The sequence below is a fragment of the Polyangium jinanense genome (assembly GCF_028435265.1).
GTDB classification, from domain to species: domain Bacteria; phylum Myxococcota_A; class Polyangia; order Polyangiales; family Polyangiaceae; genus Polyangium; species Polyangium jinanense.
Window position 1 is genome coordinate 1 of sequence record NZ_JAGTJK010000064.1, and the last position, 52955, is coordinate 52955.

39 protein-coding genes are annotated in these 52955 nt (G+C 68.9%); 16 read left to right on the plus strand and 23 right to left on the minus strand.

All coding sequences use genetic code 11. From position 1 onward, the window contains the following. Positions 1 to 211: 211 nt before the first annotated feature. From KEG38_RS48145 to KEG38_RS48165, 5 genes are read right to left on the minus strand one after another with little or no spacing between them, the layout of a single operon-like run. Positions 212 to 1576 carry a TolC family protein gene (locus tag KEG38_RS48145; protein ID WP_272427698.1) on the minus strand — a complete coding sequence of 455 codons (1365 nt, stop codon included), beginning with the start codon at positions 1574 to 1576 and terminating at the stop codon, positions 212 to 214. A 52-nt stretch (positions 1577 to 1628) separates the two neighbouring features. Then, a complete protein-coding gene (locus KEG38_RS48150; RefSeq protein WP_272427699.1) occupies positions 1629 to 3101 on the minus strand; it encodes a sigma-54-dependent transcriptional regulator in 1473 nt (490 codons plus the stop codon). Between the two features lie 39 nt (positions 3102 to 3140). Further along, positions 3141 to 5018 carry a hypothetical protein gene (locus KEG38_RS48155; RefSeq protein ID WP_272427700.1) on the minus strand — a complete coding sequence of 626 codons (1878 nt, stop codon included), beginning with the start codon at positions 5016 to 5018 and terminating at the stop codon, positions 3141 to 3143. 8 nt (positions 5019 to 5026) lie between these two features. Further along, positions 5027 to 5572 carry a hypothetical protein gene (locus KEG38_RS48160; RefSeq protein WP_272427701.1) on the minus strand — a complete coding sequence of 182 codons (546 nt, stop codon included), beginning with the start codon at positions 5570 to 5572 and terminating at the stop codon, positions 5027 to 5029. A gap of 43 nt (positions 5573 to 5615) precedes the next feature. Then, positions 5616 to 6536, minus strand: a complete 921-nt coding sequence (locus KEG38_RS48165) for a hypothetical protein (protein ID WP_272427702.1) — start codon at positions 6534 to 6536, stop codon at positions 5616 to 5618. Positions 6537 to 6735: 199 nt separating this feature from the next. On the opposite strand from KEG38_RS48165, the gene KEG38_RS48170 reads away from it, so the two are divergent. The 3 genes from KEG38_RS48170 (at position 6736) to KEG38_RS48180 (ending at position 10065) form a co-directional block, all read left to right on the plus strand. Further along, entirely contained in the window at positions 6736 to 7860 is a 1125-nt protein-coding gene (locus KEG38_RS48170; RefSeq protein WP_272427703.1) for a PEGA domain-containing protein, read from the plus strand. 19 nt (positions 7861 to 7879) lie between these two features. Next, positions 7880 to 9001, plus strand: coding sequence for a hypothetical protein (locus KEG38_RS48175; protein WP_272427704.1), 1122 nt, complete (start codon positions 7880 to 7882; stop codon positions 8999 to 9001). 899 nt (positions 9002 to 9900) lie between these two features. Further along, complete coding sequence (locus KEG38_RS48180) at positions 9901 to 10065, plus strand: hypothetical protein (RefSeq protein ID WP_272427705.1); 165 nt, start codon at positions 9901 to 9903, stop codon at positions 10063 to 10065. Here the strand turns inward: KEG38_RS48180 and KEG38_RS48185 are convergent, their stop codons facing one another. Next, complete coding sequence (locus KEG38_RS48185; protein WP_272427706.1) at positions 10066 to 12048, minus strand: hypothetical protein; 1983 nt, start codon at positions 12046 to 12048, stop codon at positions 10066 to 10068. A 104-nt stretch (positions 12049 to 12152) separates the two neighbouring features. Here KEG38_RS48185 and KEG38_RS48190 point away from each other — a divergent pair, with 104 nt between their 5' ends. Next, positions 12153 to 12473: a transcriptional regulator gene (locus tag KEG38_RS48190; RefSeq protein ID WP_272427707.1), complete on the plus strand. Its 321-nt coding sequence runs from the start codon at positions 12153 to 12155 to the stop codon at positions 12471 to 12473. A gap of 1 nt (position 12474) precedes the next feature. Here the strand turns inward: KEG38_RS48190 and KEG38_RS55885 are convergent, their stop codons facing one another. Further along, entirely contained in the window at positions 12475 to 14913 is a 2439-nt protein-coding gene (locus tag KEG38_RS55885) for a pentapeptide repeat-containing protein (protein WP_272427708.1), read from the minus strand. 75 nt (positions 14914 to 14988) lie between these two features. Here KEG38_RS55885 and KEG38_RS48200 point away from each other — a divergent pair, with 75 nt between their 5' ends. Further along, on the plus strand, positions 14989 to 15807 hold the full coding sequence (locus tag KEG38_RS48200) for a hypothetical protein (protein WP_272427709.1): 819 nt from the start codon (positions 14989 to 14991) through the stop codon (positions 15805 to 15807). Positions 15808 to 15814: 7 nt separating this feature from the next. Here the strand turns inward: KEG38_RS48200 and KEG38_RS48205 are convergent, their stop codons facing one another. Then, positions 15815 to 16627, minus strand: a complete 813-nt coding sequence (locus KEG38_RS48205) for an MXAN_2562 family outer membrane beta-barrel protein (RefSeq protein WP_272427711.1) — start codon at positions 16625 to 16627, stop codon at positions 15815 to 15817. Continuing rightward, positions 16627 to 17778: a hypothetical protein gene (locus KEG38_RS48210; RefSeq protein WP_272427712.1), complete on the minus strand. Its 1152-nt coding sequence runs from the start codon at positions 17776 to 17778 to the stop codon at positions 16627 to 16629. Before KEG38_RS48210 ends, KEG38_RS48205 begins: the two co-directional genes overlap by 1 nt. A gap of 238 nt (positions 17779 to 18016) precedes the next feature. Here KEG38_RS48210 and KEG38_RS48215 point away from each other — a divergent pair, with 238 nt between their 5' ends. Further along, the gene (locus KEG38_RS48215) at positions 18017 to 18916 is read left to right on the plus strand and encodes a 1,4-dihydroxy-2-naphthoyl-CoA synthase (RefSeq protein ID WP_272427713.1); all 900 of its coding nucleotides are present in this window, start codon (positions 18017 to 18019) and stop codon (positions 18914 to 18916) included. 179 nt (positions 18917 to 19095) lie between these two features. Then, positions 19096 to 22572 (plus strand): Npt1/Npt2 family nucleotide transporter, encoded by a 3477-nt coding sequence (locus KEG38_RS48220; RefSeq protein ID WP_272427714.1) that lies wholly within the window; start codon positions 19096 to 19098, stop codon positions 22570 to 22572. A 4-nt stretch (positions 22573 to 22576) separates the two neighbouring features. Here KEG38_RS48220 and KEG38_RS48225 read toward each other — a convergent pair whose 3' ends face one another. Beyond that, a complete protein-coding gene (locus KEG38_RS48225; RefSeq protein WP_272427715.1) occupies positions 22577 to 24283 on the minus strand; it encodes a tetratricopeptide repeat protein in 1707 nt (568 codons plus the stop codon). A 4-nt stretch (positions 24284 to 24287) separates the two neighbouring features. Next, the gene (locus KEG38_RS48230) at positions 24288 to 25853 is read right to left on the minus strand and encodes an OmpA family protein (protein WP_272427716.1); all 1566 of its coding nucleotides are present in this window, start codon (positions 25851 to 25853) and stop codon (positions 24288 to 24290) included. A gap of 237 nt (positions 25854 to 26090) precedes the next feature. Here KEG38_RS48230 and KEG38_RS48235 point away from each other — a divergent pair, with 237 nt between their 5' ends. Then, a complete protein-coding gene (locus KEG38_RS48235; protein ID WP_272427717.1) occupies positions 26091 to 27500 on the plus strand; it encodes a DUF6600 domain-containing protein in 1410 nt (469 codons plus the stop codon). Positions 27501 to 27552: 52 nt separating this feature from the next. Continuing rightward, positions 27553 to 28164 (plus strand): hypothetical protein, encoded by a 612-nt coding sequence (locus KEG38_RS48240; protein ID WP_272427718.1) that lies wholly within the window; start codon positions 27553 to 27555, stop codon positions 28162 to 28164. Between the two features lie 61 nt (positions 28165 to 28225). On the opposite strand, the gene KEG38_RS48245 is transcribed toward KEG38_RS48240, so the two are convergent. From KEG38_RS48245 to KEG38_RS48270, 6 genes are all read right to left on the minus strand, one after another. Next, on the minus strand, positions 28226 to 29830 hold the full coding sequence (locus KEG38_RS48245; protein WP_272427719.1) for a M16 family metallopeptidase: 1605 nt from the start codon (positions 29828 to 29830) through the stop codon (positions 28226 to 28228). Beyond that, complete coding sequence (locus KEG38_RS48250; protein WP_272427720.1) at positions 29827 to 31245, minus strand: M16 family metallopeptidase; 1419 nt, start codon at positions 31243 to 31245, stop codon at positions 29827 to 29829. Before KEG38_RS48250 ends, KEG38_RS48245 begins: the two co-directional genes overlap by 4 nt. A 71-nt stretch (positions 31246 to 31316) precedes the next feature. After that, positions 31317 to 32486 carry a TFIIB-type zinc ribbon-containing protein gene (locus KEG38_RS48255; protein WP_272427721.1) on the minus strand — a complete coding sequence of 390 codons (1170 nt, stop codon included), beginning with the start codon at positions 32484 to 32486 and terminating at the stop codon, positions 31317 to 31319. A gap of 66 nt (positions 32487 to 32552) precedes the next feature. Further along, positions 32553 to 33923 (minus strand): cation:proton antiporter, encoded by a 1371-nt coding sequence (locus tag KEG38_RS48260; RefSeq protein WP_272427722.1) that lies wholly within the window; start codon positions 33921 to 33923, stop codon positions 32553 to 32555. After that, positions 33920 to 35239 carry a cation:proton antiporter gene (locus KEG38_RS48265; RefSeq protein ID WP_272427723.1) on the minus strand — a complete coding sequence of 440 codons (1320 nt, stop codon included), beginning with the start codon at positions 35237 to 35239 and terminating at the stop codon, positions 33920 to 33922. Before KEG38_RS48265 ends, KEG38_RS48260 begins: the two co-directional genes overlap by 4 nt. A gap of 106 nt (positions 35240 to 35345) precedes the next feature. Beyond that, entirely contained in the window at positions 35346 to 37553 is a 2208-nt protein-coding gene (locus tag KEG38_RS48270) for a hypothetical protein (RefSeq protein ID WP_272427724.1), read from the minus strand. Positions 37554 to 37630: 77 nt separating this feature from the next. Here KEG38_RS48270 and KEG38_RS48275 point away from each other — a divergent pair, with 77 nt between their 5' ends. The 4 genes from KEG38_RS48275 to KEG38_RS48290 are packed head-to-tail and all read left to right on the plus strand — an operon-like array spanning position 37631 to position 41109. Then, positions 37631 to 37870 carry a hypothetical protein gene (locus KEG38_RS48275; protein ID WP_272427725.1) on the plus strand — a complete coding sequence of 80 codons (240 nt, stop codon included), beginning with the start codon at positions 37631 to 37633 and terminating at the stop codon, positions 37868 to 37870. Further along, positions 37857 to 39194 (plus strand): HD domain-containing protein, encoded by a 1338-nt coding sequence (locus KEG38_RS48280; protein ID WP_272427726.1) that lies wholly within the window; start codon positions 37857 to 37859, stop codon positions 39192 to 39194. Before KEG38_RS48275 ends, KEG38_RS48280 begins: the two co-directional genes overlap by 14 nt. After that, the gene (locus tag KEG38_RS48285; RefSeq protein WP_272427727.1) at positions 39191 to 39850 is read left to right on the plus strand and encodes a hypothetical protein; all 660 of its coding nucleotides are present in this window, start codon (positions 39191 to 39193) and stop codon (positions 39848 to 39850) included. The genes KEG38_RS48280 and KEG38_RS48285 overlap by 4 nt, the downstream gene beginning before the upstream one ends. Further along, a complete protein-coding gene (locus KEG38_RS48290) occupies positions 39847 to 41109 on the plus strand; it encodes a DUF4147 domain-containing protein (RefSeq protein ID WP_272427728.1) in 1263 nt (420 codons plus the stop codon). Before KEG38_RS48285 ends, KEG38_RS48290 begins: the two co-directional genes overlap by 4 nt. A gap of 11 nt (positions 41110 to 41120) precedes the next feature. Here KEG38_RS48290 and KEG38_RS48295 read toward each other — a convergent pair whose 3' ends face one another. The 4 genes from KEG38_RS48295 to KEG38_RS48310 form a co-directional block, all read right to left on the minus strand. Beyond that, positions 41121 to 42074, minus strand: coding sequence for a hypothetical protein (locus KEG38_RS48295; protein WP_272427729.1), 954 nt, complete (start codon positions 42072 to 42074; stop codon positions 41121 to 41123). An 89-nt stretch (positions 42075 to 42163) separates the two neighbouring features. After that, on the minus strand, positions 42164 to 42751 hold the full coding sequence (locus KEG38_RS48300; protein WP_272427730.1) for an ExbD/TolR family protein: 588 nt from the start codon (positions 42749 to 42751) through the stop codon (positions 42164 to 42166). A 15-nt stretch (positions 42752 to 42766) separates the two neighbouring features. Continuing rightward, entirely contained in the window at positions 42767 to 43324 is a 558-nt protein-coding gene (locus KEG38_RS48305) for a biopolymer transporter ExbD (RefSeq protein WP_272427731.1), read from the minus strand. Between the two features lie 193 nt (positions 43325 to 43517). After that, entirely contained in the window at positions 43518 to 44180 is a 663-nt protein-coding gene (locus KEG38_RS48310; protein WP_272427732.1) for a MotA/TolQ/ExbB proton channel family protein, read from the minus strand. 813 nt (positions 44181 to 44993) lie between these two features. Here KEG38_RS48310 and KEG38_RS48315 point away from each other — a divergent pair. From KEG38_RS48315 to KEG38_RS48325, 3 genes are read left to right on the plus strand one after another with little or no spacing between them, the layout of a single operon-like run. Beyond that, positions 44994 to 45620 carry a MotA/TolQ/ExbB proton channel family protein gene (locus tag KEG38_RS48315; RefSeq protein ID WP_272427733.1) on the plus strand — a complete coding sequence of 209 codons (627 nt, stop codon included), beginning with the start codon at positions 44994 to 44996 and terminating at the stop codon, positions 45618 to 45620. 10 nt (positions 45621 to 45630) lie between these two features. Then, complete coding sequence (locus tag KEG38_RS48320) at positions 45631 to 46194, plus strand: biopolymer transporter ExbD (RefSeq protein ID WP_272427734.1); 564 nt, start codon at positions 45631 to 45633, stop codon at positions 46192 to 46194. Further along, complete coding sequence (locus tag KEG38_RS48325; RefSeq protein WP_272427735.1) at positions 46191 to 46856, plus strand: ExbD/TolR family protein; 666 nt, start codon at positions 46191 to 46193, stop codon at positions 46854 to 46856. Before KEG38_RS48320 ends, KEG38_RS48325 begins: the two co-directional genes overlap by 4 nt. A gap of 67 nt (positions 46857 to 46923) precedes the next feature. Here KEG38_RS48325 and KEG38_RS48330 read toward each other — a convergent pair whose 3' ends face one another. Then, positions 46924 to 50250, minus strand: coding sequence for a DEAD/DEAH box helicase (locus KEG38_RS48330; protein WP_272427736.1), 3327 nt, complete (start codon positions 50248 to 50250; stop codon positions 46924 to 46926). Between the two features lie 105 nt (positions 50251 to 50355). Next, positions 50356 to 52647 (minus strand): sodium/proton-translocating pyrophosphatase, encoded by a 2292-nt coding sequence (locus KEG38_RS48335; protein WP_272427737.1) that lies wholly within the window; start codon positions 52645 to 52647, stop codon positions 50356 to 50358. Between the last annotated feature and the right edge of the window lie 308 nt (positions 52648 to 52955).

Sequence of the window (52955 nt, forward strand, 5' to 3'; positions counted from 1 at the left end):
AAGACCAGGAACAGCGTTGCCAGTCGAAACGACAGCGCGTCTGTCTTGGTTTGGCAGGGTCGTAGCTGGTCTTGCCTCGGCCTGTTCGATGAACTGCGCATCGCGCAGTTCATCGACCCCGGGTCCAGCGCTTGCGCTGGTCCAGGTCCAGGGGCGGACAGCCCCTGGTGGGGCCTGGGGCAACGCCCCAGCTCAGCGCTTCCCAGATGAGTCAGAGCCCGTCTGGCGCGATCGCGTCCCAGCCGGTTGCTTTGGCGAGCCGGCTCATCGCGAGATCGAGCTCCATCGTCGCGTTCATCAGGCTGAAGCGGTTCGTCGCGAACGCTTTCGCCGGGTCGAGGACGTCTTTCTCCTCGCGTGTTCCCACGTCGATCCCCTGCTGCACCGTGACCAGCCACTTCCGGGCGTACGACACGGCCTTTGCGTACGCGTCCACGCGCTTCTGCCAGTCGATCACCTCGGCGTAGGCTGTCTCCACCTCAACCCCTGCGCCGCCGAGCGCGTATTTTTCCGTCGCGCGCATTTCTTCGAGTTGCGCCTCGGCGAACTGGATGCGGGACGATTGCGGCAGGAAATCGAGCTTCCACTGGAACACGACGGCTGCGCCGTACCAGAAGAAGTTCGCTGTATCCCCGCCGAACGGGTTGATCTGGTTCGCCACCTCGGGCGCCCGCGCATAGCCCGCGTTGAGACCGAGCCCGATATCGGGGAACAGCTGCGCCCGCGCGACCTCGACCTGCGCGCGCCGCGCCTGCACCCCGGCCCGCGCCATCGCCAGCTCCGGCCGATGCAGCCGCGCTGCCGTCAGGTACCGCGACACGTGCCCGAGCTTGTGCTTCGGCGGCTTGAGCGGCGCGTCGGGGATGTCGAGATCTGCGATCCCCGTGAAGAACCGGAGACCTGCGAGCGCCACCGTCATGTATCGCGCGGACTCGGCCTCGCGCACTTCGAGCTCGGCCGTGTACGTCTGCAGCTTGAAGAGCTCGATCGGATCGCCCTCGTCCTCCTCGATCGACTTCTTCACGTTGCCGATGGCCTTGTCGATCGCGCTGCGCACGTCCTTGAGGAGCAGCGCGCCGTCGCGCGCGAGCTGCAGGCCGAAATAGGCGCGGCGCACGTCGAGGCGCACGGCGTCGCGCTCCTTCTCGACGTTTGCCTTGTTCACCTCGACGTTCGCCTCGGCTGCGTCCCACAGGTTCGTGATCTTGCCGAAGGTCCAGAGCGGCACGACCCCGTCGACGCTGGCCCTCCAGGCGAGCCCGAGACTGCTCGTCAGCGACACGTCCGTGTTCGGGCTGAACACGTTGTTGCCGAGCACGGTCGGCGCTAGACCGACGCCGCCGCTCATGCGGAATTGACTGAACGGCGCGCGGTGGGCCTCGTCGAGCTGCGCGCGCACCTGCGCGAGACGCGCCCGGGCCGCGAGCACGTTCGGATGGTTTCGCTCGGCGATCTCCAGGATCTGCCGCAGGTCGTAGACGACCTTTTCTCTGGCCTCCGCGGGCGCCGGCAAGGCGGCGACGCCCAGGGAAAGGGCCGCCCCGAGAAGCCATCGCCGGATCGACCGCTGCGCCATGTCCGCGCTCTTTTTCACAGGGGCTCGCTCGCTGCAACCGTGTTCGCGGACATCACACGTCGTCATCCTCGCCCACGCCGTCGTCCGAGGCCGTGCGGACCTTTTTCATGAGTCGCCGGAAATTCGAGCGATCCATCCCCGCTTGCCGCGCCGCCTCGCTCACGTTGTTGCCCGTTCGCTTGAGCAGCCGCTCCACGTAGGCGCGCTCGAACGCGAACGCCGCCTTCTCCTTTGCCTGCGTGAACGGCAGCTCCGACAGCGTATCGCCCCAGAACGCCCGCGTATCCCCCGCCGCCCCGTCCTCCTCCACGTGCGCCTCGTCTCGCCCGAACGGCAGATCCGTCGGCAGGATCGAGTCCCCGCGCGCCATCACCACCGCGTGCTCGATCGCGTTCTCGAGCTGCCGCACGTTCCCCGGCCAGGGCTGCTCGCGCAGGAGCCTGAGCGCCTCGACACCGATCCGCTTGATGTCGCGCCCGCTCCGCCGCGCGTACTTGTGCAAGAAGTGGTACGCGAGCAGCGGGATGTCCTCTTTTCGCTGCCGGAGCGGCGGCAAATGCACGGGGATCACGGCGAGCCGATAATAAAGGTCCTCCCGGAAACGCCCCGACGCGATCCGCTCCTTCAGGTCCACGTTCGTCGCGGCGATCACGCGCACGTCGACCGTCTTCGGCTGCGTCGCGCCCACGCGCTTGATCTCGCCCTCGGCGAGCGCGCGGAGCAGCTTCGCCTGCGCGCTCAGCGGCAGATCGCCGATCTCGTCGAGGAACACGGTCCCCTTGTCGGCGAGCTCGAAGAGCCCCGGCCGATCCTGCGCGCCGGTGAATGCGCCGCGCACGCTGCCGAAGAGCTCGGTCTCCACGAGCGTCTCGGGGATCGCGCCGCAGTTGATCGCGCGGAGCGGCCTGTCGCTCCGCAGGCTGTGCTGGTGGATCGCGCGCGCGACGAGCTCCTTGCCCGTCCCGTTCTCCCCGAGGATCAGCACCGTCGACGTGGTCGGCGCTGCGCCGAGCGCGATCCGGTAGACCTCCTGCATCCGCGACGAGCGGCCGATCAGCTCGCCGAACCGCTCGTGCTCCACGAGGCGTTGCTCGAGCACGCGCGTTCGATCGACGAGCCGCTTGTGCTCCGCGGCCTGCATGAGCGCGAGCGCCACGGTCTCCGTGGGGCCGAACGGCTTCGTCAGGAAGTTGTAGGCGCCTTGCCGCACGGCCGCGACGGCCGTGTCGATGTCGCCGAACGCCGTCATCATGACGACCTCGACCTCGGGGTGCTGCTCCTTGATCCGCGCGAGCACCTCCATGCCGCTCGGACCGGGCATCATCACGTCGAGCAGCACCACGTCGACCGCGCGCGCCGTCGAGAGCAGCGTGAGTGCGGCGGCGCCGTCCTCGGCCGTCATCACGTCGAAGCCCTCGGCGAGGAGCACGCGCGCCAGGCTGCGACGCAGCGCCGGCTCGTCGTCGACCACCATCACGTGCGCCTTCGGCGCCTTGGTCGCCCCTTGCGTCGTCTCGCTCGGCACGTCGCTGCCATGGTCGCGCTCGAATCCTCCGCGTGCAAGTCAACGCGGCACGGGCCGCGTCGGCAGCGGGGGAACGAGGTCGACCGAAACCCAGATGTCCGTGCCTTTTCGCCCCGCGCGACGGCTCCCGCCGACCTCGACTGCCACGCACCCGTCCGGATGCCGATACGCGAGCGCGCCGCCCATGCCCACGAGGGCCCTCGTCCACACGTCGGCGTCGGCGCGGATGTTCCCGGTGACGCCGCCGAAGAGCGGCCTCGCATAACCCAGGCCCAGAAGAAGCCCGCGCTCCGCCACGATCCCGATCGTGTCGCCGAGCAGGAGCCCGCCGCCGAGCGAACGCGCGAGCGCGCCCGTTCCCGCCGCGCGCCCGTACACGTCGAGCAGGACCGTGGTCTTGTCCTCCAGGCCCACGCGTAGCTCCGCGAGCGCAGAAATTCCATCCCCCGCTTCGTCCGGGAGCTCCACGCTCCCCTTGCTCGCGATCGCCTCGACCCGCGCGCTCACGGCCCCGTACGTGCCCTCCGCGCTCGCCCACCCGACCGCGCTCGTGCCCGTGTTCGTCGCGACGAACCCGCCCTTGACCTCGGCCTCGAGCGAGCTGCCGAATGCGCTCCCGATCGAGCTCGACACGGAGAGCGCCGCGAGCCCGAGCACGGGCCCGAGATCCGGCCGTATCGCCTGGAAAAACGTTCCCGCGCCCTGCGCGACCGCGCCACGCGCTTCGAGCCGCGGCGTGATGCGGTGCACGAGCGGGGCCGCGTCCTTCGCTTCGCCGAACGACCGTTCCAGGGTGACGGACGCCTCGCCCCGCGCCTCGGCCACGGCGTCCCAGGCCATCGGCGCGCCCTCGGGCCCCGCGAGCCGCGCCCGCGTCCCGAGCCGCGCCCGCGTGAAGAGCGGCCCGAGCCGCGGCGCGACCTCGATCCCCGCCTCGGCGCGCGCATACGGCGCATTCGTTTGCCCTGAAAGCATCGCCAGCGCCGTGTTCGCCTCCCAGCTCCCGCGTCGCCCCACTGCGCCCGAGGCCCCGGCGAACGCCGTTGGACCCCAAACGATCGGCCCTTCCCCACGCCGCGCCCTCGCCGTGAGCCCGGTCCCGAGGATCGCGCCCACGCCTCGACCCGGTGAGACTTGCATCGTCACGCTGGCCGCGCCCACGTCGAACGGCTGCGCCGCCGCCGTGAGCGAGGGCGTCGCCACGAGCCCCCGCGCACCCCGGATTGCATCCAGATCCCAGGCGATCCGCACGTCCGGCCGCGCGTCCGTCCGGACGAACCCGTGTGTATCCGCGACGAACCGATCCTGCCGGAGCCGATCCCACGTGAACCGCCCCGTCATCGTGGGCCCCTCGATCCGCGCGCCGAGCTCCACGCCTCCCTGCACGTATCCCGACGCGTAGAGCTCGACCGCGCGCAACTTCCCGTCCGCGCCGCGCCAGGGAAACCGTGCGCCTGCGCCGAGGAGCGCGCCGTCGTCGCCGCGCATCGCGAACCGCGGCGGCAAGAGCCCCACGCGATCCGCGGGCCGCACGAGGAGCCACGGCAGAATGAACACCGGGATGGGCCCGAAGTAGAGCCGCGGCCATCGGAGCTCGAGGTCCCCCTGCCCCGTCGCCCGCGCCCCCGAGATCTCCAGCGAAACGGGCGGATCCTTGCAAGGGCAGTGCAAGATCTTCGCCGTCCCGCGCATCTCGACCGCGCTCGGGCCGAGCGTGATCGCGAGCTTGCGGCTCGTGAGCCGGAAGCGGTCGTACGTCACGACCACGCCGCCTTCGAGCTCGACCTCGCCACGCTCGGGATCCGCGCGCGCCTCGTCGGCGCGGAACTGCACCTCGCGCTGCACGCCGGGTTTGTCCTGCCCGCGCGAAGGCGTCCCCGAAATCCATGCGGCGAACCCGAGCGCCGCGGCGACCACGCGTCGGTTCAGCGCGTCGCCCCTTCGGCGGGAGCTTGCTTCGACGTAGCGGACGCCGGGAAATCGACCTGCAGCGTCACGCCGCCTTCCGTCTCGACGAGCTTGTAACTCGGCGTGCTCGGCTGCTTCAGCTCGACCACGAGATCCACGTCGCCGTCGTCGAGCTCGACGAGCAGCACGCGACCGACGGGCGTCTGGAAAAACATCGTCTCGAGCGGCAGGCGGTTCGTCCGCGTGGGCACCACGACGCCCTTCAAGCGGTACGCGATCCGCCCTTCGGCCTTGTGCTCGGTCACGTCGACCTTCTCGCTGACCTCGATCCACACGCGGCTCACGCCGCTCGCGAGAATTTGAAAGCTCGGCGAGCTCGCGACGGGCGCCTTCGGATCACGCTTCTTCGCCTTCTTCGCCTTCCGGGCCTTCTTCACGGGCGCCCTGGGCGCGGCGGGCGCGGACGCGCCTGCGGGGGGCGGCGTCTTCGAGGTCGACTCCTCGGCCGAGGCGAACGAGCCGATCAAAAGCCCGGCAAGCGCGAGCGGGAGCGAGCGGCGCATCCCACGATTGGAACACGGTCCTGCCGAGGGAGCTAGTTTCACGTCAGACCGGCGGAAGAACGAAACCGGGCAAAAGGCTCTGCGCCGCGCGCGCAAAATCCCCGGGATCGGTATGGATGGCGACGAGTGCGTCCGTGTTCGAGCCGTGTTTCGCCATGGCCACGTTGAACCGCACGGCGCCCGAGTCGACGAGCACGAAGACGCGCCGGAGCCGCGCGCGGGCCGCGGAAAACCATGCGCTCCAGCTGTCGCGTACGATCTCGGCCGGCGCGGAGGCGCCACGCGTGTCGACGAAGAGCGTGATCGGCGCGCCGGACGCAGGCATCCGCGCGAAGATCTCGTCGAAGGGCATGCCGCCGAGCTGACCTCGATCGACGCCGCGGATCGTCGTGTAGAGGGCGCCGTCCCCGGGGCTCGAAAGGCCGAACGTGAGGCCCAGGCTCGAAAGCGCGAGGGCGCCGTCCGCGGCGCGGGTGCGCTGGATCGGCGCCGCCGGCTCCGTGAAACGCGAAGGAGCAGGGCGCTGGGCGCCGGGGGCCGCGGACGCGAGCAGGACGTCGAAACGCGCCGGGTCGTTGTGGATGCGGATCAGGTCCCCGGCGCCGGAGTAATGGCGGCTCCAGGCGACCGTGAGCTCCAGGTAGCGGGAGCTCACAAGGATGTCGACGCGCTCGAGGACCGAGCGGCGGCGTGCGAACCAGCTCGTCCAGCGGTCGGCCACGGCGTTCGCGACGCTCGTGGCCGCGCTCGGGTCCACGAAGAGCAGGAGGGGCGCGCCGAAGCGCTGGATCTCGGCGTCAACCTCGGCCGTCGGTGCGTCCCCGAGCTCGTCGACGTCGCGGCCGGTGATGGTGACGAGCGTGGCCCTCGGCCTCGGGCGCGTGAACAGATACGCGCAGGAACTGCCGCGCAAGCGCACCGTCCCGTCGGTCAACGTCTCTCGCTGCACGGGGGTCATTTTCATTGGTGCACCAACGATGTTGGCTCGCCTTCCGAGCGCCTCGACTTTTCGCGCCGGGGCGATACCGGCTTCGGCCTCCGCGCGGGGCGCGGGCCTGGCCCCCTCGGGGCGGCGCGGACCGCGTCCGGATCGAAACTTTACGCTTGAGGGAAAGGCCTCTTGTTTGGTCCAATGCGCGCCGGAAGCAAGGAGCCGAGGGGCGATGACGATGCGACGAGGGCGATGGTGGGCAGCTGGCCTGCTCGTGACGGGCGTCTGGACCAGCACGCCGGCCGCGTGGGCGCAGGGCGCTCCGGGCAAGCCGGCGACGCCAGACAAAGGCGCCGCGGCGCCCGCGACGCCGACGCCGACGCCGGCTCCGTCGCCGGCGGACGCCGACAAGGAGTCGACGCGCCTGTTCGAGGACGCGAAGAAGGCGCACAAGGCCTTCCAGTGGGACAAGGCGCGGGACGCGGCGCTCGCCGCGTTCAAGCTGAAGCCCGATCCGGCCTACGGCCTGATCCTCGGCCAGTCGGAGCTGCAGACGGGCAAGCCGCGTGACGCGGCCGAGCACCTCGAGCTCTACGTGCGCGAGGCGAAGTCGGCGACGGCGATCGAGAAGCAGGCGGCGCAGAAGCTGCTCGACGAGGCGAAGCTCAAGCTCGGGACGCTCTACATCAAGGTGAACGTCGAGGGCGCGGACGTGGTCGTCGACGGGCGCGCCGCGGGCCGCACGCCGCTCGCGGCGCCGATCTTCGTCGATCCGGGCAGCCACGAGATCGAGGTGAAGAAGTTCGGCTTCGACCCGGGCAAGGAACTGCTCGCGGTGGCGCCGGCGACCGAGAGCGAGATGGAGTTCGCGCTGGCGCCGCTGCCCACGGAGCCCGAGAAGGCGGAGCCGGAGAAGCCCAAGGAGGAGCCGAAGCCGCCGCCGTTGCCCTCGCCGAAGTGGCGCACGTACGGGATGATCGGCGGCGCAGGGCTCACGGTGCTCGGGCTCGGGCTCGGCGTGGGCCTGACGGTGATGGCGAACGGCAAGAGCGACGAGGCGGATCAGCAGCTCGATGTCCTGCGGCGAACGACGCCGACGACCTCGGGTCTGTGCGGCGCGGGCGGGTTTGCGCCGAACGCGGGGGCGTGCGCGAAGCTCAAGGACACGTTGTCGTCGCAGGACGCGGCGGCGAACGGGGCGATGGCGGGGTACATCATTGGCGGCGTGGCGGCGATCGGCACGCTGGGCTTGTTTTTGCTGCCGCGCACGCCGTTCGGCCGGAAGCTCATGGGCGTGAACGTCGTCCCGGTTTTTGGCGCGGGCCAGACGGGCGGCATGGTGGTCGGCTCGTTCTGAGGGACTGGAGAACCGGGACATGCGGCGAACGAATCGCGCGACGTGGATCTTGCTCTTGCCGATGGCGATGATCGGCCTTTTGCAGGGCCCTGGCTGCTCGAACGAGGCGGAGGACATCGAACGCAACGGCGAGAGCACGGCGCTGAAGGGCGAATGCAAGCTCGCGGCGGACGACGGCGACCCGTGCACGGTGGAGGGCTGCGAAGGCCAGCCAAACGCGCATGTGAAGGTGGCGGGTCTGCCGTGCGGCGTGAACAACGCGCTGAAATGCAACGCGAACGGCCAATGCACCGGCTGCACGAGCCCGGAGCAATGCGGGGAACCGTCGGACTGCGCGCCGTTCGCGTGCAACAGCGGCGTCTGCACCCTGACCTTCGCGCCGTCCGGCACGCCGGTACCCGCTCAGGTCCCGGGGGATTGCAAGCAGATCCAGTGCGACGGGAACGGCGAGGAGACGACGGCGAACGACGATAGCGACGTGCCGTCGACGCAGTGTCAGCTTTCGTCGTGCGTGGGCGGGACGCCGATGAGCATGCCTGCCGCGCAGGGGACGCCTTGCAGCGTGGGGGGTGGGAAGAGCTGCGACGGCGAGGGGAATTGCGTCGAGTGTAATACGGATGCGGATTGTGGGGTCGCCGGGGTCTATTGCGATACGAAGTCCAATACATGCTTCAGTTGCATGGATGGGATCAAGAACGGGGACGAGGGTGATATCGATTGCGGGGGCGATCGATGCGCCAAATGCACGCAGGGCAAAACTTGCAATATCGCAGGAGACTGCACGACTGCCAATTGTGCAGATGGGGTATGCTGCAGTTCTCCTTGCAGTGGTCCCTGTCTTGCGTGTGATCTGCCTGACTTTATTGGCGAGTGCAACCCCATCGACAAATATGGCGAGGACCCCTCCTACGGGAACGGGATGTCCTGTTTGAACGCTGATGGTCTGGCTTGCAGCGCAGCGGCGAGTTGCTTGCAGGCACTCAATACCAGCTGCACCGGTAACGGTGATTGCGCAAGTCTCCGCTGCGCCGATCCTGACGGTAACGGCCAAAAGACCTGCGTGAAGGCCCCCGGCGATTCGTGCAATCAGCCTGGTGAATGCTTCAATAATACATGCACGAACGGCGTATGCGCTCCTTGAGAGCGTGAGCCCTTGCCCTGAAGGGTGCCCCGATGCGCTCCATCCGGATCCCGCTGGCCATTCTTCTCGCCGGCATGATCGTCGGATGCGGCCTCGCCCTTGGCATCGACGAGTACGAGAAGGTATGCGAGGACGCAAACTGCCGGGCCTGCGTCGTGCCTTCCGACTGCGGTGAATCACCGCTTTGCTTCTTCTGGACCTGTGAGGCGAACGTCTGCACGCAGCGCCCCTCTGCAGGGCACGCAGTGTGTCCCCTTGGCGTCTGCGACGGCGACGGCCAGTGTGTAGGTTGCATCAGCGTCGACGACTGTGGAACCTCCACGGCATGCGAGAAGTGGACGTGTGCCGCAAGGATATGCACGCGCACCCTCGCTGCGGCAGGAACATCGGTAACCCCTCAGCCCGAAGGGGACTGTAAGCAGGCGCAATGTGATGGGAAGGGCGGGGAAGTCTCTGTCGTCGAGGCGCAGGGCACTCCTTGCACCATGAACAGCGGTAAGCTCTGCGACGCGGAAGGGGCATGCGTCCAGTGCCTGACGCATGCCGATTGCGGTCCGAGCGGCAGCTTCTGCGATCCCGATACAAAGAGCTGCTTTCGCTGCAGCGACGGCAAGAAGAATGGCGACGAAACGGATGTCGACTGCGGCGGTAACTTTTGTCCCAGGTGTGCGCAGGGCCAATACTGCGCCGGTCCAAGCGACTGCCTAACCGGCTACTGCGCGGAGGGGGTCTGCTGCTCGAATGCGTGCGACGCCCCTTGTAAAAGCTGCAATCGGCCCGGAACGCTTGGCCTTTGTGAATGGACACCTAAATACGAAGAGGATCCCTCCTTCGGCAACGGGGAATCTTGCCTGCACGCCGACAACCTTGCGTGCAACGGAGGCGGAGGCTGCGAGAGCATGCTGGGCCTTCCGTGCTCCGTCAACGGCAACTGCGCAAGCAATCAATGTGCAGATCCGGATGGCGATGGTCAGAAAACCTGCGTCAAGGGGCCGGGCGACCCGTGTACCCAGCTCATCGAGTGTTACAACAAGAAATGCGAGAGCGGCCTCTGCGCCCCCTGATCACTCCGGATTACACGCCCCCTCGCAGAACGGCTTGATCACCCCCGTCCGGAAAAACGCATCGCTCTGCGAATAAGCCGCATCGAGCGCCCTCACCTTCCCGTGCGGATCATCCTCCCCCTTCGGCGGCGTATTCGTCTTCGGCGCCTCTGGCAAACCGAAATCGTACTCCACGATCGCCGCCCCTGACAGCGGCGCCGGCGCCTCGTCCACACCCCAGATCGTTCGATTCACCGGGGCCAGGTTCTTCGCGCCCACCGTCCGCGCCAGGATGTGCGCTCCGAGCGGCGACACCTGGTAGTCCCCGATCGCCACGTGAATCAAAAGATCATGCGCCGGCGTCCCCGGCAGCATGTTCTCCCGGATGTACGGCGCGTATCCATTCGGCTCCGTTCGATCCCACAACATCTGCATCAGCCCTTCCACGAGCTGAATGTTCCGGCCCGTCCCGTAAGCGCCCTTCAGGAACAGGAAAAACGGCGCGAAATCGGTGCTCCGATCCAGCAGCATCGTGTAGGGCATGCCCGGCACGCTCACGAGCCCACGCATCACGTCCGTCGAGAGCGCCATGTACGTCGTCCCGAAGATCCCGCCCTGGCTATCGCCGCGGTAAAATCGCTGCGCCGGGTCGATCACGCTCTCGCCGTTCACCTGCAAGAGCGGCTCGTTCACGAAGCGGCCCGACATCATTCGCATCGCCAAAAGGCTGTTCAGAATGCCCTGGTGCTGCCGGTCCACGCTCTTCCGGAACGCCCCCGCGTCCGTCACCAGCGCGTCCGTGATGCTCGGGACGTCCTCGCTGGCCATGCCCACGAGATCCACCGAGAAGGCCACGTATCCGTGCCGATTCGCGAGCTCCCCGAGGTATCCGTCGCCCCCCTCGAACTTCGAGCCGAGCAGCCCGTGGCCATTCTGGATGAGCGCGAGCTTCTGCCCCTGCTTCGCCGCGTGCGGCACGTGCACCACGAACTCGTATTCGGCGAAGCCGTTCTGCTTCGGCAAACCATCGTCCCCCCGCACGAGCGACGCCCCCGGCCCCGGCGCGTCCAGGTACAGCGGCACCTTCATCATCCCGACGAGCCGCCTCCAGATCCGCGGGTTTTCCTCCTCCGTGAACTCCTCCGTGCTCGTCAGCGTGTACTCCGGCCCCTCCGCGCCCACCTTCATGAGCGCGTCGTCCCGCATCGCCACGAGCCCCGCCGTGTTGTTTTCGCGGCTCGCCGTGGTGAAATCCCACGCAATCTGAAGATCCTTCCGCGGGATCCCCGCTTTCTCCAGCCGCGCGAAGATATCGCCGTAAAGCTCGCGCCGCCTCTCGACCGAAGGCTCACACGACCCCGTCCCGTCCCGGAGCGCCTGAAACGCCGGGGACGGCGCAATGGTTTTGCCGCCCGCGTCCACCACGTTCCGGATCGCCACGATGTACCGCCGCGCGTCCGCGAGACGCACGACCGGCCGCACGAGCAGCGCACGCTCCTCGTCCGCCTCCGTCACGAGGCTTTGATCGAGCTCCGAGAAATGAGGCACCCGCTCGCCCGTCTCCGCATCCAGAATCACGGTTGGCGACGTGTCCGACAGCGAGAGCTCGATCGAATCCTGCGTCGGCAATCCCGTGATCGTCGCACCCGGCAGGTGCGTCAACGCCGGCTGCCCCGGGGAAAACCCATCACTCGGCGCCCACCATTCCGGATCCAGCGGCCCGTGGCCCGCCGCGACCGGGAGTGTCGTCGCGCCGAACGCCACGCGTTTCCCCGTCGGCCTGCTCGTATCGTCCTCGAGCCACACGTTCGAGGGGAACGGATAGCCGCATTGCGTCGGGACCAGCGGATCACAATCGGCCCCGAGCAGCTTCGGTGCGCCTGCGGGCGGCGAGATCGTCGGACAATCAAGCGGCTCCTCGGCGTTCGAGGAACATGCGACCGAACCGAGCCCGAGGCCCACGACGATCGCGGCCCGGACGAGGAGGAAGAGCGAGCGCTTCATCAGCCCTACTCTATCAGGAAATCAGGGCGTCCCGGCATTTCCTCGCCGCCCGCCCCACGGAGGACCGTGCTTTCCGTGCGCTCTTCCTGTAGAATTGTCGTCGTATGAAGGAAAAGGAGCCGCCCGTACCCAAGGAGCGCGCCGAGACCACGCGGCAGGCGCTGCTCGAAGCATTGCGGTCCGGTCGATCCACGGCGCGCGCGCTCGCCATCTCGCTCGGGCTCCGCGAGAAGGACGTACTCGCCCACCTCGAACACGTCGCCCGCTCGCTCGCCGGGCAAGGCAGCGCCCTCGGCGTGAGCCCCGCGACCTGCCTCGGCTGTGGATACGTCTTCGAGGATCGCCGCGCCTTCGGCCGCCCGAGCCGCTGCCCGCGTTGCAAAGGCGAGCGGATCGAAGCGCCGAAATTCTTCGTCGAGCCCTGAATCAGACGATGACGCCGTCGAGCTTCGCGCCCGGGAACCGCGCGCCGGCGAGCTTTGCGCCCGTGAAATCCGCGCCGCGCAGATCGCAGTGCTCGAAATCGGCGCCCGAGAGATCCGCGTCACGGAAGCTCGCGCCCGTGAAGTCCGTGCGCGAGAAATCCGAGCCGGCGAGCTTCGCGCCGTCGAAACGCGCGCCGGCCATGAACGAGTCGGTGTAATTGCCGTGCGAGAGATCAGCGCCGGAGAAATCCACCTTCTCCGCGATCATGCTGCAGCCGCTCGCCCAGGGCAGGCGCGCTTTTTTCGCGTCGAAATCGGGCGGGAGCCGATGGCGTTGCAAGCTCGCCTGATCGTCCCGCTTCCCTCCCGACCCGCCGGCATACACGGCCATGACCAGGCCACTCGCCTCCAGCGAATGGAACACTCCGCCCGCGCCGCCGGCATCCAGGAACTTCTTGTGTTTGGCGACGAGCTTCTTCCATTGCGCTGGCGTCATCGGCACGCTCGACTCCGCGAGGCTCCGCATGAGGCCACGCTCGAGGTTTCCCGCGGGCGCGCCGGGCTGATCGGAAAGCGGGAACAACCGCGCAAGATCGGCCGCTTCCTTGCGCGGCGGCGCCTTCGCGGGCTTCGCTTCTTTTGCCTCGGCCTTCGCGGCCGGCGCCGCTTTCCCTTGTTTCAAGGCGACGAGCGCATCCTCCCCGAGCACCTTCACGCCAAGCTGCTCCGCCTTCGCCAGCTTGCTCCCGGCCTTGGCCCCTGCAATGAGGTAATCGGTCTTCTTCCCGACCGAATCCGACAGCACCGCCCCGTGCGCCACGAGCAGCTTCTCCGCCTCCGCGCGCATCATCGTCCCCAGCGTGCCCGTCAGCACGACGTTCTTGCCCTGGAAATCGACGACGTCCCCACCCGACGCCTCGTCGCTCCCCGGCTGCAGCCGAACCGGTTCGATATGCGCGAAGTGCGGCAGATCCGCATTGAGCGGCGTCGTTTGTGTTGCCGCGGCGAGATCCTCGGCCCGCGCGATCGAGAGCCCCATCGCCGTCGCGACGAACACGTCCCCCTCGTGGGAAAGACACACGTAGGGGACCCATATGTTCTCCTCGCGCAGCGCCTCGCAGGTATTCTCGAAAACGAAGCAACGCGGCGCCGCGTCCTCCTCGATGCGAAGGACGTGCGCCGTTCCCGTGACGAGGACCGAAGCGCCGTTTTTCCTGACGACCCCCTCCCAAACTCCCTCGGGGGCCAGGTTTTGCGCGATCGGGCAAGGCGTCGCGCTCGGGGCGGTCGCGGCAACGCGGACGACGGCCCCGAGGGTGGGGATGACCCAGGCAGAGCCGTCCGGGAGCGGAATCACATGCCTGATGCTACCGATGCCCTGCCGGCTGCCCATCTTGTCGAGGGTTCCATCCGGACGAACCCTCCACACGTATCGGAGGCTCGTCGCCCATATCGTGCCGTCCTCGCCGGCATGCACGGTTCGAATATCCTCGCCCTCGAGGTCCGGATGGACGAGCGACCACGACCCTCCCGCCTCCGTGCGGACGAAAAGCCCGTCCTTTCCTCCGGCGAAGACCCGTCCATCCGGCCCGATCGCCACGCCCACCGCGCTCTTGATCCCGTGCTTCGCCCCGAAACGTGTCACCTCGCCCGAGCGCTCGCGCAGGACCAATCCCTTGGCCGTGCCGATCCACACGTTCCCCGCGCTATCCACGGCGATCGATTTCGCGACGGCGCCCCCGCTCACCGCTCCGACCTCGAACACGGGCGTGACCTCGCCGTTCCGCGAAACCGCGGCGAGGAGCAGCGGGGTCAGCACATACACGCCTCCCTCGGCGCGGGGCACGATGCCTATCGCGGATTCCAGCGACGTTCCCAGGACGAACGAGCGGCGAACAGGAAACACATGCGCGAACCGCGGCCGTTTCGTCCTCGGTTCGTCTTCACATTGCCTCCACGTGGGCCCGGACCAAGCACGCGACGCGAAATGTCCTAGCTTCGAGATGTTCGGCGCGAGCCGCTTCGGCAAGAAAGCGACGAACTCCGCCGTGTCCCCCATCGGATTGCGATTGCGCCCGGAGCCGCGCTGCTTCACGAGGACGTCCGCGACGAGGACGGGGAGCTTCTTCTTTTTGTCGAACTCGAACTTCATCTTCCAAAGGGTCTGGATCTCGCGGGCGAGGGGCGTGCATTCGTAGCCGAACGTCTCGCCCGCAGGCGCCTCGCATTCCAGCACGGCCTCGTCGAAGAGCCGGACCACGAAGCCGTGATCCCACGCGATCGGCGCATCAGGGTGAATGCTCTTCACGTGGAATCGCGCCTCGACGAAGGGACCTTCCTCGTCGAAGAAGCGCACCGCCGTCTCGATATTCGGCCCGAGCGCGAGGGCGCGCCGCTCGGCCTCGTCGCGCGTCCACTCCCGGTAGGATCGAATGCTCACATCGTAGAGATCGCTGCCCACGAAATTGCATTCGCCCAGCACGCACGCGGCGTCAAGCTGTATACTCGGCTCATCGTGCGACGCTCCTTCCTCCTCGCCGCACTCACGACCGCCGCCACGGCCTGCGCCACACCCACGCCCTCCGAGCCACGCGTGGCGGCGCCGGCGGCGACCACGAACACCCCCGCCGATCCCGCCCCCGAGACCACGCCTGCAGCCGAAGCTCCCGACGCCGCCTGCCCGCCCGGCAAGGCCGAGGACGAGAACGAGCCCGCGTGCGTGTACGCCGCGATCGTGAAGAGAATCCCCCGGCGGCTCGATATCGATCGGGCGATCGAGCCCTACGCGGGCAACATCATGGAGGTCAAGAAGGCGTACGACGACGATTTCGCCGTGGTCCACAGCCTCAGCAGCGAATTCGATTGGCTCGCCGTGCGCCCCGAGCCCCGCGTCGTTTCGATCCGCGCGCGCATCCAGCAAGCCGCCCTTTACGACGTCCTGCGTCAGCGCCTCGCGGGCGCCGAGCCGCCCCGCGTAAAACTCTACACCGACAAAGAAGAAGAGTTGCTCGACAAGGCCGCGACGAGCGGCGATCCGAACCTCGCTTCCATGTCGCAGGAGCTCCGCCGGAGGCGCGAGGAGATGTTCCAGTCCGCGCGGGAAAACTGGCTCCAGGCGACCGAGGCCGCCCTGGTCCGCCATTACGCCGACGCGTTGCTCCGGGCGAGGGCGTGGAGCATCCAAACACCCGAGATCGACCGCGCCCGAGCGCGGATCCGCCACTGGTCCGAGCTCCTCGGCGACGCCAAGATCAAGGCGTACACCGAGGGGCTCGTCGATCCCGCGAACGGAAAGCCGTTCGTGTATACGCCCGGGGCCCTCGAAACCCCCTGACGCGTGTTCACATCTCGAGCGTGAGGCCCACGGTCCAGGTCGAGGTGCCGACCTTCATTTGATTCGCGCCGAGGCCGAGGTTCTGGTTCGTCCACTCGCCGAAAAGGTGCACGTGGTTGATGCCCGACTCCTGATCGAGCGCGGCCATCGAGCGGCGGCCGAGCCAGTCGAGCGCGAGCATGCCGCCGAGCGCCCAGTGCACGCCATAACTGAATCCGCGGCCCTTGACGGCGTCATCGCCGGTCCCGACCTCTGCCGTTTCATCCCCGACGTCGACCCACCAGAGGCCCGCACCGAAGCCGATCTTGCCATAAGGAATGATCGGAATCCCGGTGCGGCGGAAGAGCTCGTCGAAGCGGAGCACGGCCGAGAGGTGCATCGGGAGAATGGTGAGCGACGTCTCGCCCACGCGCCGATCGTCATAATAATACGCCCCGTCGGGCGCGTCGTACGTCCCCTCGCGGAAGGCCTTGCCCGACGCCGAGGTGTATCCCAGGCCGATGCCAGGTCCGAGCGAGCCGACCCAGGGAATGCGCAGCGCTTGCCAATCGAACTCGGCGCCGAAATGGAACCGGCCCTTGTCGCCGAAGAACTTGCTGTACGGGCCATCGCCGCCGAACTCGTCGTCGACGGCCGGATAATAAGGGCCAAAGCGGAGCTCGAGCGCGAACCGCTGAGGGCTGCCCTGCTGCACGCTCCCGCGCTCGCTCTGTCGCCAGTTCGAATCGCGGATCCGCCTCGTCGTTTGCGCCTCCGCGCCCTCGGCGGCGAGCAGCGCGGCGAGGGCGACGAGCGCCGAAGCGAAAATCTTCGTCCGCATCACGACGCCCCCTCGCTGCCGGCGCCGCGTCCGCCTCTTTGCGGTCTCCTGCGCCGTCGCAAGCCGAACGCGACCGCGGACAGGGCGACCGCGCCGCCGAAGAGCCCCGCGGCCCGGGAGCTGGGCGAAGCCGAAGCGGAGCAGAGGCCACCGCCCTTGCCGCCGAGCTGATTGTAGACCTCGAAGAAATCGTCGACCGGGATGGGCGCCACGCAGTGCACCTCGGACAGCGGTCCAACATTGCCACGGGTATCCTTGGCCGCCACGGCGACCGCGTAGGTGACGCCGTTCTCCAGATCGGAGACCTTGCTGGTGGTGCCACAAGGCGTCCACGTGGGATCGGGCCGCTGCCCCGCGGCGAAGGGGCTCGTGCACGTCGCGCTCTCGCTCCCGCCCGCGCCCCCGCTCCCCCCCGCGCCGCCCGCGCCCCCGCTCCCGCCCGCGCCCCCGCTCCCCCCCGCGCCGCCATTGATGGTCTGACCGCTCGGGAAGAGGGCGTTTCCTTTGGCGCAATACACGGCGACGCCCGCGAAATCGGTGTCCGTCGGAGGATCGAAGTCGACCTCGAAGCCACCGTCCCCCTGCGTCAGGGACACGTTCTTCGGGGCAGCGGGCCCCCAGAGGTCGAGTTTCGTCTTCGACCACGTCGCGCTGGCGACCACCGAGCCGCTCCCGAAGAGCATGAAATGCACCGCGAGCGCCTTCTCCGCCCCCGTGATGCTGTTCTCCGCGCAGGCCTGGACGTCGGGGTCCTGATCGACGGCCACCATCTCCTGCGCCGTCAGCACGACCTTCCCGATGTTGTCCTTGGGGTTCGCTTGAGGGAGCTCCGATGGATTGAGCTGAAAGCATTGAGGCGCGGCGCCGGTGCGTTGCATCGGATCCTTGCAATCGATCCCTGCCGTCGTCGTGCCCCAGACCTCGAACGAATACGAGCTCGTGAACCCCGAGAACGTGAGGTTGAAGGTGAAGGTGTCCTCGGGGTCCAGGCACTCCTCGCGGTTGATGTCCCAGGGCGTGGCCGTATGGTCCGATTGGGGCGTCCGGACGACGGGCTGCTGCGACTGGAGCGCCACCGTCTGCGCCTCCGCCGCGCCGCTCGTGAGCCCCCCCGCCGCGACCAAAAGCGCTGCCCACGCCGAGCGAAACATGCGCCGCCTCCCGTCCAAAAGACCCGACGAAGCTGTATCCATCCCGCGTGTTTGAGCACAGCTCGTGCCACGGAGCAAATCCTGCTGCGCGCGGGCGATTCCATCCGGACGGAGCCCTCCGCGTGACGAGTTGGCCGGACGGATGCGCCACGCGTGACAAGTTGACAACACGCGCGAGGGCCTGTGGCGGATGCCGCGGGGGACGTGTAGGGTCGCGGCCGCGAGGAGGCTCGATTCCATGACCGTCTCAGCGATCTTCGATCCCGCGCGCTGGCGCGAGGTGCCGGGTTTTTCGTTCACGGACATCACCTACCACCGCGCCGTGGACCAGGGCACCGTGCGTATCGCTTTCCACCGGCCCGAGGTGCGCAACGCGTTTCGGCCGAAGACGGTGGACGAGCTCTACACGGCGCTCGAGCACGCGCGGATCACGTCGGACGTGGGCTGCGTGCTCATCACGGGCAACGGCCCCTCGCCGAAGGACGGCGGCTGGGCCTTCTGCTCGGGCGGCGATCAACGAATTCGCGGCAAGGATGGGTACAAATACGAGGGGAGCGAGGCCGGCGAGGTGGACGCGGCGCGCCTCGGCCGACTGCACATCCTGGAGGTGCAGCGTCTCATTCGTTTCATGCCGAAGGTCGTGATCGCCGTCGTGCCGGGCTGGGCCGTGGGCGGCGGGCACAGCCTGCACGTCGTCTGCGACATGACGCTCGCGAGCCGGGAGCACGCGCGGTTCAAGCAGACGGATCCCGACGTGGCGAGCTTTGACAGCGGCTACGGATCGGCGCTGCTCGCGCGTCAGGTCGGGCAGAAGAAGGCGCGGGAGATCTTCTTCCTCGGCCTCGATTACACGGCGGAGCAGGCTGCGGCGATGGGGATGGTGAACGCCGCCGTGCCGCACGAGGACCTGGAGAAGGTGGCGCTCGAATGGGGCGCGCTCATCAACGGCAAGAGCCCGACCGCGATGCGAATGCTGAAATACGGCTTCAACCTCCCGGACGAGGGCCTCGTGGGCCAGCAGCTCTTCGCCGGCGAGGCGACGCGGCTCGCCTACGGCACCGAGGAGGCCGAAGAGGGCCGCGACGCGTTCCTGGAAAAGCGCAAACCCGATTACAAGAAATTCCCCTGGCATTATTGACGGCGCGTCACGGCGCGTTCGTCGCGAAAAACGTATCCCCAGTTGCCACAGTCGCGCTCGCCCGGTCGTCCTGAACACGAACAGCCGGGCTCGGGCCTGCCCCGACATCGGGAGCCGGGCGCCCACCATGGCCTACCAAGGCGACCGTCTCGTTACGGTATACTACCCTTTCACGCCACGTGGCCGAACCTCCCGTCCCGACCGCATCCCCGTCCTTGCCGCACGAAGGCCCGAGCCAGGGGACCGTCGCGACGAACCGGGACAAAGCGCGCCACGCCGCCGCGTCGTCGCTCCTCGGCATCGCCCTCAGCCGGGCCGAGGTCGAGCGCGTCGTGCTCCTGTCGACGCTGCTCTTCCTGTCCGCCCTCTTGCTCGTCGTCGGCCGCACCGCGCGCGACGCGCTCTTTTTGACGCGTTTTCCCGTCACGTGGATCGCGCCGATGTGGATGGCGTACGGCGTGGTCTCGGCCGTCGTGGCCTTCGGCTACGAGCGCGGGCTCCGGAAGCTGCCGCGCGCGCGTTTCGGCGCGGTGTTCGCGCTCGGCGCGGCCGCGAGTTACGTCCTGCTCCGCGTGCTCATCGGCGAGGACATCGGGCCCGCGTACCTGATCTTCGCGATCTGGGCCGACGTCATCGCGAACCTGACCGGCATGCTCGCCTGGAGCATCGCGCAGGACCTCTACGACGCGCGCAGCGCCCGGCGGATCTTCGGGTTGATCGGCGCGGGGCACATCGCGGGCACGGTGGTCTCGGGCCTCGGCGCGGGCGCGATCGCGCCCATCATCGGCGCGGAAAACCTCATCTTCGTGCTCGTCGCGGCCCTGCTCGGCGTGGCCCTCCTCTGCCGCATCGTCGCGCGAAGGCACGGCACGACCTCGCGGAGCCGCGCCGACGATCGGCCGAACGCGCAAAAGCAAGAGCAGACGCCGCTCTTCAACTCGCGGTACGTCGGCGCCCTCGCCGTGACGATCCTGGTCGTCTACACGATCCTCACGGTCGGCGATTACCAGTTCAAGGCGATCGCCCGCACGTCGTACCCGGACCGCGATTCGCTCGCGCGGTTCATGGGCACGTTTTACGGCGTCATCGGGATCGTCGGGCTCTTCGTCCAGCTCGTGGTCACGCCGCGGATGCTCGATCGCGCGGGCGTGCTCGGCGGCGCGGCCACGATGCCCATCGCGTTCCTCGCGAGCACGACGCTGCTCCTCGCCTTCCCCTCGATGCCGCTCGCGGCGGTGCTCAAGGCGAGCGACAACGCGCTGCAGTTCTCGATCTTCGACGTGACGCTGCAGATCCTGTTCTTCCCGTTCCCCGCGGCGCTCCGGGATCGGGTGCGAACGCTCGCGTCCGCGATCATGAAGCCTCTCGGCTGCGGCGTCGGCGCGGCGCTGCTGCTCGCGTTCAGCCCCTCGGCGAACGAAGCACAGCCGGGAGCTTCGCTCATCACGGCCGCGGCGAAACTCGGCTACGTGACGCTGCCGATCGGCCTCACGATCCTGCCGCTCCTGCTCACGGTGCGGCGCGGCTACGTGGAGGCGATGCAGGGGACGCTCCTGCGCGGCAAGCTCACGCCGGAGATGCCCCAGCGCGGCGGCAGGGCCGTGGCCGCGCTCGCGGGGGCGCTGTCGAGCCTCGATGCGCCGCAGGTGCTCTTCGCCCTCGATCGGCTGCGGCAGCTCGATCCGGCGCGCGTCCGCGAGGCGCTGCCCGCGCTCACGCGGCACGTCTCGTCGCGCGTGCGGGCCGCGGCGCTCCGCACCTCCCGCGCCGTGGGGCACCCCGACGCCGCGACGCTGGCCCGCGAACGGCTCGAAGATACCGATCCCGAGGTCCGAGGCATCGCGGTCGAGCTCCTGGCGAACGCGCTCGGCGAAGACGCACACGAGGAGCTTTGCGCGCTCGCGACGCGAGGGGGTGACGAGGCCGTGCGGGCCGCGTCGATCGCGGCGCTGCTCCGTCACGGCGGGCTCGGCGGGATGCTGGAAGGCGCGCCGAGGCTGCGAGATCTGCTCGACAGCGAGGATCCCGCCGAGCGCGTGACGGCCGCGCGGGTGCTTGGTTTGGTGGGACAACCGCAGCTCGAACGCGCGGTCGCGCGGCTGCTCGCCGACGCAGATCCGGCCGTCAGAAAGGCTGCGCTCTCGGCCTCGGCGACGGTAGCCGCGCCGAAGCTCTTGCCGCTCCTCTGCGAAGCGCTCGCCGATCACACGCTCGGGAAGGCCGCGTCGAATGCCATCGTGGCGCTCGGCGATCGCGCGATCCCGCGGCTCGTGGCGACGCTCTCCGATCCGGGTGCGGATGCGACCGTGCGCCTCGCGATCCCACGACTTTTCTCGCGGATCGGCACGAGCGCCGCACTCGCCGCGCTGCTCGATCGGGTGGACGAACCGGACGACCGGGTCAGGCAGAAGGTGCTCGCCTCTGCCTCGCGGCTGCGCCTCGCGCTTGGTGCGCCGCCTGCGCCGCTCGAGCCCATCCGCGAGCGCATCGAACGCGAAGCCCAGACGCACGAGCGCGAGCGTGACGCCTACCTCCTGGTCCGCCCTCGCCTCGCGCGCCCGCTGCTCGACGCGCACGTCGAGCGCCGCCTGCGCAAGGGCCTCATCCGCATCCTGCGCCTCTGCGAGCTCGTCTACCCGCGCGAGGTCGTGGCCGGCGTGCGGACGCACGTCTTCGGCAAGGATCGCTCGCTCCGGGCGAACGCCTTCGAGGTGCTCGAATCGCTGCTCGATCGCCGGCGCGGCGCGCGGCTCGTCGCGCTCTTCGAGCGCTACCTGGAGCTCGCCGAGGGCCTGCCGCGCGGCGGCGCGGCTCCGAGCACGGACGACGTCGTGACCTTCGTGCGATCCGAGCTCCAGTCGAACGACCCGTACCGCGCCGCGCTCGTGCTCGAAGCGGTCGCGGCGCACCGGATCGAGGCGTGCGCGAAGGACGCGCTCGTCGCGCTCGACGCGCCCGATCCGCTCGTGCGCGAGGCTGCGGCGATCGCGGTGGTCGAGACGCGTGCCGAGGGCGCGGAGGAAAAACTCCGGGCCCTTTCGGCGGATCCGGATCGGGTCGTCGCGCGGTGGGCTGCGTACTTTGCGAGGACGGGGCGGAGCGGGATCGACGCGGGAGACGGCATGTACACGACGATCGAAAAAGTCCTCTTTTTGCAGCGTGTCCCGATCCTCTCGAAGATCTCGGGCGATGAGCTCGTGGGCCTTGCGCGGACCTCGGAGGTGCTCGGCCTGCCGCGCGGCGAGGTGATCTTCCGGCAAGGCGATTCGGGCGCCGCGCTCTACTTCATCATCTCGGGCTCGGTGAGCCTGCGCGTCGAGGGCAAGGAGGTCGTGCGGCTCGGTGCGAACGAAGTCTTCGGCGAGACGTCGATCATCGATCGCGAGCCCCGCGCCGCGACGGCGGTGAGCCTCGAACCCGTGGAGCTCCTGCGCGTGTCGGGCGAGGATTTCAGCGCTGCAGTGCACGACACGGCCGAGATCGCGATGGGCGTCCTGCGCGTGGTGAGCGGCCGGCTACGCGAGGCGGATCGCCGGCTCTCGATGGCGGAAGACGAGCTCGCGCGGCTGCGCAAAAGCTCGAACCCGACGGGAGAAAAACCGCCGCCCGAGGGCGACGCGGCGGCGGCGCGTCGGAGCTGGGACGACGACGAATGAAGCGTCAGGGGCGCTGCGGGGAACGCAGATCCGCCTCGATTTGACGGAGTAGCGCGGCCTCGCGGGCGCGGTTCGGGTGACGCTCGACGAAGGGCGCGAGGTTCGCCCGCACCTCTTCGAGTCGGCCTTGCCGGGCGAGGAAAACCGAGAGGTTGAAGACGGCCTTCGTCGAGTCCGGATCGAGCTCCACGGCCTTGCGGAAGTGCTCTTCCGCCTCGCGCACGCGCCCCGTGTCGAGCATCGCCACCCCGAGCTGCGCGTGCGGCTCGGACCACGTCGGGAGGATCTCGACGGCACGCTCGAACGACGCGATCGACGCGGCGGACTTGCCCTCGTTGAGCAGCGCCGAGCCGTAGTTGTGATGCGCCCGCGCCGACCTCGGCACGACCTCCATCGCCGACGCGAACAGCGTCCGATCGTTCTCCCAGTCCGCGGCGCGGCTCCACGCGAGCGCCAGATTGGCGAGCATCACGGGGCCGAGCACGAGCACGAACGAGCGCAGGTTCGCCGGCTCCACCTTCGGCCGCTTCTGCGCCGCGCGCTTCTTCCCCTTCCCCGCGGATGCTGCGGGGAAAACGAGCCCCCCCGGCGTTCGCTCCAGCATCCACTCGCCGATCCGCGCAACCATGAGCGCGAAGCCCGCGGCCGGCAGATAAAGCAGCCGCTCGGCGAAGATCGTCGGCAGCACGAAGGGGAGCTGACTCATGACGATCCACGGCACGAGCACCATCACGGCCGCGAGCGCGAAGAGCGGCTCTCGCCGGCGCAGGCGGATCGAAAGCACGACGAGTCCCACGAGCACGAGCGCCCCGACGAGGACAGGCAGCGCGAACGGGCTGTGCTCGGGCAGGATCGCGGCGTACGAGTAGTCCGCCGACAAACCCACGGGCAGGACGATCTTGCCGAGCGCCATGGCAAACAGCCGCAGCGAGGTAAAGATCCGCGGCCCCCATCCCTCGGCGAGCAGCGGGTTTGCCTGGAGCTCGCGAGAAACCGCGGCGAGCGGCGACGCGAAGGCCACGGTGCGCAACGCGATCACGAGGACCGCCGCGGCGACGAGAGAACCGTACCGCGCCGAAAGGATCCGTGGCGCGCGCCCCGGCGGCGCGAGGAGCCGATCGGCCAGGAAAAGAAACAGCGGAAAGACGATCGCGGACTCCTTGGAGGCGAGCGCCCCCGCAAACGCGAGCGCCGCCCACAGGCTGCTCCGAGGCTCCTCTGGCTCGTCCGCGCGCCCCGCGACGAACCACGCGAGCCACCCTAGCCCTGCCGCCATCACGTCCGCGCGCCCCACGAGCCCCACCACGGCCTCCGTGTTGACGCCGAGCACGCCGAACACCATCGCCGCGACGACGGCGAACGTCGTCCGCCCCGTGTGCCGCGAAAGCGCGAGCGCGAGCACCACCGACGTCGCCGCGTGCAAGAGGAGGTTCGTCTCGTGAAACCCGCCCGTGATGTGCTTGTTCAGCCAGAACGAGAGCACGACGAGCGGCCGCCACGTCCCCGGCCCCTCGCCCGGCGGACGCCCCCAGAAATCCGAGCCGAAGAGCGCCCCGAGATCGAGGTCGCCCTGCACGACCGGGTTCTCCTGGATCGCGCCGCGATCATCGAAGACGAAGCCCGCGCCGATCGCGCGCGCATGCCCGAAGAAGGCAGCCGCCGCGACGAGCGCGAGCGCGCCGCGGGACAGAGCTGCCTTCGCTCGGGTCATGGTCCTACTTGATGATGCGCGCCTGAACGGTACCCGCACGCAGATCGTCGCGCAGGACGAGCTCGTAGCGGTTCGAGTCGAGGCTACCCGACCGCAGCACGAAGATGATCGCCTGCGCCCGCCGATCGCTGAGGTCCGCGCTCACGCCCTTCGTGCCGAGCGAGACGCTGACCTGCTCGATCTTCGGGTTCGCGCGCATCGTCGCCGCGATCTCCTCGAGCGCCGCTTGCCCCTCGGGCGTGAGCTGATCGCCCGTGCTGAACTTGATCGGCGGTTTGATCTCGAACGATTCTCCCTTGAGCCGCGCGTACTTCGGGCAGCCCTCGGGCGCCGGCCCCGGCTCCACGGGGCACTTGTCCACGGGCTCCGGGAGCTGATCGTTGTCGACGTCCGGACAACCGTTCGCCTCGGCGCTCGCGTGCTTGACGCCCGGGCTCTGCGGGCAAGCGTCCTCTTCGTCGATGATGTTGTCGCCGTCCTTGTCGCTCGACGGACAGCCGCGCTTCTTCGGATCCGCGTTCTCGGGCCCCGCCTCGGCAGGGCAGGCGTCTTCGGCGTCGGGGATCTTGTCGAGGTCGCCATCCGGCGGCCCCTTGGGCGCGACCGGCTTGGGCCGTCCCCCGCCGACGTACGCGAGGCTCAGGACCCCGCGGAAGCCCGGCGCGCCCGCGGCGCCGCCGAACCCGGGCCCGCCGCTCACACCGATCTGCATCCCGCCGAACGCCATGCGCACCGATGCGAGCGGCTCGATCTGCAGATCGATCGAGCTCGGAGGATCCTTGCCCGCGTCCACGGACGCGTGGGTCTGGTTGAACATCGCGAAGCTCGGCTCGAGCCCGACCCACAGAAACGACGCGGCGCGGAACTGCGCGGCGCACGCGAGCGCGATCCGCTCGCCGTCGGAGCCGGCGACATCGATGAAGAACAGGGGCGACACGAACGCCGTGCAACCCCACCGCAGCCGGTCCTTCTCGCTCGCAATGCCGAGATCCACCTCGGCGCGAAGCCTCTTGTCCGAGAGGAACGACGCCGTTGACCCGACAGGCGCCCAGAACCGTGCGCCCGCGACGAACGTGAAGGCCTTCGTGTCGACCGGACGGAAATGGAGACCTGCACGGAGATCTCCGACGCCGAACGTCTCGGACTGACGGATGAGGACGCCGTACTTGTCGAACGGCTCGTCGCCGTTGATGAAGAGCGCGACGGGGAGCGCGAGGTCGACGGTGAGCCAGGGCAGCGGCGTGATCGAGCCGCCGACGTGCGCGAGCAGCGCGTTTTTGACGGGCGTCGCCGCGACGTTCTCGCCGCCTTGCCCATCGACGGTGACGGCCTTGAGCAGCCCCATGCCGTAGTCGAACGACAGGCCGAACGCGAACTCGATGGTGTTCGGGCCCTTCTCGTGAGGTCCGAGCGCACGAAGGAAGGGGCTCTCCGGCGAGGCCGGCTGGAGCTGGTCGATGCGGATGCCCTCGTCGAGACGGGCCTTGTTTTCCTGGGCCGATGAAGCGCCCGCGAGGGAAAAGCCCATCGCGAACGCGAAAAGCCCTGCCCATCCTTGCCGTGCACGCACGGGGCCACCTTACATGCACTGCAGGGGCCGTTGGAACTGGGACCTGCATCGGAACGAAGATCCTGCGCAGGCAGGTTCGCGCCCCGACCTCTGAGCGCCCCGCGGGCCGAGATCACGAGGCGCAGCAACGATCCCGCCCCTCGCCCGTCCAAGGGATCACGGCGCGGAACGACGTTTGCAAGACCGTAGCGACGAGCGCTTCCGCTCTGGCAACTGCTTCGACGAGGTCCCATCATCATGAACGCCATGCGCTTTGCCGAGACGTCGCCCAGCAACGATCGCCCCGCGCCCCGGCCCGCCTTGCCAGGGCGTCGCTTCACTTCTGTCGCGCTGTCGCTCCTCGCGGCAGCACTTTCGTTCACACCTCTGGCAGTCCAAGCGGATACACCCGCGGGCCTGCCCCAGGGCTGGACGAGCGACGCGCCCGAGGAGAACACCGCCCCGAATGCCGCTGGCTTCCAGCCCACGCAAGCCGTGGACGCGCAGGTCAGCGTGTCGGTGTCGGCCGACGAATACGTCGACACGGATCCGGCCGCGCTCAACGATTTCCGCGAGCCGCTCGCGGCCTACGGCACGTGGGTCGACGATGGCACGTACGGCACGGTCTGGGTGCCGAGCGCGAGCGTCGTCGGATCGGACTTCGCGCCGTATCAGACCGCGGGCCACTGGGAGCTCGACGCCGACAGCAACTGGATGTGGGTCAGCGATTACGACTGGGGCTACATCCCGTTCCATTACGGTCGCTGGACCTGGATCGGCGGTCGCGGCTGGGGCTGGATCCCGGGCCGCGTGTATGCGCCCGCGTGGGTCACGTGGCGCATGACGGATTATGGCTACGTCGGCTGGGCTCCGATGGCGCCGACCTGGTACTGGTTCGGCGGCTCCGCGGTGAACGTGTGGGTGACGCCGTCGTCGGCGTTCGTGTTCTGCCCGTCGAGCTACGTCTTCCACCGCCACGTGCACACGTACGTCGTGCGGGATCGTGACGTCGTTCGCCGCATCGGCGCGCATTCGCGCCCGTATCGCCCGGCCCAACCCACGGCGGGCGGCGGTGGCGGCGGCGCAAACGCGCGTTCGTCGTATCGCCCGGCCTCGCCCACGCTCGCCGAGGCGAAGATCCCCTCCGGGGCTGCCCCGGAAAAACGCTCGGCGCCCGATGCGCGCGCGGTCGCTTATTCGCGCCGCAGCACGACGGCGCAGGCGAAGACGATGCCGGCCCCGTCGCGCGGGCTCGTCGCCGCGCCGTCCGTTTCCAGGGCCAACGGCGCGCATGCCGAGGGTCGTGGCGTGCAGGTCGATCGCAGCCCGCGCGGCGAGGTCAGCCCGCGTGACGTGCGTGGCAGCCGCCCCGAGGTGTCCACGCCGAGCGCCTCGCCCTCGCGCCCCGCGGTCGCGCCGTCGAGGCCGGCCGCCTCCTCGCCGAAGCCCTCGCGGCCAGCGACCGAGTCGCGCCCGTCGACCGAGTCGCGTCCCTCGGCCTCGCCGTCGCGGCCGTCGGTCTCGCCCTCGCGTCCCTCGGTCTCGCCGTCGCGGCCCTCGGCCTCGCCCTCGCGACCTTCGATCTCGCCCTCGCGTTCGTCGTCGCCGTCGCGTTCGTCGTCGTCGCCGTCGCGTTCGTTCTCGCCGTCGCCGCGGCGAGGGCGGTAACCCGCTGATCTTGGCCCGTCTCTTGCGAAACCGCCGAACAGGAGCACGCCCGATGCCTTCTTTTCTACGCAACGTGAAGCTTGGTTCACTGACGGTGTGGCCGGCCGTTCTCGGGCTCGTCGCCTGCGTCGGCCTGGGGAGCACCACGACGGGATGCATCATCGTCGACGACGACGATGACGATACGGTGATCATCGACGACGGCCCGCGGCCCTCGGAGGTGCCGATGGAGATGAGCATCGAGACCGATGTCCAGCTCGACGCGGTCCCGGGCGACGGCGTGGGGGTGTTCGTCGAGTACTACTCGAGCGGCGTGTACCGGGTCTGGACGACCTGCGACACGAGCTTCTCCGGCGCGGTTTGCCCGATGGACATCTTCATGTCGGTCGACACGAGCTCGACGATCGACGCCATCACGACGGACGATCTCGAAGGCGCCGACCACGTGAACATCAATGAAGCCGCGGGGACGGTCGATCTGCACGTCGATACGGGCGTGGACTACGACGCGCTCGAGATCAGCACGACGCCCGGCGCGATCCTCCGCCTCGAAGTCCTCATCGACGGCGTGCCGCAGCCGCGCTTCGTGTACTGGTTCGGCAACGGCGTCCTGCACAACGGCGCCCCGACAAGCCCGGTCGACTTCGTCCCGACCGTGCCGTGAACGAAAAAGGCCCGGCCGACACCACGTCGACCGGGCCTTTCCTCTCCCCACCCAGCGCCTTCTACTTGCCCTTCTTCGGTGCCGGCTTGTCCGCGGCCTTCGCGGCCGGTTTGTCCGCGGGCTTCGCCGCCGCATTCGCCGGCTTGCCCTCCGGATCCCAGAGCTCGGGTTCGCCGAGGCTGAGCGTCGCGAGTTGCGGGCCGACCGCATCGCGCGGGCCCACCACGATCACCGTCGCCGACGCCGGATCCACGTGCGTCTTCGCGAGCGCCGTGACCTCCGTGAGCGTCGCGCTCTGCCGCGCGCGGGTCGCCTCGCTGTCGTGCGACGGCGAGAGCCCGAGCCGCGCCAGTGTCGCGAGCCTGCGCGCCGTGCCGCTCACGGTCTCGTAGGTCTGCATGAGGTCGGCGCGATCCTGCGCCTTCGCCTTCTCCAGCTCCTCCGCCGTCGGCCCGGAAGCCGCCATCTTCGTCAGCTCGCTCAGCATCTCCTTCAACGCGACGCCCGTCGCGGGCGTCTCGACCGAGGCGATGGCCCAGAACCCGCCCTTGTTGCGGCTCTCCTGGAACGTCGAGCCCGCGCCGTACGCCCAGTGATGCTCCTCGCGCAGGTTCATGTTGAGCCGCGACGTGAACGAGCCGCCGAGCGCCGTGTTGATGAGCTCGAGCCGCGGCAGCGTGGGATCGTTCGCGGCCACGCCATCGCGCACGACCGCGATGACGGACTGCGGGGCGCCGGGCCGATCGACGAGCACGAGCTTCGGGCGCGCCGAAGCAGCGCGCGGGCCCGGGAAGTCCGCCTGCTTCGGCGCGGCTTTCGCGGGCGGCGCTTTCCAGGCGCCGAGCTGCGCGTCGACGATGTCCGTCACCTCCTTGCGGGAGATGTCGCCGGCCACGACGAGCACCGCGCGATCGGGGCGGAAGCTCTCCGTGTAGAAGCGCTTCACGGTGGGCAGATCGAGCTTCGCCGCCGCTTCGAGCGAGCCATCGGCGGGGTGGCCGTAGGGCGTGTCCGGGCCGAAGAGCACCGCGGCGTTGATCACGCGCGAGACGCTCATCGGCTCGTCGGACCGCTTCTTCAGGTTGTTCTGCCAGAGCTCCGAGACGCGCTTCCACTCCTTCGCGTCGAAGTGCGGCCGCGCGACGACATCGGAGAAGATGCCGAACGCCGCGTTGAAGTTGTTCTTCAGCACCGTGAGCGAAACGACGCTCGCGTCGGCGCTCGTGCCGAGCGCGAGCGTCGCGCCGAGGTCGTTGATGCCGCTCGACACCTCGACGGCGCTGCGCTTGCCGGCGCCCTCGTCGAGCATGTCGGTCGTGATGTGCATCAGGCCGGGCTGGTTCGCCGGATCGGCCGAGGACCCGCCGCGCACGACGAGCACCGCCGACACGAGCGGCAAGCCGTGTTTCTCCACGAGCCAGACCGAGAGGCCGTTCTTGGTCGTGAACGTCTCGACGGCGGGAGGTGTGAACGGACGGCTCGGCGGAAGCTCCGGCTTCGGGCCGAGCAGGTCCACCGCGGATGCCGCTGGCTTCGTCTCGGCGACGGGCGGGGTCGTTTCCTTCGTCGTCGGATCGGCCGGCTGAACCTGCGGCTCGGCGCCGCACGCGGCGAGCGCCGTCACCGCGGCGAGCGAGAGCAAGGCCGACTTCTTGGCAAACCTCACGGGGCACCTCCGGCGCCGTTCGTCTTCTTTTCGGGCTCCACGTGGATGATCACGCGGCCGTTCGGGTCGAGGTGGCTCTTCACGATTCGCTGGAGCGACTCCGGCGTGACGCCGCGGTAGCGCGCGAGATCCTTCTCGGCGAAGCCCGGATCCCCGACGTACGTCTCGTACTGGTTCAGCATGGAAGCGCGCGCGGTGACCGACTGCAGCCGCGAGACGAAGCTCGTCTCGAACTGGTTTTTTGCGCGCGCGATCTCCGCCGCGCTCACGGCCTCGTTCGTGATCTTCTTCATCTCCTCGTCGATCGCGGCTTCGAGCTGGGCGAGGGTCACGCCGGGGCGCGCGATGGCCTCGACGAGGAAGTACGAGCCGAGATCTCCGGACGCTTGGTAGGCCGAGACCTCCTGCGCGATCGCCTTGTCGTAGACGAGCGCCTTGTAGAGCCGGCTCGCCTTGCCGTCGGTGAGGATTACGCTGAGCAGGTCGAGCTCCGCGTCGCCGGGCGCGTACCGCGCGGGGCTGTGCCACGCCATCACGACCTTGCCGAGCTCCACCTTGTCCGTGAGCGTGTCGCGCACGACCTTGTCGAGCTTCACGGGCTTCGCCGGGGGCGCCGCGGGCACGGGCGAGGACGGGATCGAGCCGAACCACTTCTCGATGACCGGCTTGATCTCGGCCGGCGAGAAGTCCCCCGCGACCACGAGCGAGGCGTTGTTCGGAACGTACCAGCGCTTGAAGAAGCCCTTCACGTCGTCCACGGTCGCGGCCTGCAGGTCCTCGTGCGAGCCGATCACCGGGTGGTGGTAGGGATGATCCGCGGGGAAGAGCAGCTCGGGGAGGCGCAACTCGACCTTGCCGTAAGGCTCGTTCTCCGTGCGCTGGCGTCGCTCGTTGCGCACGACCTCGCGCTGGACGTCGAGTTTTTCCTTCGTCATCTCGTCGGCGAGCGAGGAGAAGCGATCGGCCTCGAGCCAGAGCAAGAGCTTCAGCGTGTGCGCAGGGCCGACGTCGAAGTAGTCCGTGCGGTCCTCGCTGGTCCACGCGTTGTTCCAGCCGCCCTCGGACTCCATCCACGTGTCGAACATCTTGGGCGGCGCGCGGCGCGTGCCCATGAACATGAGGTGCTCGAAGAGGTGCGCGAAGCCCGTGCGCTTCGGCTCCTCGAAGCGCGAGCCCACCTTCACCATCGTGTTCACCACGACGAGCGGCAGCGCGTGATCCTCGTGCAGGATCACCGTGAGGCCGTTCGGCAGCGTGTACTTCTCGAACGGGACCTTGATCTCGGCCTTCTGCTCGGCACGAGCAGTCGCGACGAACGAGGGCGAAGCGAGCGGCGCGGCGAACGCGAGCGCAGAGGCGAGGAGCACCGCGGCTCGCGCGCGGCGCTTTCGAAGGGGCGGACGGATCGATCGCATGGCCGGAGAGCGTGCCCCGTCGGCCCGCGATTGCAAGCGGCGAGCGCGGCCAGAGGTGCGGAGAGAAGAACCTAGCGACGGCTTCGCGAGGGGGCCTTCGCGGGCGAGGTCGCCGGCGTGCGCTCGTCCGACGACGAACCGCTCTTCTGGCCCTTCACGACGACGGCGATGCCCACGACGAGGGCGACCAGGAAGAGAACGAAGAAGAAGATCTTCCAGAACGAATACGGCGCCTTGCCGATCACCTCGCCGGTCTGTCCGTTCACGAGGAACTGGTAGGGCTTGTCCTGGTACCGATAGGCCGCGATCCACACGGGCAAGAGCACGTGCTTGAAGGTCACGTACGAGAAGTGGTTGTCGACGTGCAGGTTCCTGTGCTCGTCGCCCGGAACGTCGCTCCCGCAGCGGCTCCGCTGGGTGGAGGCCATGATGGTTTGCCCCGTTTGCCACGCGGGCATGAGATCGATCGCGTAGGACTCGGCGCGCCAGCCGGCGAGGAACTCGGGTCGGTAGGGCGTGAGCTCGCGCGTGTTGAAGGTGCGGAAGTCATCCCCGAGGTTCTCGGGAAGGCCCTTCGAGGCGCACACGATCACGTCGTCGAAGGCGTCGGTGCGACGGCCACGCGCCGGCTCCCAGCGCGTCTTCTGCACCTGCCGCGTCTGACGGTTGCCCTGCTCGTCCGTGTACGTTTCGGTCTCGTAATAATGGTAGCCGGCCTCGGCGGTCCACGAGGAGTCGACGCGCGCGTCGAACGTCCAGTAAGGGACGTACACGCCGGCAAACCCCTCGACCTTGGCCATCTTCTTGAGGTCGTTCGGGCGGAACCAGAGCGAGCCGAGCCACTCTTCGAAGCGATGGTTCGCGTTGTTCTTGTCGACCTTGAAAGGGACGACGGACTCGGGCCGGATCGCCGTGCCCGCGGACTCCTGCGCGAGGACCTGGTGGGAGCGGCAAAACGTGCACGTCGCGGTCTGCTCGCCCGGCGGGACGTTGACCGTCGCGCCGCACTCGCGGCAGCTCACCTGCGCGACCGGCGTGCCGTAGCCACGCGCGGCGAGGCGCATGCCCTCTTCGATCGGGATCTCGCGGACGAGGCCCCCGGTCGCCTGCGGGATGGCCTGCTGAAAGCCGCAATAAGGGCACTTCATGGCCTGCGCGCCGGCGTCGTAGCCGAGCTTCGCGCCGCACTGGCCGCACGGGAACGTGTCGCCCGAAGGCCCCGGATCGAATGCGCTCGTCACCTCTCGTCCTCCGGCGGCGATGTTACAGGGAAGCCCGGCGCAAAGGCCACGCGCGCGAGCTTCGCGTCACGTGGCCTCGACGTCGGCCTCAGGCGTGGGGGCGTGCGAGGGCAGATCGAGGAGGCTTGCTTCACGCTTCTTGCTGATCTCACCCGCGCGCGCGAGGGCGATGCGGAAGAGGACGGGGCCGAGCATCTCGTTGATGACGATCGTGCCGAGGATGAGCGTGGATGCGGCCTGGCCCCACGGCTTGAACGAGTTCGCGACGAGGTTCGCGAGGCCGATCGCGACGCCGGCCTGCGGGAACATGCCGAAGGGGATGCGGGCCGCGACCTCGGGATCGACCTTCGCGACGCGAGCGCCGAAGCGCGCGCCGGCGTAGATGCCCGCCGCGCGGGTGAGCGCCGCCATGGCCGCATAGGGCGCGACCGTGAAGAAGGCGTGCAGGTGTACCTCGGCGCCGACGACCGCGAAGAAGACAGCAAAGGTGGGCATCGCCGCGACCTCGGTCTCGTGGATGACTTCGTGGCCGCTGACGGGGCTGATGTTCTCCAGGAAGAGGCCCGCGGAGAGGCCAACGAGCAGCGGGTCGAGGTGCAGGGCGCCGCCGATCTCGGCGACGACGAAGAGGACGGCGAAAACGAAGAGGCCGATGCGCTGGCCCACACGGCGAATGTAGAGCGCCGAGATGAGGCCGACGGCAATGCCGGTCGCGATGGAGCCGAAGATGTGCACCGCGAGGGCGCCGAAAATCGAGTGCCCGCCCGCGCCGCTTGCCGCAGCCTCGGGCGGGAACACGGCGCGCGCCACGGACTCGGTGAACGAGAAGGCGATGACGACCGCGAGATCCGCGAGCACCACGATCGAGAGGCACATCTCGCTGAGCGGGCCGACCGCGCGCGTCTCCTTGAGGATGCCCATCACGACGGCCGGCGAAAGCGCGCAGAGGACGGTGGCGCAGATGAGCGCGACCGCGAGGCGCTGCGCCGAGGTCATGTCCGCGGTGAAGTCAATGCGCTTGAGGACGAACGCGAAGAGGCCGAAGAGAAGGACGAACTCGGTGAGGAGGCCGAAGATCGAAACGAGGCCGATGCTGCGGATCTTCGGGCGGAGGCGCGCGAAGTTGAGCTCGCATCCGGCGTTCAGTGCGATGAGCCCGACCGCGACCTTCTTCACCAGCGTGAGGTCGCCGAGCATCGACGGCGTGATGAGGCGGAGCACCTCGGGGCCGAAGATCGCGCCGCAAAGGATGAAGCCCGTGAGGTGCGGCAAACGGAGATCGTGGAAGATGTGCCCCGTCTGCATCGCCGCGATCAGCAAAAAGCCAAACGCGAGCGCCGCGCCCGAGCCCGTGATCGTGGCGTCGGCGGGCAAGAAGGAGCGCGCGGCGAAGGAGATGCCGGCGACGAGCGCGAGGACGAGCGCTGCGCGGATCACGCGCTGCCCTCCGGGGTCGTCGTGATGACCGGAGCTTCGTCAACCTGGGGCCTCGGCGCCTCCGGGGCCTGCACGCGGGTGGGCGGGATCGGGGTGAGATCCACGCCGGTGCGCCGGCGCCGCCACTCGAGCATCCGCACCACGACCTCGGTGAGCACGCCGCCGATGATCACGGCGTTGATGGCCCAGCGGACGCGCTCGGGGCCGTAGCCGTGGTACAGCGTCGCCGCGCTGACCATGAGGACGATGGCGCTCGGGCTCTGCGGCGCGAGCGCGAGCGCCAGCATGCGCGCGCTCGGCAGCTCCTTCGGGCCCACGCGCTTCGACCAGATCGCGCCGAGGCGTTTGCCCGCGACGCGCGCGAGGACGAACGCGGTCGCGAGGAGCCAGCCCTGCCACTCGAGCGGCCGCCACGTCGCGCCGACGACGAGAAGGAAGATCAGGTAGATCGGGCGCTCGACGTCGAGGAGCGTCTTCTTCAAACCTTCGAGATCGCGGATCGGGAGGTTCGCGAGCAAGGCGCCCGCGATCGCGCAGACGACGGGGACGCTGAGCGCGAGGTAGCCCGCGACGCCCGCGGAGAGCGCGACCGCGCCGAGCAGGAGCGTGAGCTCCTCGGCCGCGTTGCGCGCGCCGCGCAGGAGGACGTACGTGAGGATGCCGAGCACGCCGCCGAGGCCGAGCGTCAGGAGGAGCCACGCCGACGCCGGCAAGACCCAGCGTGTCGTGTCGTTCTCCGGGCGGAAGAGGATCGCAACGACGCCGAGGAGCGCGAGGCCCGTGACCTCGTCGAGGCTCGTGATCTCGTCGATCATGCGCGCGGCCTTGCGGCCGACGCGGCGCTCCCAGAGCTCCATGCTGATCGGCGCGCTCGGCGCGGCGCAGGCCGCGAGCACGAGGGCGTCACGCGCGAAGGCGTTTCGCTCCCACGGCACACCCATGCCGAGCAGCGCCATGGCGCAGAAGCCCGCGGTCGTGAGCATCGGGACGACGGACTCGAGCACGATGACGGGGCCGAGCGACGCAGGCAGCGCGTCGAGTTTGCGCACGTCGAAGTGCAAGCCCACGATGAACCCGACCCAGCCGAGGCCAAACTCGAACGCGGGCTTGAGGTCGATGAGGACCTGCGGCGTCAAGATGCCCACGCTGTCGAGCGAGAAGACTGCGCCCATCGCAAGGAACGGCACGCCCGCGGAGATGAGGACGGTGACGCCGAAGCGCTGCTCGAGCGCCTTCACCTTCGGCTGCGCGAGGAGCACGGCGAGCCCGAGCGCGCTCGCGAGGCCGATGACGATTCGCAGCCGATCGGGGGGCATGGGCGTTGGAGTATCAGCCAGATCGGCCGTCATGCCTCCCGGAAAGCACGGCTGCGCGCCGCGCCTCACGACCACGCACGCCTTTCCGGGCGTGCGTGATCCTCCGTCAGGAGCGCGTGGTGCGCGGCGCCGGCGTCCGTGATCGACCGCGGCTCGTCGAAGGCGCGCGCGACGGCGCCTCCTGACTCGAAGGCATCGGCGTGACGGAGCGCGCGCGCAGGAGGTTGCCGTCGCACTCGACCTCGACGCCGAGCGCGCGACAGCGTCGTACGAGGCGCTCGAGATCAACGTCGGGCGCGAGGAGCAAACCAGATGGCGGGGACGGATCGATGAAGAGCTCGGAAGCCGGGCGCCGCGTGCGCAAGAGCTCGCGGATCTCCGCGTCCTCGACCCACAAGAAGCCCGCGGCCGGGACGAAGCTCGCGCGGCCGATCACCACGCTCGCCTGGATGAGCATCTGCGAGATGCCCTCGGGGAGCTTCGCGACGGCCTCGATCCGCGCGCGCAGCGCGTCGCTCTCGAGCCCCGCGGAGAGGGCGCGCGCGATCGACGAGGGCGCGAGGAGGAGGTCGACCTTGTCGCCGATACGCGTGATCTCGGCGAACGGGACGAGCGCGAGCACGTGCGCGATCCGCGCCGAGGGGGCGATCTGGAGGATCTGCGTCTCGACGAAATGGCTCGGGGACGGATCGAAGCTCGGCGAGGTGCCCGCGAGCATGGCGCGGCCGCGCGGCGTGAGGCGCAAGGCGGGACCGTCGTCGAGATCGTCGCCGCCGAGGTCGATGATGCCGAGCGCCGGCAAGGACTCGAGCGCGATACGGCGGGTGATCTCGAGGACCTCGGGCGCCTCGTTCGAGGTGCGATCGCCCCAGCGGCGGAGGAGCCGCTCGACGCCGCCGATGCGATCGTCCGCGGCGAGGTAGCCGCGGAGCGAGGCCCACGGCACCCAGCGTCCTTCGCCGAGCTCTTGCAACGCGTCGATGACCATCTCGCGTAGCGCGCCGATCGGGCTCGACTCGCGGCCCTCGGAGGCCGCACGTAACACCTCGCGCTCGGGGCGCGCTTCGTCCCACGCGCCGCCGCGGCGCCACGTGTCGAAGAGGACACGGCCGAGCTCGTGCACGGCGAGTGATCCCGGCGGCGTGGCCGCGGAAGCGGCGGACGGCTCCCACAAACCGATGGCGCGCGAGACCGCAGCCGAGAGCGCGACCATCTCCACGTCGCGGCCGAAGCGCTGGGCGAGACGAACGAGGAGCGAGCGAGGCGTGCCCACGCCAGGACGAACGTCGCTCCCCGGCTCGCGCACGGCGTACGCCAGGCCGAGCGCGAGCATGCCCGGGTCGGGGGCGAAGCGGGCGCGGCGCGGCGCGTGATCTTCTTCGAGGACGAACGATCGGATCTGCGCGCGGCGCGCCTCGCGGGCCTTGCGGCGCTCGGCGCCGACGATGTTCGCGATCTCGGTCGGGATGACGTGGCGGTTCGGGTGGATCGGGATCAGGAAGGCGCGGCGCTCGAGCGCGAAGCCCGCGCCTCGCCGGCTGGCGGTGATGCCCGTGGCGCCGCGCAGGCGCATGGGCTCACGCTCGAGGTCGAGCAGCTCCTGCGTGTCGACCTCACCGCCGACGGCCTCGATCGCTTCGAGCAACCGACGCTCGACCGGCGCGAGCCGCTCGACCTCCGACTGCAAGCGCGCCGTGTCGCAGAGCGTCTCCCATGCGGCTTCGAGCGAGAGCGCGATCGGCGGCGTGGCCGGACGGCCGAGGTAGTGCGCGGCCACGGCGCTGACCGTTTCGAAGGACGCCTGCGAGAGGAGCGCGCGGAGGGCGCGCGGGTCCTCGCTCTCCCAGGACTTGAGCTGCACGAGGAACGCGGTTGGCAGGACGAGCTCGATGCCTTCGTCGATCTTGCGCGCGTACACCACGCCACGCGCGACGAGCGGCTCTAGCCCCGAGGGCAGCGTCGGCACGACGAGCGCGCCGCCGGCCTCGGCGATCCGGTGCAAGAGCTCCCGGCTCGACGCCTGCAGGCGCGACGGATCACGCACGTCGGGGATGCCGACGAGCGCGCGGGCGACCTGCGATGGAGCGTCGATGCGCTTCTGCGTATCGATGCGTATGCCGAGGCGCCGGATGAGCGCCGCGAGCTCGGAGTCGGGGAGCGCGCGGAGGATGTGATCGAGCCGGCGGGGCGATCCGCCTCCGGTCTCGTCGGACGCGGGCTCGGGGTCCAAAGCGCGCGAGGCGCGTTGTCCCTTCGAGGCACCGTGTGCAGGTTCCAGAGCGGCTTCGCCGTGTCGTCCGCCGATGGAGGTCATGACATCACCGACATGGGAGGAGGGTTTTCGGATGCGTCAACTCGCTTCACGTCCAACGAACGACACTACACGACGAAGTGAACACCGACACCCCCCAATCGGCGCATTTCTGCGTGTCTTCGCGCCGTTTTCGTGCGCATCTCGCGCGCCTCGCATGGGCTCCGCTGCTACCACGACTGGATTTCGACATGGGTTTTTCCGGGAATTTTTTGAGCGTGATCGAAGGCGTCAGGGAACTCCCGATGCGCGCAGGAGATGCCGGACAAGTGATGCGGGACTACGATGGATTCCTGGAGGACAAGCGTGATCCTGCGTGACCCGGTGCATGGGCTCGTCGCGTTCGAAAGTGAAGAAGACTCGATCGTGCCGCGACTCCTCGGCGCACGAGAGATGCAGCGGCTTCGGCGTATCCGCCAGCTCGGGCTCACCTCGCTCGCGTACCCGGGCGCGGAGCACACGCGCTTCTCGCACGCGATCGGCGCCGCGCACGTGATGAAACTTCTGCTCGTGCGGCTCAGGCAGATCGATCGAGAGCTGCCGTTCTGGCAACGCGTGACGAGCGAACGCGCGCGCGATGCCATCGCGGCGGCGCTGCTTCACGACGTGGGGCACGGGCCGCTCTCGCATCTGTTCGAGGCTGCGATGCCAGGCGCCGTTGAGCACGAGACATGGACCGCCCGAATCCTGCTCGACCCGGCATGCGAGCTGCACCAGATCCTCGCCGAGGACGACCCGAGCCTGCCGCGACGCGTGGCCGATCTCGTCGCAGGCAAGCACGAGCTGCCCTACCTTGCGCGCGCGGTCAGCGGCACCTTCGACGTCGATCGCTGCGACTACCTCCTGCGCGACGCGCACGCGACAGGCGTGCGCTACGGCGACTACGACCTGCCGTGGCTGCTCCGCAGCCTCCGCTTCAGCGAGCCGAGCGGCCCACCCGGCCACCACGCGCCCTCGCTCGCCATCGACGGGCAGAAGGGCATCGTCGCGATCGAGTCGTTCCTGCTCGCGCGCTACTTCATGTTCCAACAGGTCTACTTTCACAAAGCGACGCGCGCGGCCGAGTGGATGATCGGCGCGATCCTTCGTCGTGCCCTCGCGCTCGTCGTGGATGGCACGCGCCTGCCCGTCCTGCCACCCGCGATCGCCGCCGTCGCCGCCGGGGACGTACCCACGCTCGAGCAGTACCTCGACCTCGACGACCAGGTCCTGCTCGGCGCCATCCACGCGTGGGAGGACGCGAAGGACCCGACGCTGAGTGATCTCTGCCGGAGGCTCCGCGCGCGCTCGCTCTTCAAGACGATCGAGCTATCGCCCGAGGCGCAAGGGGAGGACGAGGGATCCACGAGCCACGCGTTCGGCGCGCTCGACGAGGAGGCGCGAACGAAGGCGCTCGCCGCCGCGCGCGCGATCGCCGCGGAGCAGGGGCTCGATCCGGACCTCTACGTGGGCCTCGACGTCGCGACGGACACGCCGTATGCCGAGGACGACTCGCTGCACGTGGTCTTCCCGAAGGGCAGGCCCCGTCCCCCGTCGGAGGTTTCGTTCTTGCTCGATCGTCTGCGCAACGAGACGCTCACCCGCTGCCGGCTGATCTTCGCCCCGGAGCTGCGCGACGCGATGCGGGAGGCGTTCGTCCGTTGAGCCGCGCGCGCGTCTCTTGGGCGCGCGGCGCGGGCCTCGCCGTGCTGCTCGCGCTCGCAAGCTCGGCCGCGGCCGCGCGCGCCGAGGACGACGGGCCCGACGGCGTGTACGGGCGCCTCGACGGCGACCTCGACATGCGCATCGGGGCCGGCGCCGCGTTCGCCCGCGGAGGCCCCGCGCTCGCCGCGCACGCGTCCCTCCTGTACCTCTCGTCCGCGGGCCTGTACGTGCACTACACGGACGCCCTCGGCACGGACGGCCCGGCGGTCACGCGATCGATCGCGGCCGGCGTGGTGCTCGAGCCGCTCTTCCTCGGCCGCTTCGCGACGAACCTGGAGCGTGGTCCTGCGCGCCTCGACCTCGTCCTCGACTCGTTCGCCCTCGGCATGGGCGCCTTCTGGGAAGCACCGCGTGGAGGCACGTTTGGCGCCGAGCCGGGGTTCGAGTTCTCCATGGGGATCGGCATCCCATTTTTCGCCACGGCCACGGGGCCGATTCTCGGTGTGCGGGGCGCGCTCCGCATCCGGCCGAGCGCGTTCACCGACGCGGGTCCTTTCCGCCTGATCGACCAGGGCGCGCTGCTCTCGGTCACGCTCGCCTGGCGCCACATCGTCCCCGTTCACCTCGTGGACGCGGCCGATCGGCTCGTGCGATGAGCGCCGCCGAGGAGGCCCTGCGGCGCGTCCTCGCCGAGGTCTTCCTCGAAAGCCTTTCCGCGCTCGACCCCGCGCGCCTCGTCGCCGAGGCCTTGCCCCCGCGACCTCCCGAGGGCGCGCGCGTCCGGCTCTTCGCCGCGGGCAAAGCGGCCGCCGCGATGGCACAAGGCGCCCTTTCCCGCTGGGGCGATTCCATCGAGGGCACGCTCGTCGTGACCGTCGACGGCGCGCCCACCGACTTTCGCGGACTCGATCTCCGAAGCGCGCCCGTCGTCCTCCGCGCGGCGCACCCTGTCCCCGACGAACGCAGCGTCGCAGCCGCCCATGCGGCCCTCGCGCAAGTCGATGGCCTCGGCCCCAAGGATTTCGTCCTCGCGTTGATCTCGGGCGGCAGCTCCGCGCTCCTCGTGTTGCCTCCGCCCGGACTCGAGCTCGAGGACGAACGCCGCGTCGTCCGCGCGCTCCTCGAAGGCGGCGCGCCCATCCACGACGTGAACCTCGTCCGCCGCCACCTCTCGCGCATCAAGGGCGGACGCCTCGCTGCCGCGGCAGCGCCCGCGCTCGTGCAGACGCTCGCCCTCTCCGACGTCGTCGGCGGCGCACTCCACGACATCGGCTCCGGCCCCACGGTCCCGGATCCCACGACCGCGGCCGAAGCTCGCGCCGCGCTCGCCCGATACGCGCCGGCAGAGCTCGCCGCGCGCCTCGCCCCTTACCTCGACGACACAACGGAACAACCCTTTCCCACGCGCACCGAGGCTCACCTGCTCGCCGGCCCCGAGGACTTCGCCCGCGTGGCCGCCGCACACCTTTCCGCTGGGGGTTTTTCCGTCCGGATCGACCCACCCGAAGGCGGCGACGCGCGTGATGTGGTGGAAAAACGCCTCGCGCAGGCCGCGGCCCTCGCCCCGGGGAGCGCGATCGTCGTCGCCTGCGAGCCGACGCTCGCCTTACCGCCCGTGCGTGGACGTGGCGGACGCGCGGGCTGGGTCGCGCTGGCTGCCCTGAAAAAACTCCCGCCGGGCGTCGCGCTCCTCTGCGGTGCCTCGGACGGCACCGACGGAAGCTCCTCCGCCGCGGGCGCGGTCGTGAGCTCCGGCGCGGCGGGTGACTTCGATGCAACACGAATCGACGCAGCCCTCGCCGGCTACGACGACGCTCCGATCCACCGTGCCCTCGGCACGGCGATCGACACGGGCCCGACGGGGCAGAACCTCACGGATCTGCACATCCTGGCGCGGGTTTTTCCGGAAAACTGAGGCGGCGCGTCTTACGGCGTGGGAGGGACGACACCCGCCTGGGCATCACCCATCGCGTCGCGAACGGTGTTCGCGAGCGCGCAGCTCAAGGCCTGACGCTTCTGGGCGTTCACGACGCGCTCATCGAGCTGCGCGCCGGCCATCTTGAGCTCCACCTCGGGCGAGCGGCGGATGCGGAGGACGAGCTTGTTGTCCGAAAGCCGCCAGATGCCGACGCGCGACGCATGGGGCACGGCGCGCAAGGCCTCGGACTTCGACATGCCCGCGGGGACCTGGAAGTTCGGCGGCGTCTCGTCGAGGACGACGGCGAAGTACTGCGCGCGGGTGAGCAGATCGACCGCGATCGGAATGTCGTCGCGGACCGCGTCCTCGAAAAAGCTCGTGAGCGCGCGCAGCTTCAGCTCACCCGATGCTTCCTGCGCCTCCCGCACCCAGTCCTCGGAGAGGATACGCATCGCTCGGTACGCGACGCGCAGGTTGTAGGGTTGCGCGGGCGGCGCGCAGCGATCGAGCTCGTTGCAGATCTCGCCGAAGGCGCAATCTCGGGTGAGCTTGCACTCCTTGTCGGAGAGCTGGTTCTTGTTTTCCGCCGTGAACAGGCAGGCGGTGAAACCATCCCGCAACGAATCGTTCGCGGCTTTGCGGATGGCATCCGCGCTCGTGGCCTGGTCGGCGTCGAGGCGGAGGTAGATGCCGGGTTTGTCGCGGAAGTTCCAGGCCTTGAGGATCTCCGTCTCGACGACGTCCGGGGCCGGGTCTTTCGCGAGGTCGACCGTCCAGCGCTCGATCCGGTCACGCAAGGGGAACCAGCGGGGACCGAGCTCGGCGACGACGGCGCGTTGTTTGGCGAGGACGCCGCTTCGTTCGCTCTCGAGGCGGCCTTGGGACCACTTCCACTGGATGATGACCGTAACGGCCATCACGAGGCCGATCCAGGCCCAGACCTTGGGGGCGGGCCAACGCATACGGCCTGCCCCGCGGTCCTGCTTGGACTGGATCAGCGAGGGCAGGCCGCGGGGTCGTTCATCCGCGCTGGGCGGCATGGGGGTAGCTTTCAGCCGCTCTTGGGGAGCTTGGCGACCATGAAGCTGACGTTCGGATAACCGGCGAACGCAGCGGTCTGGAAGACGCTCTTCACGACGATCGCGGGCACGTTCTGATCGACCTGGAGGATGCAGACGCCGGGGAACGGCTTGTTCGGCTGCACCTGCTTCCAGAGCTCGCGCTTGTTCTTCAGGAGGTTGAAGAGCTCGTCGATCTTCTGCATACGGCCGAGCTCCTCGATCGCGCGCGTCGAGCCGGCGAGCGTGCCGTCGACGAGGATCTGGTTGCCGTTCACGGCGACCATCGGCGCGTCGATGATGTCCTCGACGTTTTCGGCCTTCGGCAGCTTGACGTTCTTGTCGACCGTGATCTCACCGGACGCCGAGAAGGACATCAGGAGGAAGATGACGGTGGTGATCAAGAAGTCGATGAAGCTGACCAGGTTCAGCGCGGCGTTGCCGCTCCGCCTGCCGTGTCCCGCTACCTTGTTCCACACGAACTTCAGCGGGATGTGGTGCATCAACCGCCGGCCAGGCTGGTGGATGACGTGGGCGTGCGGGTTGTGATGTTTCGCCGGAGGTTTGGCGTGGCCACCCATCTCAGGTCTCCTTGCTCAGCGGACGGAGAACGTCATGTTGAAGGCCGGGAGATCCTTCTCCCCAGCCTCAAGCTTCACCTTGCGCTTCGTCGCGTAGAGCGCGTCGAGCACCGCGACGATCTCCTTGAAAGGAGTGCGGTTGTCGGTGTGCATGATCGCCTGATCGAGCTTCTTGTCGCTCGGATCGCGATGGCTGCCGTTGGTGTTCCACTCGGCCTCGATCTTCTTCGCGAGGTCCGAATACCGGATCACGGCGCTGTCACTCGGCGGCGGCTTGGGGACACGCACCTCGCTCACGACGGTCGCGCCCTGCTTCCACACGAGCGCGAAATCGCTCTCGCCGATGTGCAGATTCAGCACCTTCTCGGGCGTCTGCGGCGTGAGTTCCTTGTCGGGGTTCGGCGGCCCAGGCACCTGCGCGTCCGCGTTCATGCGCGAGTTCGTGACCCACACAGCCGTGATCAAGAGGAACGCGATCGTGCACATCAACAGGTCGATGAACGGGACCATGTTGATTTCCGCGTTCGTCGCCTTCTTTTTGCCGCCCTCGCTGCCTACGTCTACGCCACCCATGGGCTGCCTCCTGCGATGCTCGCTCTCGCGAGCGTACTGCGATGGGGACGCATGACGCGCCCCCTACACGCTACCGTTGCCCGCCCTCGTGGGCAGGGCATTGCCCTTTGTACGACAACGGATCTGGGTGAAAGTTTCTCCCGAGATCACGGCGGGGGCGGCGCGGGCGCAGGCGCCGCCCCGGAGGTGGATTTCAGGCAGCCGCCTGGCCCACGGCCGCGACGTTCACCTTCTGGCGGTTCGTCACGACGAGGTTCAGCACCATGACCGACGCCTCGTTGATGTCGTCCTCGAGGTGCTGCGTCTTGCCGTTGAGAATGGCGAAGCCGATGAGGGCGATGATCGCGACGGCGAGGCCGAACGCCGTGCAGTTCATGGCCTCCGAGATGCCTGCCGCGAGAACGCGCGCCTTCTGGCTCGGATCGATCGACTCACCGGAGACGGAGCCGAATGCCATGATGAGACCCGTCACGGTGCCGAGGAGGCCCGAGAGCATCGCGAGGTTCGCGAGGAGGCCGAGGTACGCGGTGTTCTTGCTGAGGCGCGGAAGCTCGCGGAGCGCGGCCTCGTCCATCGCAGCCTGAACTTCCTCGTCCGGACGGTTCACCTTCACGAGGCCAGCCTGCACGATGCGGGCGAGCGGCGCGTTGGCGGCGGAGCACATCTTGACGGCCTTGGCCACGTCACCCGCGAGGATGCACTTCTGCATCGTGGCGAGGAAGACGTCCTTGTTGATCGACGCGCCGAACAGATAGATGGAGCGCTCCACGATGATGCCGATCGTGAGGATCGACCAGAACAAGATGGGCCACATGCCCCATCCACCTTCTTTGAAGTGCTCGTACGCTGCGTGCATTTGTCAGGTCCTCCAGCTTGCCTCGCGTCCGCTCGGGCCGAGGTGTCGCACTCTACATGAAAGCCATTCCGGATCGAATGCGGCAGTTACTGCGACGGTCTTCGTGCGATCGCGCTGGCCGTCGCGGCCTCGCGCCCCGCGCCCCGCTCGTTGCTCTCCGCGTTGAATTCCGCTTCGTTGCATCGCTGGGGAGGGTGCGACTTCGGCCAAGGCATCCAAGCGAACCAGGACGCTAGCCGAGCCGCGCGCCCCAACGCAAGTAGGGTGTTTGGCTTCGTTCCGTCTCGGGTCTCTTCGTAAGCGGTGATCCCGGATGGATCTCGAGATCCCGTGTTCGCGCACGGTCTCGCGTGATCCGGGGCCAGTCTACCCGCCCGCATCCGAACGGGGCAAATGGCCGGTATCCAAGGATCGTCGTCTCCGTCGACCCAGCGCGAATCGGCCCACGTTGAAGCTTCATCGCCCAGGCGACCGGCATCTTCGCGATTCAGACCCTCTCTCGTCAAGCAACATTTGGTCGAGATCGCGCGAGCTACACGGGAAACACCGCACGTTCGCCACGAACTTGGAAGGATCCAGCCTCATCGGACAAAGCCCAAGCAGCCCACGTCTCGCTTCGGCGGGGGCTCCGCTCACACGCGCCGTCTGTCGCTTGCCTGGGAGATCGAGCGACGGCTATAGTCGCGCCCCAACGCGACTTTTGCGCATGGGGCATAACCACGGCTCGTGGCGCTCTGGTGACTAGGTAGGGAGAAAGGGACTGCGAGGATGCGTCACCTGTTCATGTTGGCGTCCGAAGGAGGAGAGGTCGGGATGTGGGGGGCCATCAAGGAGAACCCCACCTTCCTCGTGATGAACCTCGTCGTCTCGGCGATCGTGGTGACGGTCATCATCGAGCGCGCCTACTTCCAGCTCGATCGCTACCGCGTGAACTCCAAGGAGTTCTTCGCCCAGATCAAGAAGCTCGTGGTCGCAGGCAACATCGACCGCGCCATCAAGCTCTGCGACGCCGGCGATTACCCGATCCTGCAGCTCGTCAAGGCCGGCCTCACGCAGGCAAGCAAAGGCGCCGACGAGATCGACGCCGCCCTCAGCGAGAAGCTCTCCGAGCTCAAGCCCGCCGTCGAGAAGCGCGTCGCGCTCCTCTGGTCCCTCGCGAACATCGCCACGCTGATCGGCCTCATCGGCACCGTCAGCGGTCTCATCAAGACCTTCGCCTCGATCTCGGCCCCCGGCCTCTCCGCCGCCGTCAAGCAGCAGATGCTCTCGAACGGCATCGCGGAGGCCATGTACAACACGGCGTTCGGCCTCGGCATCGCCGTGCTCTGCATGATCGCGCACGTCCTGCTCCACACGCGGTCGAAGAACATCCAGCACGATCTGGAGTCGACCACCGAGCGCGTGTTCAACCTGCTGACGATCGCCAAGCCGAACTTCTAGAGCGTCGCCCATGGCCGAGACCCACGACGCTCCGCTCAGCGCCTCGCAGAAATCGCGCATCCGGCGGCTTTCCCAGCCGAAAGATCCGGAGCCGGGCGAGGAGGCGGGTGAGCTCAACATCGTGCCCTTCCTCGACATCATCACGAACGTGATGATGTTCGTGCTCGCCAGCGTCTCGGTCACCTTCATCGCCTCGATCGACACGACCCCGCCCGCGATCGGCGGCAAAGGTCGGAGCGACGTGGCGACGAAGGCGCTGAACCTCTCGGCGTTCATCACGACGCAGGGCATCTCGCTCAAGACCTCGAGCGGCAACGTCGCCCCGGGCTGCCAGGGCATCGGCGCCGGCATCACGATCCCGATGCGCGAGGGCGGCGTGCACGACTTCTCCGCCGTCACGAGCTGCGCGAAGCGGCTCAAGAACGCGGCCCCCGAGTTCAAGGAGGAGACCCAGGTGACCATCACCGCGAACCCGGGCGTCGAGTACGGGACGATCATCGACACGATGGACGCGCTCCGGAAGGACGGCGAAGAAGAGCTCTTCTCGGACGTGCACTTCGGGGTGGCGCGATGAACATCGACGAGACCTTCGAGCCCGAAGCCGGGCAAGACAGCGGCCCGAACGCGCCCCGTCCCGCCCCGCGCCCGCGTCCCGTGCAGGCCCAGAAGGGCAGCATCGTCAAGTACAAGGCAGCCCTTCGAAAGGCGAAGCGCAAGAACGCGCGCGAGCCCGAGATCGACTTCCTCAACATCACGGCGATGCTCGACCTGATGACCATCATCCTGGTCTTCTTGCTGAAGAGCCTCGCCTCGTCGGCCGGCGCGATCCCGCAGTCCGACGACCTGCGCCTGCCGCAATCCGTGATGGTCGGCGAGCCGAGCGACGAGGGCGTGCTCGTGGTCGTCTCGAAGACGCAGATCCTGGTCGGCGAAGAGTCCACCCCCGTCGTGACGCTGCCGAGCCGCGAGCAGCTCGCGCAGTCGGGCATCGAAGCCAAGCACAAGCGCAGCGGCCCGAACGACCTCTACATCGTGCCGCTGGCGAACTCGCTGCAGCACGCGCGCGAGATCGACAAGGCCGTCCGCGCGGCGAAGGGCCTCGACCCGTCCACGTCCGAGGCGCGCATCGTCGCCGACAAGACCACGCCCTACCGGCTGCTCATCGAGGTGCTCTACACCCTCGGCCAGAGCGAGTTCGGCAAGTACCACCTCATGATCCTGAGCGGGAAGAAGTAAGGCCCGCGGCCGCAAGACGCGGCGCGGGCCCCTTCCCTGCCCCCGGCCCTCCCCCCGAGGGCCGCGTTCAATCCACCGCGAACAGCTCTTCCACGTCGGCCTTCGTGAGCTTCTTCGCGCCGCCCTGATCCTCGCTGAGGACCGAGGCCACGAGCTCGCGCTTCTTCGCCTTGAGCTGCAGGATCTTCTCCTCGATCGTCCCCTCCGCGACGAGGCGGTACGCCGTCACGACGCGGGTTTGTCCGATGCGGTGCGCGCGATCCGTCGCCTGCTGCTCCACGGCCGGGTTCCACCACGGATCGAAGTGGATGACCGTGTCCGCCGCCGTCAGGTTGAGGCCCGTTCCGCCGGCCTTCAGGCTGATCAGGAAGACCGGCACCGTCGGATCGTTCTGGAAGCGCTCCACGCGCTCCGCGCGGTCCTTCGTCGCGCCGTCGAGGTACTCGTAGGCCACGCCGTCCTCCTTCATCGCCCGCTCGATGATCTTCAGCATCATCACGAACTGGCTGAAGACGAGCACCTTGTGGCCGCCCTCGACCGCGTTCGCGATGAGCTCGCGCAGCGCCACGAGCTTGCCCGAGTCCTCGTCCGAGAACTCGCGCGGCAGGCCGAGGAGCCGCGGATCGCAGGCCGCCTGGCGCAGCCGCGTGAGGCCCGCGAGGATCTGGAGCTGGCTCTTGGCGATGCCGACACGCTCCACCTCGCCGAGCACCTGGGCCCGCACCTCGCGCGCCACCTGCATGTAGATCGACCGCTGATCGCCCGTGAGATCGCAGATCTGATCGGTCTCGATCTTCTCGGGCAGGTCCTTGGCGACCTCCTGCTTCGTGCGGCGCAGGATGAAGGGGTGGATGATCGAACGCAGGCGCTGCGCGGCCTTGTAGTCGCCGGCCTCGATCGGGCGCGCCAGGCGCGCCTCGAACTTGTCGAGCGAGCCGAGCAGGCCCGGCGAGACGAAGTCGAAGATCGACCAGATCTCGGAGAGGCGGTTCTCGATCGGCGTGCCCGTGAGCGCGAGCCTGCGGCGCGCCTTGAGGCGCTTCGCGGCGGCCGCGGTCGCGGACAGCGGGTTCTTGATGTGCTGCGCCTCGTCGAGGATCGCGTAGGTGAGGTCGAGCTTCGCGAGGAACTCCTCGTCGCGGCGGAGCAGCGCGTAGCTCGTGATGATGACCTCGGCCTCCTGGACCTCCTCGATCTGGTCCTTGCGATCCGCGCCGTGCCAGAGCGCCACCTTGAGCGTCGGCGCGAACCGGACGAGCTCGCGCTCCCAGTTCGTCACGACGCTCGTCGGGGCCACGATCAGCGCTTTGACGTGCTTCTCCTCCTGCTTGACGCTGAGGAGCAGGGCGATCGTCTGCACCGTCTTGCCGAGGCCCATGTCGTCCGCGAGCACGCCGCCGGAGCCGATGTCGTGGATGAACTTGAGCCACGAGAGGCCGGCCTCCTGGTAGGGGCGCAGCGTCGCCTTGAGCGCGCGGGGCTTCTTCGTGCTCTCGATCTCCTCGATGCTGGAGAGCTTGTGGAAGAGCTCGCGCGCGCCCTGGCCCACGCTCGATCCGCTCACCTGCGAGAGCAGCTCCTGGATACGGCCCGCGTGCGCGAGCGGGAGCTTTCCGGTGCGACCGGCCGCCGTCATGAGCTCGATCTCGCGGTCGAGCATGGCGCGGATCGTGTCCGGATCGAGCGGCGCGAACGAGCCGTCCTCGAGGCGCACGTAGCGCTTGCCCTCGGTGAGACAGCGTCGGAGCTCGTCGCGATCGACGGCCACGCCCTCGCTCTCGAACGTGAGCTTGACGTTGAGCCAGTCCATGCCGCTCGTGACCTTCGCGAAGACGCCGAGCGGCTTGTGCCGCACCTGCGTGTCGACGAGATCCTCGGGGACGAAGAGGTCCCAGTCCTCGGGCAGCTCCGCGAGGCCATCGCTCCAGAAGCGGATGGCCGCGTCGCCATTCGCCACGAACTCCTGGCCCGTCTCGTCGGGCTTGAGGCCGAGGCCGAGCAAGCGCGCCGCCGCCTCCTGCTGCGCCGCGATGTCGACACGCACGCACCGCGCGCGCTTCATGCCCTCCTCGGGCGGCTGCACAAGCACGGGCGGCGAGATGCCGTCGGCGCGGACCTGCACTTCCTCCTCGCCATACGCGGCGTAGAGCTGCACGTGCGCCTCGACGAGCGAACCGCCGGCGCGCATGCGGAACGTCGGCGGCAGATCCACGACGTCGGCGATCTGCGCGAGGTCCGGCAGCTCCGCGCCGACCTCGAGCGCGACCTTCGGCAAGCCCTGCATGATCAGGCGCACGAGGTCACGCATCGGCTCGCCGATCGTGGGCGAGCGCAGGAGCCTGCGCATCGCGGCGGGCGAGACGCGTTTGTCGAGGCGCCGCGCGATGCCCTCCTGCGTGTCGACGTGCCAGCCGGGCCAACCCTCGAACCAGCCGCCCTGGAGCAGTGAGAAGCGGCGCCTGTCGGTCGGGCGCTCGAAGCTCGCCTTCACGATGATCGTGTCACCGCCGACGGTCTCGAGGTCGAAGCGCGGGCGCAAAGGCTCCTCGGCGAAACGGAGCTGCATGAGTGCGGGCTCGAGCAGCACACGCTGGCCTTCGAGCAAGGGCAGAAGCTCGGCCACGTCCTCGCCACGCACGTCGACCGCGGGGTGTCGCGGGTTGCCGCTTTCGAAGCGGGCGAGGAGGCGCAGGGCGTCGCGATCGGGCGTCGGGTAGAGCGCCTGCCAGGCGAGCGCCGTCGAGGGCAGGATCGGCACGCGCGCGTCGGCGTCGAGCACCGTGACCGTGAGCGCGCCCTGGCGGACGTGCAGGCGGAACTCCACGCGCCGCGAGCCGCCGAGCCCCTCGGGCGGCAGCCACGCGCCGATGCCGGTTTGTTTCGCCGTCGCGTCTTGCTGCGGCGCTGTGATCACGGACGAGCCGGGCGGTCCCATCGCGGCCATCGAGGTCCTCTCGCTTGCGCCCATGTGCCCCATCGGGGCGCCCGGGCCGGGGCTACCGAGCGGCGGCTGCGTGCCGCGCGGACGATCGCGCCTTCGCACGCGCTTCAAAGCATCGCCGCCGGCGTGCGCCGTCTGCGGCATCATCGGGGCGGGCGGGCCCGGCCTCGGCTGCGCGCCGCGGGCTTGATCCCGCAGCGTGATGAGAAGGGCGGCGACGTGCTTGCAGTGCTGGCCCCCCTTCGAGAACGTCGGGCACGAGCAGTACGACTTGATGCCGTCCGGCGTGAGCTCGACCTTTACCGGGTACGGCTCGGAGTCGCTCGCGCGGACGACGCCGCTCGAGCTCATCTCCTGGACGTCGATGTCCTCGACGACGCGCCTTCGGAAGTATTCGAGTCCGCGTAGGAACGTGCGAGCGCCGAGCAAACGGCGCAGCCCGCGGTCGCTCAAGGTGGAGAGTGCGTCGGTGATCGGAGGCGGCACGTTTGAATGGGGGGTTTGTCCCGCGGCGAGCGGGCGCGTCGATCGGGTGGTTTTCGCGCCTTCTGGCGCGGACTAGACGAAGAACGGCAAAAAGACGAGCGTGACCACGGGAAGCATTTTCACGAGCACGTGGATCGCGGGCCCGGCGGCGTCCTTCAGCGGATCGCCGACCGTGTCACCGCAGGCCGCCGCGAGGTACGTCGGGTTGTCGACCCGCGCGCCGGTCTCGTCGACGAGGTACCGCCCGCCGTGCGCCCCGGTCACGATGTACTTCTTCGCATTGTCCCAAGCGCCCCCCGCATTGCCGAGCAGGAGCGCGCCAAGGACGCCTGCGATCGTCGCGGCCAGGATCAAGGCAGCGACCGCGTCGGCAACGGCTAGAGGATTATCTTCCGTTCCGGCGAAGCGCAAGCCCAGTCCCACCGCGATCGGTACCGAGGCGGCGACCAGGGCCGGCGTGATCGCATGGCCGAGCGCAGCGCGGCTGCCGAGCTCCACGCAAGCGTCCAGGTCGGGCGCCACAAGCCCACCCCGCGTGGCAGGCGCCGCGGACTGGCTCGACCGCGACGCCCGCGGATGCGGCGGGGTCCATGCCGTGCTCGTCCCGAGCGACGAGGGCGCGTTGATCTGCCGGCGCGCCTCATCGAGCACACGCCTGGCCGCGCGTGACACGCCACCGATACACCGCGAGGCAAACCATACGACCAGGACGATGCCGACGGCCGCGCCGAGGTACACCTCCGGCCGGCCCACCGCGAGCGAATTCGCGGCCGCCGCAGCCGGTTTGCCCGCAGGCAGCCGTCGCTTGGCCTCCTCCAGCCAAACCGACACGAGCATGGAGGTCGCGAGGAGCGCCGCCGCGCCCGCGTGCGCCCTGGCAAACGCCTTCGCCGTGTTGCCAACGGCGTCGAGGACCACGGTCCGCCCGCGAACATCCGGGCGCTCGCGACCGATCGTCATCTCCACGATCCCGCCCGCGCTGTCGATGATCGGCGCGAACCCGGCCATGGCGAGCGCGTAAGCAGCCGTGCCGAGCAGCCCCATCGTGGCCACCGCGATCCCGAGCGCGCCGCCGCCTTCAAGGCCGGTGCGCGCGCCAAGCACGTGCGCCGACGCCACGGCCGCGCCGAGGATCACGAGCGGAGCGAGCGCGCCCTCGAGGCCCACCGAAGCCCCGCGGAGGAGCGCAAGCGGCGGGCCGACGCGCGCGGCCTCGGCGATCTCACGGACGGGACGGTAGCGGCTCTCCGTGTAGTACTGCGCCACGAAGAGGAGGAGGATCCCAGCAGCCATGCCCACGGCGGCCGCGCCGAAGAGCGGCAGCCAGTGCTTGCCGAGCAGCCACTTCGCCGCGCCCGCCGTGCCCGCCGCGCCGAGCAGCGCCGTCACGAACAAGCCCCGAGCGAGCGCATTCATCGGATCCTCGCGGTCATCCGTGCGCACGACCATCACGCCGAACATCGCGGCGAGCACGCCGAAAGCGCGCGTGACCACGGGAAACAGCATGATCGAGAGCACACTCGGGATGCCCTCGTTCCCGCGGAAGACAGCAGCCCCAATCAGCATCGCGCCGAGGTTCTCCGCCACGGTCGAAGCAAACGCGGACGCAGCCTTGCCCGCGCCCTCCCCCGCGCAGTCGCCCGCAAGATCCGCGATCGTGGCCGGGTTGCGAGCATCGTCCTCAGGCAAGCCGAGCTCTTTGCCAGCAAGGTCGGCGCCCATGTCCGCGCTCTTCGCAAAGGCGCCGCCGCCGAGCTCGGCGATGAGCGCAGCAAACGCGCCGCCGAGCGCATAACCAGCGATGACGAGCGGGATCGAGGGAGCAAGCTTCAGCGCAGCGCCAGGTTCAGCCGAGAAGCCGCCCTTCGTCGCAAAGACCGCAGCGAAGAGGCCGACAAGCCCAACAAGCCCGAGCGAGACAGAAAACAGCCCCGAGACAGCGCCGCCGCGGATGGCGATCTGCAGCGCATGATCGAGCGAGCGCCGAGCACCACTCGCCGCACGCACGTTCGCGCGCGCGGCAGTCCAAGAAGCAACCTGCGCAGCCGCAACAGCCGAGCCGACGCCGAGAGCGAACGAAAGCGTGAGCCAAGCCCCGAGCTCGAGCGGCGGGAACGCCTGGGCCTCAGGCTTCTGCCGAGCAAGGCCATAAGCGAGGAAGATGCCGCCCCCAGGCACAGCCGAGACAGCGAGGATGGTGCCGCGCAGCCGCTTCGTGAAGAACACCGCAGCCGCGCGGATACGAGCAGCCACGCGCGGCATGTCCCCCTCCCCCGTAGGGCAACCAAGCACCCAGCGCGCGAGGTAGCCCGCGAACCCGATGCCGAGCAGGCTGATGCCGAGGATGAGCGCGAGCTCAGTCATGAGGAGGTCATCGCGGCCGTTCGCCCGTGGATTCGTCAACACGAACCCCGTCCCGCTGGGAAGGCGGGCCGCGGGAGGTCCACTACCGCGATGCGCGTGTCAGGGCAAGCCCGTGGTGGGGGCGTGGCGCCGGGGTTTCACCCCGGACCCCGACCAGGGGTTGTCCACCCCTGGACCCGGACCAGCGCAAGCGCTGGACCCGGGGCGACAGCGCGCGATGCGCGCTGTCGACAGGGAAGACGTTCCCAGCACATACGGCAGCGCTGCTGTCTCAGCTGGCAAGGTCGTCGCGGGTCTTGCCACGGCCT

Coding starts and splice junctions, on each gene's coding strand:
- KEG38_RS48145 (WP_272427698.1), bottom strand. CDS start 1,576: ATGGCGCAGCGGTCGATCCGGCGATGGCTTCTCGGGGCGGCCCTTTCC.
- KEG38_RS48160 (WP_272427701.1), bottom strand. CDS start 5,572: ATGCGCCGCTCGCTCCCGCTCGCGCTTGCCGGGCTTTTGATCGGCTCG.
- KEG38_RS48165 (WP_272427702.1), bottom strand. CDS start 6,536: ATGAAAATGACCCCCGTGCAGCGAGAGACGTTGACCGACGGGACGGTG.
- KEG38_RS48170 (WP_272427703.1), top strand. CDS start 6,736: ATGACGATGCGACGAGGGCGATGGTGGGCAGCTGGCCTGCTCGTGACG.
- KEG38_RS48175 (WP_272427704.1), top strand. CDS start 7,880: ATGCGGCGAACGAATCGCGCGACGTGGATCTTGCTCTTGCCGATGGCG.
- KEG38_RS48180 (WP_272427705.1), top strand. CDS start 9,901: ATGCTGGGCCTTCCGTGCTCCGTCAACGGCAACTGCGCAAGCAATCAA.
- KEG38_RS48185 (WP_272427706.1), bottom strand. CDS start 12,048: ATGAAGCGCTCGCTCTTCCTCCTCGTCCGGGCCGCGATCGTCGTGGGC.
- KEG38_RS48190 (WP_272427707.1), top strand. CDS start 12,153: ATGAAGGAAAAGGAGCCGCCCGTACCCAAGGAGCGCGCCGAGACCACG.
- KEG38_RS48205 (WP_272427711.1), bottom strand. CDS start 16,627: ATGCGGACGAAGATTTTCGCTTCGGCGCTCGTCGCCCTCGCCGCGCTG.
- KEG38_RS48210 (WP_272427712.1), bottom strand. CDS start 17,778: ATGTTTCGCTCGGCGTGGGCAGCGCTTTTGGTCGCGGCGGGGGGGCTC.
- KEG38_RS48215 (WP_272427713.1), top strand. CDS start 18,017: ATGACCGTCTCAGCGATCTTCGATCCCGCGCGCTGGCGCGAGGTGCCG.
- KEG38_RS48225 (WP_272427715.1), bottom strand. CDS start 24,283: ATGACCCGAGCGAAGGCAGCTCTGTCCCGCGGCGCGCTCGCGCTCGTC.
- KEG38_RS48235 (WP_272427717.1), top strand. CDS start 26,091: ATGAACGCCATGCGCTTTGCCGAGACGTCGCCCAGCAACGATCGCCCC.
- KEG38_RS48240 (WP_272427718.1), top strand. CDS start 27,553: ATGCCTTCTTTTCTACGCAACGTGAAGCTTGGTTCACTGACGGTGTGG.
- KEG38_RS48250 (WP_272427720.1), bottom strand. CDS start 31,245: ATGCGATCGATCCGTCCGCCCCTTCGAAAGCGCCGCGCGCGAGCCGCG.
- KEG38_RS48265 (WP_272427723.1), bottom strand. CDS start 35,239: ATGCCCCCCGATCGGCTGCGAATCGTCATCGGCCTCGCGAGCGCGCTC.
- KEG38_RS48270 (WP_272427724.1), bottom strand. CDS start 37,553: ATGACCTCCATCGGCGGACGACACGGCGAAGCCGCTCTGGAACCTGCA.
- KEG38_RS48290 (WP_272427728.1), top strand. CDS start 39,847: ATGAGCGCCGCCGAGGAGGCCCTGCGGCGCGTCCTCGCCGAGGTCTTC.
- KEG38_RS48295 (WP_272427729.1), bottom strand. CDS start 42,074: ATGCGTTGGCCCGCCCCCAAGGTCTGGGCCTGGATCGGCCTCGTGATG.
- KEG38_RS48300 (WP_272427730.1), bottom strand. CDS start 42,751: ATGGGTGGCCACGCCAAACCTCCGGCGAAACATCACAACCCGCACGCC.
- KEG38_RS48305 (WP_272427731.1), bottom strand. CDS start 43,324: ATGGGTGGCGTAGACGTAGGCAGCGAGGGCGGCAAAAAGAAGGCGACG.
- KEG38_RS48310 (WP_272427732.1), bottom strand. CDS start 44,180: ATGCACGCAGCGTACGAGCACTTCAAAGAAGGTGGATGGGGCATGTGG.
- KEG38_RS48315 (WP_272427733.1), top strand. CDS start 44,994: ATGTGGGGGGCCATCAAGGAGAACCCCACCTTCCTCGTGATGAACCTC.
- KEG38_RS48320 (WP_272427734.1), top strand. CDS start 45,631: ATGGCCGAGACCCACGACGCTCCGCTCAGCGCCTCGCAGAAATCGCGC.
- KEG38_RS48325 (WP_272427735.1), top strand. CDS start 46,191: ATGAACATCGACGAGACCTTCGAGCCCGAAGCCGGGCAAGACAGCGGC.
- KEG38_RS48335 (WP_272427737.1), bottom strand. CDS start 52,647: ATGACTGAGCTCGCGCTCATCCTCGGCATCAGCCTGCTCGGCATCGGG.